The following is a 54,453-nucleotide window of genomic DNA, read 5'->3' as shown; positions in this document are numbered from 1 at the left end:
AGCAGCCGACGCTCGAACTCGTCCACGGCCGGCGACATGCTCTGGTAGCCCTGGCCGAATGGCTCCATCTCCGGCAGCTCGATGTCGTGCTCGATCATCAGCTGCTTGAGATCCTCGATCCGCCAACGGTCGTAGCCGATCTTGCGCACGTCGAAATACGCGCAAATCGTCTGCAGGCGCCGCAGCACATGCAGCTTGCTGATGGCCCGGCCCGGCGTCGTCTCCAGATGCCCCTCGGCGATCCACACGCGGTACGGAACGCGGTCGCGATTCTCACGGCCTTCTAAGTCGTGATCGGGTATCCAGAAGTACGGCAGCAGCCGCCAGTGCGGGTCAGCCTCGGTCGGGTAGAACTCCAGCACGAACGATGTCAGGTCGGTGGTGCTGGCCAGGTCGAGCCCAGCCACACACGGCCGATTGCGCAGCATCCGCATGGGCACGCGCTCTGCTGCGCCCAACCAAACGTCGCCGCTGATCCACGGATTTTCCGCCGCAGTCCACTGGCAGAAGTTGAGCCGCCTTACCACGGCCTCTTTCGCCGGCAGGCCACGCGCCGCCACCACCTGCTCACGCAGGTAGCGACGCCCCGGAATGCCATCGGTACGCCCCTCGGGGATGAAGTCGAGCGACGGGTTGACCTTCGGCCAGCAGGCCTCGTCGGTCAGCGGATCGTCGGCCTCGTCCAGCGAGCAGATAAAGGCGAAGAAGGTGTCGTCGATGACATCGCCACGGCACACGCGCACGCCGTAATCGTGATACTGGCCGGCCACGCTGTTCTTGTCCGACCCGCTGTTGGTGATCATCGCCACCAGGGCGCGGCGGCGGTTCTTGGTGCCAGCGCGCATCATCTCGACGGCCGAGGCCGTCTTGTGCTCGTGCACCTCGTCCAGCAGGCCCATGTGCGGGCGCGGCCCTGACTGGCCATCATCGTTGCTGATGGCACGGAAGAAGCTGTTGGTGTTGGGGTAGAACAGGTTCCAGATTTTCTCGTTGCGGCCGCTCTGCTCGATGCGCGCCTGCAGCTTGGGCGACATGGTGACCATCGACACCGCGTCGCGGAACATGATCATGGCCTGATCTTTCTTGGTCGCGGCGGCGTAGATCTCGGCGCGCTGCTCACCATCGGCCACCAGGCCATACAGCCCGATACCCGCGATCAGCGGCGACTTGCCAGAGCCCTTGCCCGTCTCGATATAGGCCAAGCGGTAGCGGCGCACGCCGTCGTCAACGTACCAGCCGAACAGGCTACCCACGACGAACGCCTGCCATGGCGCGAGCTGGAACGGCGAGCCCTCATAGTCGCCGCCGTTGAGGCACAACACATCCTCGAAGAAGCCGATGGCGCGGTCGGCCGCAGCCTGATCCCACACCAGGCCGCGCTGGTGCCCGTGTTCCAGATCGTTCAGATGCCGCTGGCAGGCGTTGCGGACATCCGGCCCAGCCACGATCTGGCGAGCCAGTACGGCGACGGCGAAGCCACGTACGCGGCAATCAGCTGAAGTATTTGTCAGCAGCGTCTCTTGGTGCATTGGGGAACAACTCGCCTTGAGGCACCAGCGCCTTCATGGCGCGGCGCGCAACCGGGGAAAAGCCGAACAGCGCCCCCGCTTGGTTCGCGCGGCGCTCGGCGTCGTTGGCGAGCTGCCGCCAGATGCTGATCTGCTGGGCGCCGGTTTTGAAGGTCTGCACGTCGCCGTCGCCCTCCATCTCGGCGTTCAGGTCGGCGATCTTGCGGCGGAACCGCACCCAGTCGCCCACCGCCTCGCAGTACGAGGCAAGCGCCATCATGTCCAGCTCACTGACCCAGCCCAGCGCTAGCAGAGCCTCGGTCACGCGATCCCATTCCTGAGCGCCCTCGGGGCTCAGGAAGTCGGGTTTAGGCGGGGCCTGTACCGGCACAGCGGGTGCTTGCGCAGCCGCTTGTAGCGCAGCCATGCCCTGTTTACTGGGGTCGCCGCGCAGCATGTGCACGGTAGCCGGCAGCGGGGGCCGGCCTGAATTGGCATTCCCGGCCATCGATCAACCCTCCAAAGTCTGAAGCCCCCACCCCCCCATTTTTCCCGGCGTTGCACACGAGGTTCCAGACGTCGTTCTAGGTTCGGGCGGCGAAAAGTTTTTAACCCCCCCCTACCCCTGGCTTGGCAGCCTGGGCCGGGCGGTTCCAGTGGTGGCGCGGATCGAGCGGCAGCCCCGAGTCAGAGCAGCCGAGCCGGCCGCCCTTCTCCATCCGCTGCTTGGTCGAGTCGTGGCACAGCTTGCACAGCGACTGCCAGTTGGTGCGATCCCAGAACAGGCGCCAGGCATCGGCGATGCGCTCGGCATCGCCGCTCAGCTTGGCATCACCCAAGCGCGGCGCCTTGATATGGTCGACCACACTGGCAGCCACTGCCCGACCCTTGTCACGACAGAACACGCACAGAGGATTCCGGCGCAGATGGTCGGCCCGCGCCTGCTGCCAGCGGTAGCCGTAGCCCTTCGCGGCAGAGGTCAGCGGCTTAGCCTTACTCATCCCGCACCACAATCGCAGGCGGTGGCGGCAGGTTGTCGATGCCAGCCTTCTTGGCCAGCCAGCGCGCGTAGATCCCGCTGGCGATATCGGCGCCGAGGCAGGCGACCACGCTGCCGAGTGCGGCAGAGGTCAGCAGGCTGGAGCCCCAAGCCGTGGCCAGCAGCACCGTCGCCAGGCCGAAGATGGCCGACGCACCGAACCGCAACAGCACCCGCTTGACCAGCACACCCAGCGCATAGCCCGCCACGTCAGCGCGCCACATCTCACCGCTCAGCCCAGCCAGCGCAACCAGAATCAGCAGCCACGTCGGCAGGTCGGCGATGGTCTGGTGCACCTGTTGTTCACTCGACATACACACCTCGCACCAGAAACAAAAAAGCCCCGGCAACTGCCGAGGCTCGAATGGGTAGGTGCATCCCTGCACCAGGCGCCGCGACCACCGGGGCGCCATAAACAAAAAACCCGGCGCGGTGGCCGGGTTTGCGGTAAGCCCGCCTTAGCGGACTTCTTCGAAGATGCCCGATTTATACCCCTCGATTCCGGTGGCAGCAAGGGCAGAACGCTGCCACCCCAGCAAAGCACCAGCAATGCGCCGGAAAAGCGCCCGGAATGCGCCGCCTATATAACACCCACCGGCTACCGCGCCGCAGGCGCAACCCCACATGACGCACCTCGTTTTCAGGTGAGACAACGCTACACCCTGCATCCCTACTGACTGTTCCCCACCTCCCCACTTATCTAAAGAAATTAATAGATAGTGTGAGCGCGCATGCACGCGTGCGCGTGTACACACGCGCCGTGCATGCACATACGTGCACCTAGCGAATGTGGGGAGGTAGGACACGCCCAGCAAATACGCGGCCTCAGGCGCTGCCCACCTGAAAATCCCGGTAGGCCAGGTGAGGCACAAACGAAAAGCGCGCCTCATGCGGCGCGCTTCCGGTTGATCAGCTCACGCTCCAGGCTCATGTGAGCCTGATGCAATCGCTCGTAATACTGCGTTCGGCCACAGCCACACGCCGCCCACTTCTGCGAATCGCGGCTGTCATAGTTCGTGTAATGCTCGATCACCACCTGGCGTTCCTTATCCGGCAAGCACCGGTTAACCAGCAGCTCAATCTCGGCCGACTGCTCCAGCAGCACACGGCTGCCGCGCGTGCTACGGATCAGCACGCCGCGCGAGTCTATCAGAGCCGCCAACGAACATCGCCCACTACCCGGCCCAATCGCCCCGTCACCATCCGGCGGATGCAGCTCGGCCGCCCACAGCTGCAGCGCCTCGTCGATGTACTTGATCATGCGAACGGCTCCCGCTGCTCAAGCGGCATCTGGCCCGGCTTCTTCCAGCTATCTGGCCGCTCATATGCATAAGGCCGCACCCCGCCACGTCCGGCTGGCGCCAGGCGGCGCCGACGCCACTTGAGCCGATGCATGATCTGCCCAAGCCGCGTCTGCTCAGGCCTGCCCCAATGGCCCGCCTCGATGTTCAGCGCCTTCTCAAGCAGCACATCGCCGCTGACGTTCTCGCAAGGATTGTTCTCCAGCCAGGCCACAATCTTGGGCTCCCAAAAGTCGCCCTGAAAGCGCACATCCTGCTCGGCCTCGAACATCGCCTTCTCGTCATCCTGCGGCCACCAAGGTTCACCGGCCTCGTACAGCTTCAACGCCTCGGCCCACAACTGGTCGCGCACCTCGCGCAGGCCGGCCAGGTTCACCTTCATGCACAGCACCGGCCAGTAACGGCGGTTCCCGGTCGGGTCGCGCAGGTACTCGTCTTGGTTCGTCGAGCCGGCGAACACACACTGGCGCGGCAGGCGAATATTCCGCCGCCCATAGCTGGGCCGGAAGATGTCCACCTCGGCCCCGAAGAACGACTTCGCCTTCGTGCTCTCAACCTTGTTGAACGCGTCCAGCTCGGCCAGCTCGATAATCCACATACCCTGAATCGCCTGGTACGCCTCTTTCTCCCCCAGCGGGATCGGCGTATCCATGAACCACTCACCGCCCAGCACCCGCAGCGCCGACGACTTATTCAGCCCCTGCTCACCTTCGAGGATGATCACACAGTCCGCCTTCGCGCCCGGCACCATCACCCGGGCGACAGCCGAAATCAGATAGCGCATACCCATGATGCCGGGGTAATCCTCGTTCCCGGCCAGCGCAACGCCGCCCAGGTAATCCCGCACCCAGGTTCGCAACCGGGGCGTGCCATCCCACTTCAACCCCTGCAGGTAATCCCGCACCGGATGGAACGGGTTCTGATGCGCGATCACCGCCACCGCCTCCAGCACCGCCAACGACTTCACCTGCAAGCCGTACTGCTCGGCCAGCCAGATCGACGTACGCGTGTCATCGAGGTCAGTCCACTCGCCGGCACGGCCACCATACGGCGTGGCCCGGCGCTTCACCGTCCGCCCCGCGAACAGATCCTCACCGATGACACCCTTCCAACGCTCGTCGTGCTCCAGAATCAGCACCACGTTGGCCACCACCGACAGCAGCGCGCCCTTCCCATTGCGATGCAGCGCCGCCTTCCACTCGGCATCGGCAGGCGGGCGCACGGCCGCCAGCACCTGGCGCCGCACCGCGTCCAGCCCCTCGGCCAACTGCAAGTCGTTGAAATCCGTCCATTTGTCGTCACGCTCCCCACTGAACACCGGGAAAACCACTCGCCCGCCGACCACATGTGCCGCGTGCTCGGCCTTCTCAATGCCAGGGTTCCAGGGCTCGCCCTTCGCCGTCTTCGTCTTCCAATCGTCATCCGCGCAGAACAGGAACTGGCGGCCAGGGAAGCGCTCGCGCAATGCCTCGGCCACCGGCATCAAATTGCCCGCAGTGAAGGCTGCGCAGGCGCACAAGCCAGTGGCCAGGTGCACAGAGGCCGCCGTCGCGTACCCCTCACAGATCAACACCGGCTCACCCGGCTCAGGGTGCGGCCCCAACAGATGGAACGCCCCAACCGGGTCGACACCCGCCGGCCAAAATCGCTTGCTCAGCCCGTCCGCATCCGGCGTACCGAACAGCACCTGCAGGCCGACCACCTTATCGTGCACGTTCATCATCGGCACCAGGGCGGTATCAGGCTTGCGCCCGAACTTGAGCCCGACAGCCGGCACCGCCTTACGCTCCAGATATCCACAACGTCCGCGCTCGGGCAGCGACTCCCACATCCGTGCCGCCCGGCGCCGAGCACCCGCTGCGCGAGCGGCGCGCTTGGCCTCTTCCTTCGCCTTCGCCGCCTCAACACGCGCCTTGATGACCTTGCGGTCTTCCTCACTCATGCGCCCGCCGACCGGCTTGAGCTTATGGAAGTCGCCCTTCTCCCCCTCACGCCACGAGCCGAACGCCCCCGCGTAGAAGGTGCGGCCGGCGTTCGAGTGCTCGTAGATCACATAGAAGCCGGTTTTCGTCTTGCCCTTGTCGCCGCCAGCTCGGCAGCGCGTGCGCACATCCAGCATCAGCGGCAGGTCAGGATCTAGCCCAGCGTCCTGCAGCTGGGCCAGCACGTCGTCTAGCAACTCGTGACGGTCAGTCATTGCCTACCTCCTGCTGGCTGCCCGTATCAGCGGGCTTGTTCCACGCATCAACAAGCCCATCCGCAGTGAATGCCGTAACCTCTCGGCTGCATTCTGGGCACGCCAGCGAGAGGTAAACGCCTTGGTGCTGCATGCCCATCAGCTCGCCCTGATAGCCGCAATGGCAGGGCTTCAGTCTCGCGCTCATACATCACCCCCGCGCTTGCAGGAAAGCCAGATATAGGCGCGTCCCTTCGCCGTGACCCGGTACTGGCTATCAATCAAACCCAGCTCAGTGCAGATGGTTTTCGAGGTGTAGCCCTGATGCCAGCCTGCCAGGCACTTGAGCGTGCCCAGCCGGATCACCTCGCGCCTGGTCATGCCGCCAAAGTTGGCGTTACCCCATGCGCGATCAAGGTCTTCATCGGTTACCAGTTGCTCAACGGTATCGGCCTTGAGCAGCAAGCGAATGGACGCCCTCACCGCCCACCCCCTCGCCGCTCCAGCAGCGATTGGCAATCGATGCACGTCAGGCAGTCACGCCCGGCCAGCGCCTGCCGGCGAGCCAGTGGAATGGCGCAGCCGCACGACTCGCATTCCAGGCTATGCACCGGCGCCGCCACCTGGCGGTTAGCGGCCCGAGCGTTCTCATACACGGCGTATTCATCCGCCGCACGATCAGCAGCATCAGCCATCGGCGCGCCCCTCCTCATGCTTGCGGCGCACCACCGCACCGAGCCGGAACACACCCTGCACCAACCGTTCGGCCAACTGCTCGAACTCGGCCAGCTCGTCGCAATCAAGGTGGTCATCCGAAAGCGCTTTGGTCAGTTGGTTGATCAACTCCCCCTCGCGCTTGAGCAAGTCGCCCAGGCTCGCCAGCAGCGCCTGCGGCGTATCCGTGTCGCGCAGCCCACTGACATCGATCCCCACCCAGCCAATCGGATGCAGGATCGCGTCGACAATGCGCGGATCGCGCGTCAGATCGAGCACCAGCTCCAGATCACGGATGTTCGGCGTGTGCGTGGTATTGGTCAGCGAGAGCTTGTGATTGAAGGTATTCGGGTTCACCCCGTCGACGGCAGCGATAGCGGTCGCGCCGCCGGGGTAATCGTGCGCCGCATGATGCAGCGCCTGCGGCAGGGTCAGAATCGAACGCTTCGCGCGCTCGACGCTGCCCCAGTGGGAGCGATAAGGCATAGCAAACTCCTGGTTTGGTGGTCACACGCCACGGCCAGGCCGCAGCGCCCCAGCGAGGCCCATGCTCCGCACAGGCCCCGCTGATACAGCCCGCCGCTGGTGGTGGCAGCGGCAGGCAACCCCGAGCATCCCCGCCCGGGCTTGGCACATGGTGGTGGCATGCGCCTTGGCATGGCAGCGCTACAGCAAAGCTGCCATCGTCACAGCGCAACCGTGTTGCTATAGTCGCGCCGTGGCTCCCCTGGTTTGGTGGTCACGCAAAGCCTGTGTATCTGTGGTGGAGAAGCAGGCAGCTTGGGCATCCGTGCCCGAGTACGGCCCAGGCATCTGCCCGGCCGGGGAACGAGGCGCCTCACGGCGCCTTTTTTCTAAGCGGCTTGCGCAACCGCCCCATCAGAATCAGGCGATGGGAAAAGGTCTGGTAGATCAGGCCGCAGCTCATAGGGCTTGACTGCCCCATCACAGGCCCGGACGACAGAGGGCACGCGCTGAGCAGGCACGCCACGACGCTTCCAATGGTTAACGACTTGAGGGGTGACCCCTACTTTCTGAGCGAAGGCGACGATAGTTCCGACAGCCTTGATCGCCCTTTCGAGAGCTTGAGCTTCCATAAACATACCGGTTATTTGTCTGACCGAAATGAACAATACGGATATTCAAACACTCTGTCTACAGGAATAAACTTCTTGGCTATGGACGAATCTGGCAAAAGACTGCGCGACATCCTTGATGAGCGCAGCACCGCATACACCACCTTTGCAGCGGCATTAGGTGTTGACCCACAACGACTGAATCATTGGTTCCGCCGAGGCATCCCCAAGGAGTTTATCTTCGAGGTGGCCGACGCTCTGCACGTAAACGCCCGCTGGCTGTTCGATGGGACGCCTCCACCTGCCGACGAAGCCGGTACGGTTTATGAGGGCGTGTATAAAGCCGAAGATGTGCATGCAATCACCGCGCATGGGCGCGCATCGAGGGGCGGCATCATTCTTGAGCCCTTGCACCCCTGGGACGATTCAACACCACTGGATGATGACGAGGTAGAACTGCCCTTGTACAAGGAAGTAGAACTCGCAGCGGGTAGCGGCAACACCGCAGTTCAAGAAGTGCCCGGACGAAAGCTCCGCTTTTCGCATGCAACCTTGCGAGCCGCAGGCGTAGACCCAGCCGCCGCAGTCTGCGCAACGCTGACAGGCACCAGCATGGCACCGCTTATCATCCCTGGCGCCACGATCGGTATCGACACCAGCAGCACCGCTATCGTCGATAGCGAAATTTACGCGATCGATCATGACGGGATGCTGCGCGTGAAGTTCTTGTACCGGCTGCCGGGCGGCGGGATCAGATTTAGAAGCTACAACTCCGACGAGTACCCCGACGAAGAATACAGCCGCAGCCAGATAGAGGCTCAGTCCATCAAGATCCTAGGCTGGGTCTTCTGGTGGTCGACAGTACGGCGAAAAGGGCAGCTCAACCTACTCAAATAAACAATTTGTATTGACCTGAAAATATACACATGGTTTATTGCCTCATCTCTCCACCACAGAGCCGAGGTAAACCATGCGAACCGCCACCCTGCACGTCCACCCGGCGTGCACCTCTAACCGCCGCCTGATCGAGCGCCTGCAGGCCGAAACCGGCCTGCTTGTCGTCATCAATGGCGGCAAACCCAAGCTGCAGCCCCGCCGCGCCCCAGCGCCCTTCGACCCGAACGACGGCGGGAGGGCTGCCTGATGACTTTGCCCATCCAATACGCCTTTGAAGGCAATGAAGTGCGCGTGCTGATGATCCAGGGCGAGCCGTGGTTCGTAGCCCGTGATGTTGTATCCGCCCTTGGCATGGCCTGGAAAACAGGGGGAGCCGGTTCAACCGGCCCCCTCGACGCCGACGAAAAGGGTCTGTCAATTGTGCAGACCCCGGGCGGCAGCCAGACACTTCAAGTCATCAATGAGTCCGGGCTTTACACCCTGATTCTGCGCAGCCGAGATGCGGTTTCCCCAGGCTCTGCGGCCCACCGTTTTCGCAAGTGGCTGACCAGCCAAGTACTGCCCGCCCTTCGCAAGCACGGCGCCTACGTTATGCCCACCGCCGAGCCGGTCGAGCCGGCAGACGCGCCCATGTCGGCACACGTCGAGGCCGACCAGATCGTCAGCGCCGGTCGAGTATTCCGCGCGCTGTTCACCACCGCCCGCAGCATGGGCATGGCTCGCCGCCTGGCCGCCACCCGTGCCAACCAGGCGGCAGAGCGCGCCACCGGCATCGACCTGGCTGCCGAGCTGGGCGCTTCCGAATGGCTCGACGGGCCGGACATGCCGACCTCGCAGCGCAAGCACTACGAGCTACAGCAGAACCTGCGCGCCCACCTCGCCGCCAACGACTGGCCGCAAGGCGTAACCACACAGCAACTGATTGAGGCCATGGGCCTACAGCTCGACAAGGCCACTCAAATGGCAGTTGGACAAAGCATGCAGTTGCTGGGCTACCAACGGCGCCGGATGGCAAGCGCAGAGCGCAATGGTGTCCGCCCTTACGTCTACGTGCTCAAGCAACCTGCCCTAACGCTGGAGGCCGCCGCATGAAAACCCAGTACAGCGACAACCTCCAATACCTACGCGCGCGGCTGACTAGCACGCTGAACAAAGTCCGCCAAGGCCGCAACCCTGAAGATGTCACCGCAGAGTTTTACATCGCTCTCGGGATGATCGGCGCCGCCGCCACCTTAGGCGCGATCACTATTGAGGCCAGCAGTAACCTGCATGACCTGGCGCTCAATGCCAGCGCGCAACGCAGCGCAGAACTGTCGGCCATTGCCGCCGCTGCCCGCCAGAAAGCCAGGCAGGAGGTGGCCGCATGAACTTCGCCCTCCCCGAAGACAACCTGCTGCGCCTGCAGGCCCAGCTCAACATGTCCGGCACCTTCAACCACACTGTCACGCGCCTGCCCTACAGCCGCGATCAAGTGCGCTTTCGCGTCAACGTCGAGCGCGGCCAGTTCCGCACCGCCATCCGCATCGAAATGGGCGACCAGGCGCACAGCATCGACGTACAGACGGACAACCCCGAAAAGCACCTGCAGGTCGCCGACTTCATCGACGCCATCGCCAACGGGCGCGTAGACGGCGGCGAGCTGGCACCGCCCCGCGTCACCCGCCAGCCACTGCTGCCCGAGCCCCCCGCCCTGCTGGATGACACCCAGCTAGGCCGGCTCAAGCACATGGTTCGCCACGGCGGCTTCGCCAGCCTCGAAACCGGGCACGAGCACCCGATTCACGTTGCCGTGCACCGCACTCGCCCAGCCGATGGCATCACCGCAATCGTCAGCATCGGCAACGCTCGGCCTCGCACGTCCTGCTTCACCGTGCGCGGCGACCAGCGCGAATGCCTCAAGCGCCTGCTGATCAGCATCGAGCACCTGCACATCATCGCCACGCCCCAGCGCGCGGCAGCGTAGGAGGCAGCAGCCATGAAACAACTCACCCTGCAGGAAGCCGCCAAGCGCCTCGGCCTCACCCGCCCCAAGCTGATCTCGGCCATGCAGGCGGCCGGCCTGCTCAACGACAAGAACCTGCCAGCCCGCCCCGTGCGGGACGGCGCCCACCTGATCACCAAGGACGGCAGTTGGTACCACCCAGAGCTGGGCATGCAGTACAGCCAGAGCACCCGCATCCGCGCGGGCTCCCTGCCCTGGCTGAGCCTGCAACTCGGCATCACCGAACTGCCCGAACCCAAGCAGGATCCGCGCGATGTCGCCTGACCTCAAATACACCACCGAAGACGGCCAGCGCATCACCCCGCAGAACGCCCGCCAGTGGGTGGCCGTGATCATCAAGCTGCCAACCCACGACGAGCGCAAAGCCGCCATCGAAAACCACGTGCCCGAGCACCTGCGCGCACTGGTACGCACCATGGGCCGAATCGCCTGGAACCATCCAGCCCGGAGACACCAATGAAAGACATCAAACTACTCGACGACACCCTGCTCGATCTGCTGCGCCTGCCCGAAGCACAGCGCACCACCGAAGTGATCAGCAGCGCCCTGCACCTGGCAGCCACCGCCGCCGGCCTGCGCCTGGGCCAGGCCACTGACCTGCAGTTGCAACACATGCAGCTGGAAGGCGCCGTGGCCCGCCTCACCGCCCAGCTCGGCGAGGGCTTCAAACACCGCACATCCTTGCGCCTCGGCAGCGACGTCGACGGCATCGAGCTGTTCGCCTACATCGAAGCCACAGGCCGAGCCGACATCCGCTTTACCGGCTGGGGCCGCACCGCGCAGGGCGTTCTCGCACACCTCAACCAGGCCATCGCCGCGCACGGCATCAACATCGGCCAGGCCAAACCCAAGCCCCGCCACCCCAACAAGAACCCGCTGCGCCTGCTCCCGCGTGAGGCCCGCAGCGCATGAGCCAGCACGACCAACAGCAGCCGTTGCGCCTGCAGCCCGCCCCCAAGGCCAGCACCGTCGACATGCTCTTTCGCATGTTCGGCACCGTGCTGATCCCGCTGGAAGCCCTGCGCGCCGAACTGTTCCGCAACCTCAACGAAGATCGATTCGGGCGCCAGGTCGGCACCGCAGCCATCCCCCTGCCGGTCACCACCCTGCAGGACAGCAGCAAGGCCCTGCGCTACATCGAGATCCACCACCTCGCCGCCCACATCGAGCAACGCGCCGGCCTGGCGGACAACGCCCTGGCCAAGGCGCTGGGCAGTGAACAGGAGAACTAAGCCATGCAAGCCAACACGCTACCCAGCATCGACCGTATCAAGAAGCAGGCCAAGCAGCTCCGCAAGGCCACCGAACTCACCCACATGCAGGCGCTGGAGGCCATTGCACGCAACCACGGCTTCAAGACCTACGCCAGCCTGCAGGCTGCCCATAAACAAGCGAAGGCCGGTTGACATGTACAGCTACTGCCGCGAGTGCCGCGCCGAACTCGGCGAAGCCGACCACAGAGAAATCGGGCTCTGCCAGGAACACGTCGCAGCCTGCGAAGACTGGCACCGCTACGACATCCTGCGCGAGGAAGGCCATAGCGCCTACGCCGCCAAGTTGATGGCAGGCCTGGCAGATCCACCAGATCCAGACGACGACTGATCCACCCAAACCCACCAAACCACCGCCCCTGCTGCCCACCACCAGCACGCGGACAACTGGAGCACCACCATGACCACACCGCAAATCTATGGCCTGTTCGCCATGCTCACCGTCGCCGCCTTCGCAGGCATCGTCTTCTACTGCATCGGCCTGCGCACCGGCAAAGCGGCCGGCTACGAACTCGGTCGCACCACCGCCAAGGAATACTGGAAAGCCATCGTCGTCAGCATCCGCGATGACCTCCATTCGGCCCGCGACCTGCTGGACATCCGCACCCGCGAGACGGCCAGCCTGCGCGAGAGCATGCAGCACATCGAGCGCGACCTACTCCAGCGCCTGGCCGCAGCCGCACCACTGACCGAACAGGATCAGGCCGCGCTACTGGCAACCGCCGACAAGCTCATGCTGGCCAGCAGCACCTTCGCCGGCATCCGCGCGCATGAGCACGCCCGAACCAGCCGCGAACTCATGGCACAGGTAATCGACATGGCCGACCGCCTCAAGATCGCCGCTGCCAACACCAAGCCCCACCCGGACAGCGAGCTGATCGACTTCCTGTCCACCGTTGCAAACCTGAAAGGCCCAGCCGGCCAAGGCCACATCGAGTTGCCAGACATGGATCACCCACATGCGGGCGCAACCATGCGCGAAACCATCCGCCATTACCGGGACGAGCTGGATCGTCAGGCGAACGAGTTCGTAGACGACCACGACGACGAAGCACAGGAGCAAGCCGCATGAGCTGGATCATCACCCGCAGCGGCAAACGCTTCGACCTGCTCGAACCCGCCGCCCACATGATCGACCCCACCGACATTGCATGGGCACTCAGCATGCAGTGCCGCTTCAACGGCCACGGCAAAGCCTTCTACAGCGTCGCCCAGCACTGCCTCGTTGTCGTCGAGCTGGTGCCCGCGCAGTACCAGCTTGAGGCGCTGCTGCACGACGCCACCGAGGCCTACGTCGGCGATCTGGTCACCCCACTGAAACAGGCCCTGCCCGAATACCGCCAGATCGAAATGGCCGTATGGCACGCCATCTGCCACCGCTTCGACATCGACCCCGTGCTGCCGCCCTGCGTGCACGACGCGGATCTGATCGCCCTCGCCACCGAAAAGCGCGACCTGATGGCCGACCACCCGGACGCCTGGCCCTGCCTGATCGGCACCCACCCCGCCCAGTTCCGCATCAAGCCCATGCCCCAGGCCGAGGCCTGCCAGGCCTACTTCAACCGCCTGATGGAGCTGCTGGCCACCACCCACCGCGCGAGGGCTGCAGCATGAGCAAGCAACCATTGCCAGAACCCTGGCTACCCATGGAATCCGCACCCAAAGACGGGCAGCTTGTCCGCTTGCTGGTGCAATTTGAAGAGAACGCGATTGACGATGGCGACGAACCTTTTGCCACCATCGGCCAGAACAACTTCCAGAACGACCGCGTAGACCGCTGGCAGTTTGTGGGCTGGAACTGGACACACGACGAGTTCACCGATGGGCTCGGCACGCCGCTGGGGTGGCTGCCGATGCTGGATGGCCAGAACCTTGACCAACTCCTGCAGCAGTACCGCATCGCGCTGACACCCGAGTACGAAGGGCCATGGCATGCCGCCGTATTCGGCGAAGAGCCTGAGCCGATAGCAGAGGCAGACGGCAGCACACCAGCAGAGGCCGCGCGCAAGGCCATCGACCGCCTGCAATCCGGCTCGCCCGAAGGGCTCAACCAGCACGCAGGAGGCGCCGAGGAATGACCCTGTCCGCCAACACCAACGTCATTGCCGCGCCCCAGCGCGGCGGCGACCGTGCACCGCAGCACCCGGCAGGCACCGTGCCCGCCGGTCGCCAGCAGGACGCGCGCGGAACCATAGACCGCCGCGCCGAAGGCGCGACATATTCCCCAACCCTGCCCACCAGCGGCGCAGCCGCTTTACACCCCAAGGCAGGCGTGCGCCGCGCCCGCGAGTTGAGCCCATCGCTCCGCTCTCAAAACCGCCCGCACGCGCAGCTTGTCGAGGGGTATGGGCAATCATGCCAGATAGGTATCGACAGCTCTTACACTGCGGTCAGCCGCTTTCTTGACCTGCATTACGGCGAACTGCAAGACACCGACATTAAATATGCCCTCGTCACCACCAATGACCCGAGCCAAGAAATAATCGAGGTCCACCATGCTTGCACAGAGCTTCAGGTACTCGTCCGCAATCGAGTGATTAGGGAACTCTGTCACGTCAATTTGCCCGAGCTGCCCACTTATGACGCTTCCTATTCGACTGATCGCTTTGAGCCTTACCTGACGATCTTCGGCGCTATCCGGCGGTTGCTGATCGTAGACCTTAGAACTCAAGTCGCCAGCACGCTCGGCAAGGGACTTGAACAAGCCAAGCAATACGAGCGTTCGCTCTCTAGCTTTCTCATCATTCTGCCGGCGCTCTTCGTGCGAGATCCACACCGCCGCCAAGATTGCTGCGATAGAGCCGATGGCCTGCACCCAGGCCGCCCCTACCTCGCCGGCATTTACAGCCAGCATAACTATGTAGGTGGCCGCAAAGATCAGGACAGCCCCCGGCACCGTAATCGTCAGGTGCTCCCTTACCCATCGCCAACAGCGCTCGTACCACATCCCTATCACCTCAACGCTCAAGAACATCGGCCGAGCTTGCCGGCACCCTGCCACCATGTCCAGCGGAGTGCAGCATGACCGCCCTAACCCAAATCGACCTGGCCCGCGCGATCCGCTGGCCATTCCACCCGACCGAGATCCTGCTGGGCGAACAGCACAACATCGTTAGCGTCTCGGGCGGCAAGGACTCCACCGCCCTCCTGCTGCTGGCCATCGCCCAGGGCGCGCCGAACCTGCGCGCCGTGTTCGCGGACACTGGCAACGAGCACGACCTTACGCTGGAGTACATCGACTATCTGGAGCAAGCCACGGGCGTAAAGATTGAACGCCGCCGCGCGGACTTCTCTCGCCAGATCGCCCGCAAACGCGAGTTCATCGCCACAAAATGGCGCACCCAAGGCGTGGCGGAAAGCATCGTCGAAGCCGCCCTGCAGGTGCTCCAGCCGACCGGCATCCCGTTCCTTGACCTGTGCCTTTGGAAAGGCCGATTCCCTAGCCGTAAAGCGCAGTTCTGCACGGAAGAACTCAAGCGCAACGTCATCATTGAACAGGTCATGCTGCCGCTGATGGACGGCCAGAACATGATCTTGAGCTGGCAAGGTGTCCGCCGCGACGAATCCGACGTGCGCCGCTACCTAGCCGAGTGCGACGAAGTGGGCGGCGGGCTCTACAACTACCGCCCGATCCTCAAATGGGATGTAGCCGGCGTATTCGAGGCCCACCGCCACATGGGCATCAAGCCAAACCCGCTTTACACCCTCGGCGCCGGCCGCGTCGGCTGCATGCCCTGCATCAACTGCCGCAAGGGCGAGTTGCGAGAAATCGCTGCGCGCTGGCCCGAGGTCATCGACCGCATCGAGCACTGGGAAAACCTCGTGCGCCAGGCAAGCAAGCGACAAGGCGCCACCTTCTTTGCCGGCGCCAATGCCAAGCACCAGCAGGGCTCAATCAAGGATATGAACGCTCAGCAGATCGTCGATATCGCCAACATCCGCCAGGCCGTTGAGTGGTCGCGCACCACACGCGGCGGCATCCAATACGACCTGATCGCCAGCGACGGCGAAGCCGACGCCACCGCCTGCAGCAGCGCCTACGGCCTGTGCGACAGCGACTGGCAGCCGGTGAAGATCGAGGAGGCAGCATGAACGACCCGATCAACCAACTGCCCGAGGATCAGGCCGAGCTGGTCAGCGCACTGAAAGCCCTTGTCGTCCAACTCAGCGCCCCGCGCGTGATGCCACAGGACGAGCTGTGGACGTGCGACGACATTGCCAGCTATCTAAAGCTGTCAGCCGACAGCACAGAGCGCCGCGTCGTAACCCGGCCCGACTTCCCGACACCGCTGCAGCCGTGCCTCACCGGCAAGCGCGCGGCCAAGCGTTGGTTTGCGGCCGAGGTCATCGACTGGGCACGCAAGAACCGCTCGAAGCTGCCCACTCCCCGCCCAGGCCGACGCGCTGCCTGATCAGTCCAACCGCCCGGCCACCTCGGTGGCCGTGGCGTTGTAATAAACCATCAACGAACGCGGGTCACGGTGGCCCGTCATCCGCGCCAGGTCGAGCACATCGAGCTTCCTGGCAAGTCGCGTGGTCGCCTCGTGCCGCGTGTCATGGAAACGCAGATCCACAATCCCCAATTCATCACGCACCCGCCTGAACATCGCATCGGCCGTAGCGCTTCGCAGCCTGAACAGATCGCCGCCCTCGCCAGCACCCTTTACCAGCACCTCCAGCAGCTCGACCGCGCGACGGCTCAGTGGCACATCGCGGCTGTCCCCGTTCTTAGTCACATCCAGCCGCACGAAGCGCTGCCGCAGGAACGTGGCGTTCTTGGTCAGGGATAGAATCTCCCCCTGCCGCATCGCCGTCTCCAGCGCGATCAGGAAGGCATACGCCAGTTCCTGCAGCAGCGTCGCCGGATACTGCCCCTCGACATAGCCGAACCGGTCGATCAGCTGACGCTCTTCATCCGCACTGACGCGCCGATCACGAGGTCGACCGTTCCCAGGGCGCTTCACCTCACGCACTGGATTGGCCTTGCACCACCGCCATTCCCGCTTCGCAATCTCGAACACCGACGACAGCAGCGTCATTTCCCGGCGCACGCTCGGCGCCTTCAATACCTTGAGCTGGGCATCACGCCATTCGGCAATCTGGTCGACCGTCACGTCGCCGATACGCTCGCCTACAAAGGGCAGCTCGTTGTTCAGCTTTTCGAGGCGAACCTCTTCCCAGCGCTGGCCCGCCTTCGTCGGGCTAACCTCGCGCTTGTAACGCATGAGTGCATCTGAAAGACTCGAATTGACACCAGCCGAATGCCCGGCCACACCGGACAGAATTTCCGCTTCACGCTGAGTCGCCCATGCCTGCGCTTCCGCCTTGGTCGGGAACGTCGCCGAGTCCCGAATCCCCCGCTTCGCAACCTCGGCCCGCCAGCCGCCGCTACGCTTCCTAAATGACGCCACGCCCACAGCCCCCTTGGCGTAAAAATGGCGTAAACAGTAGCACGCAACTGACGCTAACTGACCATGCCTGCCGAATGCGTAAACGCCCGCAAGCCCTGTAAAACGGCACTTGCACGCAAATGCCATTAAATGCACAATGCTGCCCGCTTCGGCGAGAGTCTCCCCCGGGGCACCATCACCTTCTCGCGGCTCGCAATGAGCCAGCGTCAAAGCTTTTCTGCAACGTCTCGACAAGGCTCGTCGACCCCACTCAGACCCCTGGCGCAGCAGCGCTGACAGGGGGTTGGCAATCGCGCAAAAGTTAGCGTAGAGTGACTGAACTGTTTGCATGGGTCGCTGTGAATCGTGACTCAGGTGCGGCAGATCGTCAGATCCGCTACATCCCGCTCGACTTCTATTACTCCTTGCAACCAGTCTCAGTCCTCCGTGCGATTTCGCTGGAGGCTGTCATCAACTACTAGTTTCAAGGAAAAAGACATGTCGAATCGTCAAACCGGCACCGTCAAGTGGTTCAACGACGAGAAGGGCTTCGGCTTCATCACCCCCGAAAGCGGTCCGGATCTGTTCGTGCACTTCCGCGCTATCGAAGGTAACGGCTTCAAGAGCCTGAAAGAAGGCCAGAAGGTCAGCTTTGAAGCCGTGCAAGGCCAGAAAGGCATGCAGGCTGACAAGGTTCAGGTAGTCAGCTAAGACTTCCTTAGAAACCCCTGATGGCAACATCAGGGGTTTTTTATTTCCTCGCCGCTGTCGCGGTTAGAATGATGCGCTTGAACATTACAGCGAGCTCATCATGCCGAGTCACCAGCTACGCCCACAGGGCGACTTCCCCACTGCCGGTCTGATCCGCCGACTGGCTGCCATCTTCTACGATTTCCTTCTGTGCGTCGCTCTGGTGATGGTGGTCACGCTGATCTACCAACAGGGCCTGTTGCGCCTGATCTACGGCAGCGAACAGCTGATGGCGATGTCCCAGGCGGGCGCCCTCGATCGCGATCCACTGCTGGCCAGCCTCGCCCTTCTGAGCCTGTTCGGCTTCTTCGCCAAATTCTGGACCCACAATGGCCAGACGCTCGGCATGCAAGCCTGGGGGCTGCGCATCCAGAACGCCGACGGCACGGCCATCGACCTGTGGCAGGCACTGCTGCGCTTCGTGGTCGCCATCGGCTCCTGGCTGTTCGCCGGACTGGGCTTCCTGTGGATGTTGTGGGACAAGCAGGGCCGCACCTGGCACGACGCCTACTCGAACAGCCGAGTGGTGCAACTGCCCAAGAACGTGCACAAGAAATAGCGCATCGCCGAAATGAAAAAGCCGGTTCAGTGAACCGGCTTTTTCATGCTCATCCGAATCATCCGGCTCGTCGCAACAACCAGACGCCAGCCAAGGCACAGATACCTGCCGGCACCAGCACCGCCAGCAGAGGCGAGAAGCCGAACACCAGGCTGGAAGGCCCCAGCAGATCCTGGGCAATGCGGAAGACGAAGCCCACCAGCACACCGGTGAACACGCGCTGCCCCAGGGTCACCGAACGCAGCGGGCCGAAGATGAACGAAATCGCCATCAGCACCAGCGCGGCCGTGACCAGCGGCTGCAATACCTTGCTCCAGAACGCCAGCCAGTAACGGGCATTGTTCAGGCCCTGATCCGCCAGATAGTGGATGTATTGCCACAGCCCGGTGACCGACAGGGTTTCCGGCTCCATCACCACGGTACCCAGCAGCTGCGGATTGAGCTCGATGTCCCAGGCCTCTTCGTCCTGCTTGCTGACCTCGGAATGGTCGGCATACAGATGCGTGGTTGCCACATCGCGCAGCAACCAGTGCCCATCGTTGTACTCGGCACGCCGGGCAAAACTGGCGGACTGCAGGCGGCGCTCGTCGTCGAAGCGATAACGCGTCACACCGAGCAGCACGCCGTCGGCGCGCACCACGTTGATATGCACGTATTCCTGACCCTGACGATGCCACATGCCGCGCTTGGAGCTTTGCGCCTCGGCGCCGCCCTGGGCAATGGCACGACTGGTCTGCGCCTGGCTCTCGCTCCAGGGTGCCACGTACTCACCGATCAGAATGCCGACCAGCAGCAAAGCCAGCATGGGTTTCATCACGGCCCAGACGATACGCCCGATGGACACACCGGCCGCACGCATGACGGTCAATTCGCTGTTACTGGCCAGCGAGCCGAGACCGATCAGGCAGCCGATCAGTGCCGCCATCGGCAGCATCTCGTAGGCGCGGCGCGGCGCGGTCAGAAAGACGTACCACAGCGCCTGAGGCAGACCGTAATCACCCTTGTTCAGATCCCCCAACTCATCGATGAAGGCGAACAGCAGCGCGAGCCCAAGAATGATGCCCAGCACTGCCAGAATGGCGATGAATACCTGAGCGCCGATATAACGATCCAACTTAGCCATGGGCCACCTCCGACACGCGACGGCTGGCCCACCACAGGCTCAAACGTTCCCAGTAAAGCAGCACCAGGCCGATGGCCAGGAAGATCAGGTGCACCCACCACAAGCCCAGCGCTGGCGGCAGCTTGCCCTTGTCGAGCGCACCACGAGCGGCGATCAGCAAGCCCAGATAGGCCATGTAGAGGAAGATCGCCGGCAGCAGCTTGAGGAAGCGGCCCTGGCGCGGATTGACCTTGGACAACGGCACGGCCAGCAGCGTGACCACGAATACCAGCAGCGGCAACGACAGGCGCCATTGCAGCTCGGCCTGCATCACCGGATCGTCGTTGCCGAACAGGTCGCGGGTCGGGATCGCCTCGCGCTCGTTGGCCTCGATGGCCACTTCCGGCTTGGGCAGCAGCACGCCATAGGTGTCGTAACGGATGGCGCGGTAATCGGCCTCGCCCGGCTCACCGTCGTAGCGATAGCCGTTCTCCAGAATCAGGTAACGGCTGCCGTCCGGGCGAATTTCCTGGCGACCGCTATCAGCGACCAGCACGGTAATACCACGCTCGGAACGGCCGTCGGCAGCGAAGCGCTTCTCCGACATGAACACGCCGCGCAATTCGGTGCGATCCGGCGACAGCTCCTGCGAATAGGTCACGCGCGAACCATCACGTAGCGACTGGAAGCGCCCGGGCACCAAGGTATCGAGTTCGGTCAGGGCATCCTGCTCACTGAGAATACGCGCCACACCGGCGACGCCTTGCGGCGCCAGGCCCATGCTCAGCCAGCCAACCAGCAGCGCTACGACCAGTGCAGGCGCCATGCTGTAGGCCGTCAAGCGCTGCTGACTGACGCCAGTGGCCGACAGCACGGTCATCTCACTGTCGAGATACATGCGCCCGTAAGCCAGCAGAAAGCCGAGAAACAGCCCCAACGGCAGGATCAACTGCAGGAAACCGGGAATCCGGTAACCCATGATCAAAAACAGCACGCTCGGGTCGAGCACGCCCTGCGCCGCCTGGGCCAGGTACTTGATGAAACGACCGCTCATGATGATCACCAGCAGCACGGCACTTACCGCACTGAGGGTCACCAACACTTCACGGGACAGATAACGGAAGACGATCAAACCGGACGCTCCAGGGTTGTCAGGCTCAGGCGCGAGCGCTCAAACTAGCCGCACCTACTTGCCGGCCCACCACAAGGTAGGCCCTCGAAAAATGGCGGCCATTATCCGTCAAACCCGACTCTTTGTCTTGGGGACAGCTCATTATGGAAATCCTCGTCAAAAGCACCCGCCCGGAAACCCTGAAGACCGCAACCCTGGTCGTCACCATCGGCGAAGGCCGCAAGCTCGGTGACGCCGCCAAGGCGGTCGACCAGGCCAGCGGCGGCGCACTGAGCGCCGTACTCAAGCGCGGCGACCTCGCCGGCAAACCGGGCCAGACCCTGCTGCTGCACAGCCTGCCAGGCCTCAAGGCCGAGCGCGTGCTGCTGGTGGGCTGCGGCAAGGGCGATCTATCCGACCGCCAACTGCGCAAATTGGTTGCCAGCGTGCACGCTGTACTCAAGGGTCTGGGCGGCAGAGATGCCCTGCTCGCCCTGAGCGAACTCAAGGTCAAGGGCCGCGACGCCTATGGCAAGACCCGCCTGATCGCCGAAACCCTGGCCGATGGCAGTTACCTGTTCGAGCAGTTCAAGAGCAAGAAGAGCGACCCGCGCGCACTGAAGAAAATCACCCTGGCCGTCGACAAGGCCGAGCAGGCCGATGCCGAGCGTGCCCTGCACCATGCTCTTGCCATCGCCAGCGGCGTGGCTTTCACCAAGGATCTCGGCAACCTGCCGCCGAACCTCTGCCACCCCAGCTACCTGGCTGAAGAAGCCAAGGCGCTGGGCAAGGCGCACAAGAACCTCAAGGTGGAAATCCTCGACGAGAAGAAACTCAAGGAACTGGGTGCCGGCGCCTTCCTCGCCGTGGCCCAGGGTAGCGAGCAGCCGCCGCGGATGATCGTCATGCACTACCAGGGCGGCAAGAAGGATGAGAAACCCTTCGCCCTGGTCGGCAAGGGCATCACCTTCGACACTGGCGGCATCAGCATCAAACCGGCTGCCGGCATGGACGAGATGAAGTACGACATGTGCGGCGCCGCCAGCGTGTTCGGCACGCTCAAGGCCGTGCTCGAGCTGCAACTGCCGATCAACCTGGTTTGTCTGCTGGCCTGCGCCGAGAACATGCCCAGCGGCCGCGCCACTCGCCCAGGTGACATCGTCACCACCATGAGTGGGCAGACCGTGGAGATCCTCAACACCGACGCCGAAGGCCGTCTGGTGCTGTGCGACACCCTGACCTACGCCGAGCGCTTCAAGCCGCAGGCGGTGATCGACATCGCCACCCTCACCGGCGCCTGCATCGTCGCCCTGGGCAGCAATGTTTCCGGCCTGATGGGCAACAACGACGCGCTGATCAAGCAGATCCTCAAGGCAGGCGAAAGCGCCGACGACCGCGCCTGGCAACTGCCGCTGTACGACGAGTACCAGGAGCAGTTGGACAGCCCGTTCGCCGACATCGCCAACATCGGCGGGCCGAAGGCCGGCACCATTACCGCCGGTTGCTTCCTGTCGCGCTTCGCCAAGAACTTCCACTGGGCGCACCTGGACATCGCTGGCACCGCGTGGATCAGCGGCGGCAAGGACAAGGGCGGTACCGGCCGACCGGTACCGATGCTGACCCAGTACCTGCTGGATCGCGCCAAGGTCTGATGCTGCAACCGGGCCATGCCCGTGTAGGAGCGGCTTCAGCCGCGATCATTCGCGATGCAATCGCGGATGAAGCCGCGCCTACGACCTCCAGCCCATTACCTTCCAACCGTTGAAAACCGAATGCCCAGAATCGAGTTCTACGTCCTCTCCTCCAGCGATGCCGAAGGTCGCCTGCGCGCGGCCTGTCAGTTGGCGCTGAAAGCCTGGAGCGCCGGCTTGCCGGTGTTCGTGCGCGGCAGCGACGAGGCGCAGTGCGGCGAACTCGACGAGATGCTCTGGCGCTTCAAGGCCGAACGTTTCGTCCCCCATGATCTGCACCGCGACGCACCACTGTCGCCCGTGGTGCTGGGTATCGACGAAGTGCCGAGTACCGAGCACGGCGTCTTGATCAACCTCGGCAGCAGCCTGTCGCCGCACGTCGAGCGCTTCGCCCGCATCATCGAGATCGTCAACCAGCAGCCCGAACTGCTGAGCGCCTGTCGTGAGAATTTCCGCGCCTATCGCCAGCGCGGGTATGATCCCAAGCGCGTCGAACTTTAGTCTCCGCCTGCGCTCACAACACAGGTCTTCCCTGCCCTTTTTCCTGCTGCGCCGATCGTCATGGACACCCCAAAGCCACCGCAAAAACCTGCTCACCTGCTGCACGACCTGGAGTCGATTCGCGAACTGCTGGGCGACAACAGCGGCGAGCTACCACTGCTGATCGACTCGCTCGATCCAGACAGCATCCCCGTGCTCTCGGATATCGTCAGCGCGCCACCCGGCCCGCCGCCGCCGTTCCACGAGTCGCCAATGGCCAAGCCGAACACCGCGCCGCAGCCTGCCACGGCCCCAAGCCCACTGCGCGAGCGCATCGAGCCGCGCCTGCACGACAGCGCGCGTGACTTGCAGCACCTCAACGGCGAGCTGCGTGCCGCTGCGCAACTGATCCTGCAGGACGTGATCGACGACTTCGTGCCGCAGATCGAAGCCGAACTCAAGCGCCGTCTAGAAGCCCGCCTGCCGCGCCTGCTGCCACCGCGCAAGCCCTGAGCCGCCAGCATTGGCCTGGCGGGTTGCACCCGCCCTACTCCTGTGGGTGCCCCACCCGGGGCGAGTGATTGGCAGCAAAAATCAAAAACTACGCCCCGAGGCAGGGCGGCTCATTGGCCAGCCAGCCTGCTGCGACGCCTTAAATGGCGGGTTGCACCCGCCCTACAGCCGAGGCTTATGGCTTGGCACCGAGAAGCGGTATACTTGCCGGCTTTTCCGATCAGCCGTCACAAGGGTCCCGCCGCGCATGGACAAGACCTACCAGCCGCACGCCATCGAATCCAACTGGTACCAGAACTGGGAGCAGAACAACTACTTTGCCCCCCAAGGTAGCGGTGAGCCGTACACCATCATGATCCCGCCGCCGAACGTCACCGGCAGCCTGCACATGGGTCACGGCTTTAACAACGCCATCATGGATGCGCTGATCCGCTTCCGCCGCATGCAGGGCCGCAACACCCTGTGGCAGCCGGGCACCGACCACGCTGGTATCGCCACGCAGATGGTGGTGGAGCGCCAGCTCGCCGCCCAGGGCATCGGTCGTCACGACCTGGGCCGCGAGAAATTCCTGGAGAAGGTCTGGGAGTGGAAGAACCAGTCCGGCGGCACCATCACCCGGCAGATCCGCCGTTTGGGTTCGTCGGTGGACTGGTCGCGCGAGCGCTTCACCATGGACGACGGCCTGTCCGAAGCGGTCAAGGAAGCCTTCGTCCGTCTGCATGAAGACGGCCTGATCTACCGCGGCAAGCGCCTGGTCAACTGGGACACCAAGTTCCACACCGCCATCTCCGACCTGGAAGTGGAAAACCACGACGAGAAAGGCTCGCTGTGGAACCTGCGCTACCCGCTGGCCGACGGCAAGAAGACTGCCGAAGGCAGGGATTACCTGATCGTCGCCACCACCCGCCCGGAAACCATGCTCGGCGACTCCGCCGTGGCCGTGCACCCGGAAGACGAGCGCTACAAGGCGCTGATCGGCAGTTACGTCGAGCTGCCGCTGCTGGGCCGCCGCATCCCGATCATCGCCGATGATTACTGCGACCCCGAGTTCGGCACCGGCTGCGTGAAGATCACCCCGGCGCACGACTTCAACGACTATGAAGTGGGCAAGCGCCACAACCTGCCGCTGATCAACATCTTCGACAAGAACGCCGCCGTGCTGGCTCAGGCTCAGGTGTTCAACCTCGATGGCAGCGTCAACGAGCAGGTCGAAGCCAGCATTCCGGCACAGTTCGCCGGCCTGGATCGCTTCGAAGCGCGCAAGCAGATCGCCGCCGCCTTCGAGGCCGCCGGTCTGCTGGAAAAGATCGAAGATCACGCGCTGAAAGTACCGAAGGGCGACCGTTCCGGCACCGTCATCGAGCCGTGGCTGACCGACCAGTGGTACGTCTCCACCAAGCCGCTGGCCGAGAAAGCCATCGCCGTGGTCGAGAGTGGCGAAATCCAGTTCGTGCCCAAGCAGTACGAGAACATGTACTTCAGCTGGATGCGTGACATTCAGGACTGGTGCATCAGCCGTCAGCTGTGGTGGGGCCACCGCATTCCGGCCTGGTACGACGAAGTGGGCAATGTCTACGTCGGTCGCGACGAAGCGGAAGTACGCGCCAAGCACAACCTCGGCGATGCCGCCCTGCGTCAGGACGAAGACGTGCTGGACACCTGGTTCAGTTCCGGCCTGTGGACGTTCTCCACCCTCGGCTGGCCGCAGCAGACCGACTTCCTCAAGACCTTCCACCCGACCGACGTGCTGGTCACCGGCTTCGACATCATCTTCTTCTGGGTCGCCCGGATGATCATGCTGTCGACCCACCTGACCGGGCAGATTCCGTTCAAGACCGTCTACGTACACGGCCTGGTGCGTGACGGCCAGGGGCAGAAGATGTCCAAATCCAAGGGCAACGTGCTCGACCCGCTGGACATCGTCGACGGCATCACCCTCGACGAGCTGCTGGAAAAACGCACCAGCGGCATGATGCAGCCCAAGCTGGCCGAGAAGATCGCCAAGCAGACCAAGGCCGAGTTCCCCGAAGGCATCGCCAGCTACGGCACCGACGCCCTGCGCTTCACCTTCTGCTCGCTGGCCACCACCGGCCGCGACGTGAAGTTCGACATGGGCCGCGTCGAGGGTTACCGCAACTTCTGCAACAAGCTGTGGAACGCCGCCAACTTCGTCATCGAGAACACCGATGGCCAGGACACTGGCGTCAACGGTGAAGAAGTCGAGCTGTCCTCGGTGGATCGCTGGATCATCAGCCAACTGCAGCGCACCGAAGCCGAGGTCACCCGTCAGCTCGACGCCTTCCGCTTCGACCTGGCAACTCAAGCCTTGTACGAATTCGTCTGGGATCAGTACTGCGCCTGGTACCTGGAGCTGGTCAAGCCGGTACTGTGGGACGAGAGCGCGCCGCTCGAGCGCCAGCGCGGCACCCGCCGCACCCTGGTGCGCGTGCTGGAAGTGATCCTGCGCCTGGCTCACCCGTTCATGCCGTTCATCACCGAAGAAATCTGGCAGCGCATCAAGAGCCAGGCCGGTGTGCAAGGTGAAACCCTGATGCTGCAGCCCTGGCCGGTGGCCAACGAGAGCCGCATCGACGCAGCCGCCGAAGGCGACATCGAGTGGGTCAAGCAACTGATGCTCGGCGTACGGCAGATCCGTGGCGAGATGAAGATCTCCATGGCCAAGCGTATCGACATCATCGTTGCCAACGCTTCGGCGGAAGATCAACGCCGTCTGGCTGACTTCGAGCCGCTGCTGAACAAACTGGCCAAGCTCGAATCCGTGCGCGTGCTGGCTGCCGGTGAAGAAGCGCCGATGTCCGCCACCACCCTGGTCGGCGAGATGGAAGTGCTGGTGCCGATGGCTGGGCTGATCGACAAGGACGCCGAGCTGGCGCGCCTGGACAAGGAAATCGCCCGCCTCGACGGCGAGGTCAAACGCGTCGGTGGCAAGCTGAGCAACGAAGGCTTCGTCGCCAAGGCTCCAGCCGAAGTGCTGGAGAAGGAGCGCACCAAACTGGCCGAGGCCGAACAGGCCCTGGCCAAGATGGTCGAGCAGCGCGGCAAGATCGCCGCGCTCTAAGCGCCACGCGTGAAGAAAGCCCGCCCTCGCAAGGGGCGGGCTTTTTTATGCCTGCGATTAATCGGCCAACCTTGGCAGAACCGCCACTTAGCATGCTTGCAGCGCCGTTGCGACAATCAGGGTCTTCCCTTTTACAAGCTGTTTCAGGCATCTTCCACCGCCTACCGACCTCAGCCCCTCGATAAGAAATAAAAGGCGGATTCTCCATGTATGCGTTGATGGCAGTCGTGTTCGTCCTCGGTTACCTGTGTATTGCCCTGGAGCATCCACTCAAAGTCGACAAGGCCGCCTCGGCGCTGCTCACCGCCGTCATCGTCTGGACATTGCTGGTGATGGGCGCCGACACCATCCTGCCGATGATCGGCTCCGGCACGGCGGGCTCGAGTACCAATACCCATCACGCCATCGAAGAACTGCGCCACCACCTGGGTGAGATCTCCGAGATTCTGTTCTTCCTCATGGGCGCCATGACCATCGTCGAGCTGATCGATGCGCATGAGGGATTCAAGGTCATCACCGACCGCATCCGCACTCACAAGCGCGTGCATCTGCTGTGGCTGGTCGGCCTGATCACCTTCTTCCTGTCCTCGGTGCTGGACAACCTGGCCACCACCATCGTGATGATCTCGCTGCTGCGCAAGCTGATCGCCGACCGTCATGAACGCTGGTTCTACGCCGGTATCGTGGTGATCGCGGCCAATGCCGGCGGCGCCTGGTCGCCGATTGGCGACGTGACCACCACCATGCTGTGGATCGGTGGTCAGGTCACCGCCAGCGGCATCGTCGTCAAGCTGTTCCTGCCCAGCCTGGTCTGCCTGGTGGCCCCGCTGATCGTCATGAGCTTCATCCTGCGCGGCGAGATCGAGTCGCCACGCTTGAGAGAGAGCGACGAAAGCCGCCGCGATCCGACCAGCCCCTTCGAACGTAATCTGGTGTTTGGCCTCGGTCTCGGCGCGCTGATCTTCGTGCCGGTGTTCAAGACCATCACCCACCTGCCGCCTTACATGGGCATTCTCTTCGGCCTCGGCGTGCTCTGGGTGGTGACCGAAATCATCCACCGCAGCAAGAACAGCGAAGAGAAGGATCCGCTCTCGGTGGTCGGCGTACTGCGCCGCATCGACATCACCAGCGTGCTGTTCTTCCTCGGCATCCTGCTGGCGGTCTCCGCGCTGTCCAGCGCCGGCCACCTGATCCAGGTCGCCACCCTACTCAAGGACAGCCTGGGCAACGTCTATAGCATCGCCCTGTCCATCGGCATGCTCTCGGCGGTGGTGGACAACGTGCCGATGGTCGCCGGTGCGATGAAGATGTATCCGCTGATCAGCCCCGAGGCACTCACCCTGGCTGCCAACACCAGCGAGCTGCCCTGGCTGAGCAACTTCGTGGTCAACGGCAATTTCTGGGAAATGCTCGCCTACTGCGCCGGCACCGGCGGTAGCTGCCTGATCATCGGCTCGGCTGCCGGCGTGGCGGCCATGGGCATGGAGAAGATCAACTTCCTCTGGTACCTCAAGCGCATCAGCGGCCTGGCGCTGCTCGGCTACCTGGCCGGCGCGGGCACCTATATGCTGATCGCCAGCCTGTAACCGGGAGCACGACATGGACGTAAGCAAGACCAAAACCAGCTTCTACCGCCGCCTCTACCTGGCCTGGCTGATCGACAGCGGCCAGGCCAGCAGCGTGCCGGCGCTGATGGAAGCCACCGGCATGCCACGGCGCACCGCGCAGGACACCCTCGCCGCCCTGGCGGAGCTGGATATCGACTGCCAGTTCGAGCAGGGCGAAGGCGAGCGCAACAATGCCGGGCACTACCGCATCCGCGACTGGGGGCCGTTCGACAAGCGCTGGATTGCAGCCAACCTGCAGCAGATCAAGGCCACGCTGGGTTATCCCTGAGATAATCGCGTCCCTGTTTACCGGGAAGTGCGATGAATCCTGATCTGTTCTGGGTGCTCGGTCTGCTGGCCGGCGCCGTTACCCTCTTCGTCATCGGCAAGCCACGCATGGACGTGGTCGCCCTGCTGGTGCTGGTCGCCCTGCCACTGACCGGCGTGCTCGACCTGCAACAGACCCTGGCCGGCTTCAGCGACGCCAACGTCATCCTGATCGCCGCGCTGTTCATCATCGGTGATGGCCTGGTGCGTACCGGCATCGCCTACCGCCTGGGTGACTGGCTGGTGGCCAGGGCCGGCAGCAGCGAGACGCGCCTGCTGATCCTGCTGATGCTGGCGGTGGCCGGCCTGGGCTCGGTGATGAGTTCCACCGGCGTGGTAGCGATCTTCATCCCTGTGGTGCTCGGCGTCGCCGCGCGCCTGCGCATCGCCCCGGCGCGCCTGATGATGCCGCTGGCCTTCGCCGGGTTGATCAGCGGCATGCTCACCCTGGTGGCCACACCGCCGAATCTGGTGGTGCATGCCGAACTGCGTCGTGCCGGGCTGGATGGTTTCGGCTTCTTCGCCTTCACGCCCATCGGTTTGAGCATTCTGGCGCTTGGCGTCGGCTACATGCTGATCGCGCGGCGCTGGCTGGTGCGCGGCGATGCCGGTAACGCCGAACCACCACGCCTGACCCTGGCTGACCTGGCCGAGCGTTATCGCCTCAGCGAGCGCGAGCGGCGCCTGCAGGTACGTGCCGACTCGCCGCTGGCCAATCAGGTACTCAACGAACTGCAACTGCGCCGCGAGCATGGCATCAACGTCATTGCCATCGAACGCCGCCAGCGCCTGCGTACTTTGCTGCTGATGGCCAGCGGCAACACACAGCTGGAGCCAGGTGACGTGCTGCTGGTGGATATCGCCAGCCCTACCATCGGCCTGCTTGGCAGCTACCAGGCGCTGGGCCTGGAACCCATGCCGCTGCCGCATTCGTATTTCAGCCTGCACGCCCATGAACTGGGCCTGGCCGAGGTGGCGCTGCCGCCGGAGTCGCAGCTGCCAGGCAAGACCATCCAGGAGCTGGGTTTTCGCTCGCGGCACAAGCTCAACGTGGTCGGCCTGCGCCGCCAGGGCCAGGCGCTGGAAGGTGTGCTGGTGGACGAAAAACTCAAGGCCTCCGACACCCTGCTGGTGGCCGGTGCCTGGCGCGATATTCACCGTTTGCAGGGGCTGAGCCGCGACTTTCTGGTGCTCAGCCTGCCGGCAGAAGTGGCTGAGGTGGCTCCGGCCGCACGCAAGGCGCCCTACGCGCTGCTCAGCCTGGCGGTGATGGTGGGGCTGATGGTCAGTGGCCTGGTGCCCAACGTGCAGGCGGCGCTGATCGCCTGCCTCCTGCTGGGCGCGTTTCGCTGCATCGATCTGGACAGCGCCTACCGCGCCATCCACTGGCCAACGCTGATCCTCATCGTCGGCATGCTGCCCTTCGCCCAGGCGTTGCAGCAGACCGGCGGCGTCGAGCTGGCGGTGCAGGGACTGGTCGGCGGCCTCGGTGATGCCGGGCCACGGCTGATCCTCGCCTGCCTGTTCGCATTGACCGCCCTGATCGGCCTGTTCATTTCCAACACCGCCACGGCAGTGCTGATGGCGCCGGTGGCCATTGCCACTGCACAGGCACTGGGAGCTTCGCCGCTACCCTTCGCCATGACCGTCGCCTTGGCCGCCTCGGCGGCGTTCATGACGCCGATCTCCTCGCCAGTGAATACCCTGGTGCTCGGCCCGGGTCAGTACCGCTTCGGTGATTTCGTGCGGGTCGGCGTGCCCTTCACCCTGCTGGTGATGATCGTCAGCGTGGCGCTGGTGCCGCTGCTCTTTCCGCTCTGAGCGCCTTTGGCGGGTTGCACCCGCCCTACAACGCGCGCCTGCACCCATGCTGGTTGCTGGCAGTGCGCACCCAGCCCGACTATGGGAAAATCCCGCGCCCGCCAGACCAGATGACCACCATGCCGCAACTACCGAAGCGCCCCCGCAAGCCCGCCCCTGCCGCCGTGAAGACGGCACCGGCCAAAGGCGAGCTGCACCCACGCAATCGCCACAAGGGGCGCTACGACTTTCCCGCGCTGATCAAGGCCAGCCCCGAACTGGGAGCCTTTGTGATCACCAATCCCTATGGCAAACCGAGCATCGACTTCGCCAACCCGGCGGCGGTCAAGGTGTTCAACCGCGCGCTGCTGCGTCAGTACTACGGCATCGCGCACTGGGATATCCCGGAGGGTTACCTGTGCCCGCCGATTCCCGGCCGCGCCGACTACCTGCACAACCTTGCCGACCTGCTGGCGAGCGACAACGCCGGGCAGATTCCACGCGGTGAACGGGTACGCGCGCTGGATATCGGCGTCGGCGCCAACTGCATCTACCCGCTGATCGGCCGCTGCGAATACGGCTGGCACTTTCTCGGTGCCGATATCGCAGCCGCCGCGCTGGACTCGGCACGTGCCATCGTCGACGCCAACGCGAAACTGAGCGGCGCCATCGAGCTGCGCCATCAGCCTAATGCCGAGCAGATCTTCACCGGCCTGCTGCGCAGCGACGAGCGCTTCGACCTGACCTTGTGCAACCCGCCCTTCCATACCAGTGCCGCCGAAGCCAGCAGCGGCAGCACACGCAAATGGCGCAACCTCGGCAAGCTCGACCCGAAGCGCAAGTTGCCGGTGCTGAACTTCGGCGGCCAGGCCGCCGAACTCTGGTGCCCAGGCGGCGAGGCTGGCTTTCTCAAGCGCATGGCCAGCGAAAGCGCACAAGCGGCAGAGCAGGTACTGTGGTTCAGCAGCCTGGTGTCGAAAGGCAGCAACGTCGAACTGCTACAAGGCTGGCTGGCCAAGGCGGGGACGGCCGAGGTACGGATTCTCGGCATGTCCCAGGGACAGAAGCAGAGCCGCCTGGTGGCCTGGACGTTCAAGGATGCACAGGCGCGCGCCACATGGCGCCAGAGCCACTGGCGTTGAGCCAATCCAGCAGGCTGATTTGTGGGAGGGGCTTTAGCCGCGACTCTTTAAGTTAGGCAAGGCGTATACGCGCAGCAGTACGCCACCACGATCCATTAACCACCACCAACGGCGGACTGTTCGCCTAGGCTCCTGAGTCCGCCCTACCGCGCTACGCCATCATTACCAAGGCACCCAGCCGCCTAGACCCAGCCAGAGTCCGGCGACCGCCATGCTCAACAGCGTCACCGGGACGCCACTGCGCGCATAGTCGACGAAGCCCAGGCTGACGCCCTGGCGCTTCGCCGCTTCGGCAACGATAAGGTTGACCACGCTGCCGATCAGCAGCAGGTTGCCAGCCAGCGTGGACATCACCGCCAAGCCGATCAGCACCGAATGCGGCAGCTCCGGCATCAAGCCGAGCAGCAGCACCACGAAGGGCACGTTGCCGATCAGGTTGCCGGCCACCAGCGAAGACGCCGCCAATGACCAGACGCCCTGCGGCAGCACACCATGCTCGGCGAGCCAGGCCGCGCCTTGCGCCAGCTGCGGCAACTGCAGCGCCGCGCCACTGACCAGAAACAGCCCGACGAACAGCAGCAACAGGTTCCAGTCCACCTTGTTCACGTAGTCGCGGCTGTCCACGCGGCGCGACACCATCACCATCACCGCGATGAGCAAGGCGGAAAGCTCGCGCGGCAGCGTCGTGGCGAACAGCGCCAGCAGTGCCAGGCTGGCCAGCAGCGGCTTGAGGTAACTGCGCGCACCGTAGATATGCTCCACCGGCGTATCGCCGGCCTTCAGCGGCCGTGGCTCGCCCCAGCGGTGGCGCCACTGCAGCCAGATCACGGCATAGACGATAGACATGGCTGCCAGCGCGGGCGGCCCGGCCACCGCGACATAGCCCCAGAAATCCAGCCCACCAGCCTGACCGATGAGGATGTTCTGCGGATTGCCGATCAGGCTGGCCGCCGAACCGGCGTTGCACGACAGCGCCAGCGCGAGCAGAAAGGGCCGAGGCTCCAGACCACGCTGATGCAGACTGCGGCACAGCAACGGAGTCAGGGCGAAGGCAACGATATCGTTGACCAGAATCGCCGATAGAAAGCCGCCCAAAAGCACCACACCGGCCAGCAGTACCGCCGGGCGTTCGGCATGCTCGGTCAGGTAGCGATTGAGCAAGGCGTACACCCCGGAAAAATCAAACTGCGCGGAAATCAGCATCAACGCCAGCAACAGCAGCAGCGCACCAGGGTCGAGATGATGCGCGGCATCGTCCATGCTCAGCGCACCGCTGACCAGCAACAGCACCGCAGCGCTGCAGGCGATCCAGCTACGGTCGACGCGAAGCCCGCGCAATCCGCCAGCGGCCATGCCGAGATAGGTGAAGGTAAACAGGCCGATGGTCAGCCAGGAGGCGAAGGTCATGCAGGCACATCCAAGGATGGGAGAGGCGCCAGCACTCTAGCCGTAGATCGAGCGTGGCGGAATGCTTGTGCGCGTGTCGCGGCTAAAGCCCCTCCCACATGGGACTCCCAGGCCCGGAATGTGGGAGGGGCTTCAGCCGCGACCGCTTCAGCGAATGAAGCCCTTGCTGATCTCGCGAAACAGCTCAGTGCCCGCCTGTTCCAACCACTCGAAGGCGACCATCTCACGCGACACGATCACCGCCCCCGCACGCTCCATGCGCGCCAGCCCCAGGGCCTTGTCGCGCAGCCGGCGCGAACCGACGGCCTCGTCCACCACGAACACCTCGCGCCCCGCTGCCAGCAGGCCCATGACCGTCTGCAGCACGCAGACATGGGTTTCCGTGCCGCAGACCACGAACTGCTGGCGCTCACCACCAGGCAAATCGAACACCCCGGCCCCGGCAGTTGCCGAGAAATGAATCTTCTCGCGCAGCCCGTCACCTGGCAGCAGTTCGTGCAGGCTCGGTTCGGTGTAACCCAGCCCCTTGGGATACTGCTCGGTGGCGATCACCGGCACCTGCAGGCGCTGCGCCACCTGCACCAGCCAGGCGGCCTGTTCGACCACCGCCGCCCCGCCGTCGATGGCCGGCAACAGCCGCTCCTGCAGATCGATCACCAGCAGGGTGGAATCCTTCGCTCGCATCAGCATCACTACGCTCCTTCCTTCACCGCAAACCGCGCGTCGAGCCGGCTATAGCCGAGGCCGACGCCCTTGTGTACCCGCAATTGCACGGGAATGCGCTCCTTCATCGCCTCGACGTGACTGATCACGCCGATGGTCTTGCCGCTGGCGTTGAGGTTGTCCAGGGCATCGAGCGCCACTTCCAGGGTTTCGCCATCCAGCGTGCCGAAGCCTTCGTCGAGAAACAGCGAGTCGATGCTGGTCTTGTGGCTGACCAGATCCGACAGCGCCAGGGCCAAGGCCAGGCTGACCAGAAAGCTCTCGCCACCGGACAGCGTGCGGCAATCGCGCGCCACATCGGCCTGCCAGGTATCGCGCACTTCCAGCTCAAGCTCACCGCTGCTCTTGCGCGTCAACTGGTAACGCCCGTGCAGGCGCGTCAGTTGGCGGTTGGCCAGGTGAATCAGGTGATCGAGGGTCAGGCCCTGGGCAAACTTGCGGAACTTGGCGCCATCGGCCGAACCGATCAGGCCATTGAGTTGCTGCCACAGGCGATGCTCACCCTCTTGCGCAGCGATCTCGGCGAACAGCGCCTGCTGGCTGTTGCGCCGCGCCTCGTCGGCCTGCAATTGCGCGCGCAGCTCGCCCTGGCGCTCGCTCAGGCCACGCAAACGCTCCTGCAATGCCTGAATTTGCTCGGCTAGCGCCTCCAGGCTCAGATCGGTTTGCGCTTCGGCCTGCAGGCGCTGCACCTCGGCCTGGGCTGCGGCCAGCAGGGTCGTGGCCTGGGTGTACGCCCGCTCGAGATCGGCCTTGAGCTGCTGCAAGCGTTGGCGTTCGTCTTCGCCCAGCACGGCCGCCTCGAACGCCGCCTGATCGACGAAGGGGCTGCTTGCCAGCGCCTGTTGCCAGGTCTGCAGGCAGCTTTGCAGCCGTTGCTGTTCGCGCGCCAGCAAGGCGATCTGGGCGTGTTCGCTACCGGCCAGGCCATCACGTTCACGCTGGGTGGCGGCCAGCCGCTCGGCCGCCTCGCGCAGTGCCTGCTGCGGGTCGGCGGCTGGTGCAGGAGCCTCCAGGCTCGGCGCCCCCGCCTCCTGCCAACGCTGCAACCATTGCTCGGCCTGAGCCTGGGCTTCATCCAGCTGTCGCTGTGCCTCGCGTGTGAGTTGTAGCAACTGCTGTTCGCGGGCCTGTGTTTGTTGGAAGGCTTGCCAGGCGGCTTTCTGCTGCGCCAACCAGCCTGCACTGTCGGCCGGCAGCTCGCTGGCGAAGCCTTGCAGACTGGCCAGCAATGCCTGAATCAACTGCGCCTGCTCGACCTGCAAATCGCTCAGATAAGTCTGTTGCTCGGCCAGGCGCGCCTGGGTGTTGTCCAGATCGCGGCTGAGCAATGCCTGCTGCCGCTCGGCCTCGGCCTGCTCGCGTTCGCCCTTTTCACGCACCTCGCGCAGGCGCTGCAGTTCGGTTTGCTGCGCCTGCACGGTTTCCAGGCGTGCTTGCAGCGCCGCCAGTTCGTGCTCGTGCTGCTGTTGCAGAACGGCCAACTCGGCAACGTCCTGCAGACGGATGTCATGCTCGTTCAGTTGTTGCTGCCACTGCTGATCCAGCGGCAGCAATTGCGCCTCGGCCTGCGCCTGTTGCGCCTGCACCTGCTCGATCTGCGCGGCCAGACGGGTCAGTTCATCACGCAGATTGGCGCCCTGGCTTTCCAGCTCGCTCAACTCACTGCGGCACTGCGCCAGCGCCTGTTCGGTAGCCGAGACGTTCAAGGCCCGGTATTGGCTGATCGCGGGATGTTCGTGCGAGCCGCACAGCGGGCAGGCATCGCCAGGCTGCAGGCGGGCGCGATGGGCCTCCAGATCCTGAATACGTTGTTCCTGCTCCAGCAGCTTTTCCTTGTCGGAGACCTGCAGCTTGGTGGACTTGTAGCGCTCACGCAGGGCTGTGATCTCCGCGTTCTTGCCGCTCTGCAGTGCATGCAGCTCGGCCAGGCGCGGCGGCAGTTCGGCGAGCTGCCTGGATAGCGCTTCGCGGCTCTGCGCCAACTGCTGCAGCCGGTCGAATACCCGACTGCGAGCTTGCAGACGCTGCCAGTCCTGGCGCAAGCCGGCCTCTCCCGCGTCCCCCAGCAGTGCCTGCACGGCGCTCTGTTGCTGCACCTCGGCGTCATGCGCCTGCCGCACCTGCTGCTGCAACGTCGCCAAGCGCACGCCCTGCTCTTCACGCTGGCGCTGCAACGTCGTCAGTTGTGCGGCGGATTCGTTCAGGCGCGTCTGCGTCGTCTGCAGCGCTTGCACGCCCTTTGTCCGCTGTGCAAAACGCTCGTCCCAGCCACTGAGCAATTCGCCCAGTCGCGCATGCTGGCTGCGCTCGCCCAGCCATGCCTGCACCTCGGCGTGCTGATGCTGCACCTGAGTCAGGGCGGCCTGGCGCTCGTCACGCCAATGCGTGGCATGGCAGCTGGCCTGCCATAACGCCTGACGCTCACGCTTGGCGCAGGCCCGCATCTGCTCGCGTAACGTGAGAAGCCCTTGTTCAGCCTGCTGGCAATCGTGCTGCGCCTGCTGCCAGGCCTGGTGCAATGGCAGCAGGCGTGCGGCGGGTTCACTGGCTGCGAGGCGCTGCAGGTCATCGGTCGCTGCAACCTGACGCTGACGGGCCTGCTCCAGCCCTTGCTCTGCCTCGCCGGCTTGTTGCTCGGCGCGCAGCAGCGCCTCCCGCCAACGCTGCCCGGCCAGCAGCGTCTGTTGTTCGCTCTGCAGCGGCGCCTGCTCCTGCGCCAAACGCTCGGCTTCGGCCTGCAGCTCAATACGTTGCGCCTCGTCCAGCAACTCCATGCCTTGAGCGCGGCTTTTCAGCAGGCCCAGTGCCTGTTCGGCAGCCTTGGTGCGCTCATAGACCTGCTGGGAAATCTGCCCGTAGACCTCGGTGCCGGTCAGCTCTTCGAGCAGCTCGGCGCGTTGATTGGCGTTGGCTTCGAGGAAGGCGGCAAAACCGCCCTGGGCCAGCAGCATGGACTTGGTGAAACGCTCGAAATCCAGGCCGGTCAGCTCGGCGGTGAGCTGTTCCTTCTCGCGAATCTTGTCGGTAAGAATTTCGCCATCGGCGATACGCGCCAGCTCCACCTTGGGCGCCTGCAGCGCACCATCGATCTTGTCACGCGCGCGGCGCTGGCTCCAGAAGGCGCGGTAGCCCTGCCCCTTCACCTCGAACTCGACCTCGGCCAGGCAGTCGGCGGTGTGCCGGGTCATCAGTTCGTTGCCACTGGCTGACAACGTGCTCATGCGCGGCGTGCGGTGATACAGGGCCAGGCAAATGGCGTCGAGCAGCGTGGTCTTGCCCGCGCCGGTCGGCCCGGTGATGGCGAACAGTCCACTACCGGCGAAGGGCTCGGCGGCGAAGTCGATCTTCCATTCGCCCTTGAGGGAATTGAGGTTCTTGAGGCGCAGGCTGAGGATTTTCATGCACAGGTCGTAAGCCGTTGAAGGCGGTCATTCTGGCATATCGAGGATTCAGTCGCGGCAATAGCCCTCACCGCTGCGTACGGTCAGGCAGTTGCGCTTGTCCAGCAGCCACTTCATGCCGGTGGCTTCGCCGTCGGTGGCACGGATGCTTTCCACCACGCCATCACGAACGAAGACGATCTGTCCATCCTGCGCGCGGCCGACAAAGCGCCGTGGGCCGTCGAGATTGGCGATGGTCAGGCGGTAGTCGGCGGGCGTGCCGGTGATGTCCAGGTAGGTGCCCTCCGGCCCGTTCCAACGGCCCAGCCATTGCTGGGTGGTGGAAGCGCCACCGCTTACGCCGGCAGTTCCATTGCAACCGGCCAGCAGCAGGGCGCCGAACACCAGGGTCGATCGGATGATTGCCATGGAGACGTCCTCGTTCAGGGATGCGAGTTAGGTGGTTCAACTCGCCTCGGCGTTGCTCGGTTCATCTGGCGGCTCAGTGCCATTCGATAGGGGCGCGCCTTAAAAGGGTCGGCATCCACAGCATAGAACGGCCGGCGCGCCAACGGCCTGTCAAAGCACGCCAGCAAGATTGCGACGCGCCTGCGCTTCATAGCGCGCCTTGAAATGCTCGGTGCTGTAAATGCAGGGGCGAGCCAGAAATGCCTTGAGCACGCCATGGCGCTTCATGCGGTAGACGAAACCCGGCACCCAGGCGTACTCGGCGCGCACCTGAGCGTCATATTCGGCGAAGCGCTCTGGCGTGGCGCCGAGGATGGCCAGGTCGATATCCACCAACAGCTGCTCATCCGCCTCGCTCGGCGTCGCATCATGCCGGGTCACCATGATCAGCCGCTCGACACGCTCCAGCGTCGCCTGACTGGCCTGACAACTCGCCAGCACCCGGCAGGCCCAGTCCGCGCTCTGGCGCTCGTTATCCTTGCCGCGCACGTCATAGATGGCGTCATGAAACCAGAGCGCGATGGCCACCTCGCCAGGCTGCTGCGCCAGATGCTGTGCCTGCTCGAAATGCGCCAGGCACTCATGCAGGTGCTGCAGTGAGTGGTAGTGCCGCTGAGGTTCTTCGTAGGCACGGACGAGTTGGTCGAACAGGCCGGACGGCGGCTGTAGGCCAAGGTCTGACCAGGCGCTGGCCCAAGAGGAGATAAGAAGAGTCATGCCATACCCAGGGCGATGCGCAAGCGGCCGTCTTCTTCGCAAGGCTACGCCATATATCTCGTCACCAGTGAAAGCGACTGAAAAACAAATAACCCGAGTAAGCCAACCACTAGCACCTTGGGGATTGTTTTTTGGGTATACAGACTTAATGGCTGCAAGAATATTTGCGGTGCCAGCGCCCAACTCAGTAACAGACAAATCATCCCTAGACTTTGCAGTGAAGCACTCATGCGAACCTCACTGTACTGAACACATACGGCCACAGCCCAAGCAACGCTGCATATCAACCAGAAGGCCGACATGCATTTCTCCTTGAAGCTCCATTTCAATGCTCCCATACAGCCTCCTAACGCCTGCTTAAGCTCATTCCAAGAGAATGCTTGATTGGTTGACGCACTCGACAAGCAAAATATACATCTGGCCAGCAACAACCGATCTTCTCATCGAGGATCTCATAGTATCTCGTTACATCGACGGTCACTTGCCCCCAGCGAGAAGCACGCACGCGGGCCTGATGAACATCGAAGGACTGCCGGTCGACAAACTCTTCAAAAACATCGAAGCGCAACGGGTTCTCGGCGCTCTCGGTAACGGTGAAGCTTATGCAACCAGGCTCGTTCAGCGTCAGGCGCCGATGGTTTATCAGCTCGCGACAAACCTCTTGCAAGTCCTTTTCCGGCACCAGGATGTAACCCTTCAGTGTCACTTTGGCCATAAGCGTCCCTCTCGATGGATCGTCCGCGTTGTTATTGCCCCTGCACTGCCTCCAACACCTGCCGATACAGCCCCTGCAAACGCTGAGCATCCTCTTCCTCCAGCGTTTCCTGTTGCAGGCGGCGGGCGAAGACGTCTTCTACGCTCAGTTCGTCCAGCGTTTCCCGTGCTTCGCTGGCCAGGCTGGCTGCTGCATTGCCTCGCTCGCGGCGGATGCGTAGCACTTCGACGGGGAGACCTTCGCAAAGGGCATTGATGCGGCTCTGCAGGTCGCTGAGGTAGTCGTCGGTGCTCACTTGCACTTCCAGCCATACGGGCCGTTCGGGTGTGCCCTGCTTGGCCACCTCGGCGATGGCATCGGCCAGTTCCTTGAGCGAGCCGCGCAGGCTGGCCATGGGCTGGAAGACCGGCACGGGCAGTGGCGTGATCGATTGCAGCGCGGCTTCGCCGAACTCCAGCAGCAGCACTTCCTTCTGCTGGCGCGCTTCGTCGAAGGACAGGGCGATGGGCGAGCCGCAGTAGCGGATATGCTCCAGGCCACCCACCTTTTGCGGGCGGTGGATATGGCCGAGAGCAATATAGTCAGCAGGCGGGAAGGCGCTGGTGGGGAAGGCCTCCAGGCTGCCGACGTAGATTTCCCGCACCGATTCGCTGGCACTGGCACCGACGGTGGTGAGGTGGCCGGTGGCGATGATTGGCAGTGCCTGGCCCAGCGCCTCACGTTTGCTCAGCGCCAGCTCGTGCAGTGCCCGGTAATGCTCGGCGATGGCCTGTTGCAGCGATTGCTGTTTGTCCTGTGCGCTTTGCCCGGCCTGGCTGGCCATGACGTCACGCGGGCGAATGAAGGGGATGGCGCAGAGGATGGCACCCGGCTGGCCCTCACGATCATTCAGTACCAGCACCTGTTCGGCCAGTTCGACACCGACGCCCGGTACCACTCGAGTACCCAGTTGTGCCAGCAGGCTGCGACTCTCGCCAAGCATGGCCGGTGAGTCGTGATTGCCACCGAGCACCACCAGGGCGCAGCCAGCATCGCGCAGTTCCACCACCAAGCGGTAATACTGCTCGCGGGCATAGCTGGGCGGGGCGCCGGTGTCGAATACGTCGCCGGCGATCAACAGCACGTCCACCTGATGCGCGCGCACCTGCTCCAGCAGCCAGGCGCAGAAGGCCTGGTGCTCGGCCTGGCGGGTCTTGCCCATGAAGTGCTGGCCGAGGTGCCAGTCGGAGCTATGCAGGACGCGCAGGCTCATAGCGGCCAGTCCTGCACGACGATATGAGTCTTGACCCGCTGCATCTGCGGGAAGGCTTCGATGGCGGCGCGCACTTCACTCAAGCGCGCCATGTTCGGCGCCTCGACCAGCACCAGCATGTCCGTCTCGCCGCTAATGCCGCTGCAATGGCGGATTTCCGGGTATTCGCGCATGCGCTCGACGTAATCCTGGCAGCGGCCGTTCTGGTAGAAGAGCTCAAGGAAGGCCTTGACCCCGCCCTCGCCCGGCACCGCGACCTGGGCGTGGTAGCCGCGAATCACCCCGCTCTGTTCCAGATGACGAATGCGCTCGCTGACGGCCGAACGGGAAAGGTTGACCTCGCGCGCGATCTGGCTGACGGAGGTGCGCGCGTCGCTGCGCAGCAGGGCGAGGATCTGGCGATCGAACTTGTCCACGGGGTGTTTCTCGGGCGGCAATCAGGTTGACGGGCAGAACCGCCATTTCGTCGGCAAAAGGCGACAGCCTGCAAGCGGGCGGCGCTCTACCATGGCGGCATCGGAAAAGTGACGAGCATACCCCATGAGTCGATTGAACAAGGAATTGGGCCTGCTGCAGGGTGTCGCCCTGCTCAGCACCTCACTGCTCGGCACTGGCATCTTCGTGGTGCCGGCCCTGGCAGCCACGGCGGCGGGCCAGGCGTCGCTATGGGCCTGGATGATCCTGATTGCCCTGGTGCTGCCGGTGGCCTTCACCTTCGCTCAGTTGGGCAAGCGCTTCCCACATGCTGGCGGTGCACCGCACCTGATCGGCCGCGCCTTCGGTCTGCGCATGGAAGGCGTCAGTGCCTTGCTATTTCTCGCCGTGCTGCCCGTGGGGCTGCCCGCTGCACTGCATATCGCCAGTGGCTTCTGGTTGGCGCTGTTCGATCTCGACCGCGTCGGCCTGCTGACCATCGAACTGGCGACACTGGGCGCCATCTTCCTGCTCGGCCAGCGCCCGCCGAAAGCTTCGGGTTTGCTGCAGGGGCTGATTGCCGTGGCCATCGTCGCCAGCGTGGCGCTGATCTGGTGGATGGGCGATCTGCCACGCGCCAGCCAACCGCTTCTGCCATCCATGGACGGTCAATGGCACCTGCTGCCAACGGCACTGGGGGTGATGTTCTGGTGTTTCGTCGGCATCGAGGCCTTCACTCACCTGGGCGAGGAATTCAAACACCCGGAACGGGACTTCCCCCTGGCACTGCTGCTCGGTGTGCTGCTGGCGGGTCTGGTGTACTGGGCCTGTTCGGTGGCGGTGCTGAGTTTCGCCACCTACGGCGATGTGCACAGCGACACCACCGCGCTGCCGCGCTTGTTCGAGCAACTGCTGGGCGAGCAGGCGCGCGCGCTGGTGGCGGTGCTGGGCTACCTGGCCTGCTTCGCCTCAATGAACGTATATATCCAGGGGTTCGCCCGGCTGATCTGGAGCCTGGCCGAAGAAGGCCGCCTGCCCGCCACCCTGGCCGTGCGCAACCGTCAGGGCGTCCCCGGCAAGGCGCTGCTGCTGGTGGTGATCAGTTGCGCGCTGTGCGCCGTGCTGTCGGCCACCTTGCAGTTGTCGGTGGATGATCTGATTCGCTACGCCAACGGCAACTTCGTGCTCATCTACCTGCTCAGCATGGCTGCCGGCTGGGTGTTGCTGCGCGGCGTCTGGCGCCTGCTGGCCGGGCTCAGCACTCTGCTCTGTGCCGCCGTACTGGCGATGCTCGGCAATGATGCCCTCTATGCAGTGACACTACTCGGCGCCCTGCTGCTGATCGATCATCTGCGCGCCAGGCACAAAGCGCTGGCGTAAGGTGGATCACGCGTCACCGATCTACCATGCGGATGACCTGGAAGCGCATGGGGTTCTATCCTTGCATGGAACCCGCCGAAAGGAAGCCTCATGCGCCGCGTACTCAATGACCTGAAAATCATGATCCTGGCCAACCTGTGGATCGTCCCGGTAGTGGCCGGCCTGGTCTGGGCGCTGTTCCAGTTCGTCGCACCGCCACCGCCGATGAGCGCGAGCATGGCTACGGGCACGCAGGGCGGCGCCTACCAGCAGTTCGCCGAACGCCTCAAAGAGGAGCTGGCCAAGGAAGGTTTCGAGCTGACGCTGGTACCGACCTCAGGCTCACGCGACAACCTGCAGCGCCTGCTGGCCAAGAAACCGGAGGTGCAGATTGCCCTGGTACAGAGTGGCCTGGAACGTCAGTTGGCGCCCGACGAGCAGCAGCAGTTGCGAAGTCTGGGGGCGATTTATCAGGAGCCGCTGTGGCTGTTCTACCGGCGTGCGGTCAGTCTGGATCGTATCGCCGACCTGCAGCCACTGCGCCTCGGCCTCGGCGGCGAAGGCAGTGGCACGCGCGCCGCCAGCGACGCCATTCTCGGCGCCAATGCCATCCTCCCCGAACAGTATCCCGATACCTGGCAAAGCATTGGCGGCGGCAAGGCCGCTCGCGCGTTGATGGCCGGCGAGCTGGACGCCGCCTTCTTCGTCGGCCCGGCGGAAAACACCCTGGTGCAGCAACTGGCGGCCAATCCGGACATCGCCCTGGCGCACTTTCGCCGCGCCGCCGCCTACGAGGCGCGCCTACCCTTCTTCAATCAGGTGAAGGTCGGCGAAGGCCTGCTGGATCTAGCCAGAAACGCACCGGATCGCGACATTGTCACCCTCGCGCCAGTGGCCACCCTGGTGGTCAACGACGACTTCAATCCCGGCCTGGTGCCGCTGTTTCTCGACGCCAGCCGCGAGGTGATGAAGAACGGCACGCTGCTCGATGCCGCCGGCACCTTCCCCAGCGCCGAGCCCCGTACCTTCGAGCTACACAAGGATGCCGAGCATTACTACGCCAAAGGGCTGCCGATTTTGCAGCGCTACCTGCCGTTTCGCATCGCCTCGCTGGCCGACCGCTACATCATCCTGCTGATTCCCCTGATCGTGGTGATGATCCCACTGTTCAAGGCGGTCGGGCCGATCTACCAGTGGCGCATCCGCGCGCGCATCTACCGCTGGTACAAGTACCTGCGCGAGATCGACCGCAAGCTGCATGCCGGCTCCCTACCGGACGAACTGGGCAGCGAGATCGAGCGCCTGGAGAAAATGGAGGACGAGCTGGCAGCGGTGGAAGTGCCGCTGTCGTACTCCAACCAGTTGTACGAGCTGCACCTGCATGTGCGCTATGTGATCGAGCGCTTGCGGGCCCTGCAGCAACGCCGCCAACTGTAGGGTGGACATCGCTCTTTATGTCCACCGATGCGCAGCCGAAGCGGTGGATGGAAAAGCGTCATCCACCCTACGCAACTGCAACAGCGCCGAGGTAGAAGATCTGTCGCGGCTAAAGCCCCTCCCACGGGAATTCCTGATAGTTGTGGGAGGGGCTTTAGCCGCGACCTGCTACATCTCCTTCACCGATGCATCCACATCAGAATCCATGACCCGCTTCGGGTAAACTTCGCCCTTCGTTTCATTTGCCCATCGAGACCGCCATGCCGATCCGTCACTGCATCGTCCACCTGATCGACAAGAAGCCCGACGGCAGCCCTGCCGTGCTGCACGCCCGCGACAGCGAGCTGGCCACCTCGCAAGCCATGGAAAACCTGCTAGCCGACCTCAACGAGAGCTACAACGCCAAGCAGGGCAAGGCCTGGGGCCTGTTCCACGAGGAATCCGGCGCCTACCCGTTCAGCGGCTGGCTCAAGGCTTATCTCGATGGCGAGCAGGACTTCACCGCCTTCAGCCGCCAGGCTGTCGAGCACCTGCAGAAGCTGATGGAAGAATCCAACCTGTCCACCGGCGGCCACGTGCTCTTCGCCCACTATCAGCAAGGCATGACCGATTACCTGGCCATCGCCCTGCTGCACCACAGCGAAGGCGTGGCGGTGACCGATGCGCTGGATGTGACCCCAGCCAAGCACCTCGACCTCGGCCAACTGCACCTGGCTGCGCGCATCAACATCAGCGAGTGGCAGAACAACAAGCAGTCCAAGCAGTACATTTCCTTCATCAAGGGCAAGAACGGCAAGAAGGTCTCGGACTACTTCCGCGACTTCATCGGTTGCCAGGAAGGCGTCGACGGCCCGGGCGAAACCCGCACCCTGCTCAAGGCCTTCAGCGATTTCGTGGAAAGCGAAGACCTGCCCGAAGAGCAGGCCCGCGAGAAGACCAAGACCCTGGTCGGCTACGCCACCAGCCAGGCCAAACTGGGCGAGCCGATCACGCTGGACGAGCTCTCCGGGCTGATCGACGAAGACCGCCCGCGCGCCTTCTACGAGCACATCCGCAACAAGGATTACGGCATGGCCCCGGAATTTCCGGCGGACAAGCGCACCCTCAACCAGTTCCAGCGTTTCACCGGCCGCGCCGAAGGGTTGTCGATCAGCTTCGAGGCACACCTGCTGGGCTCGAAGGTCGAGTACGACGAGGGCCGCGACATGCTGATCATTCGCCAGTTGCCGACCCAGTTGAAGGATCAGCTCAAGCGTCGACAGGATTGAGGCATTTGTAGGGTTGGCCGGGCAGCGATCCGCTTTAGCCCACCAAAGAAGGCGTACTACCTTGCGTTCTGGTGGGCTGAAGCCCACCCTACGCCCACCCTACGGACTGACATGGCGGTATGGCCTGGCGCGGTTTAGGCTGAGATGACCGCGCTATCACACAAGGACGCGCAACCATGAAGACGATTGTGCTGCTGCTCGCTGCCCTGGCCCTGTGGCAGAACTGGGACAAGATCGACCGCTGGCTCAACCCACCGCAGGCCGGCAATGCCAGCGGCGAGATCGTGCTCTATGCCACCAGTTGGTGTGGTTACTGCGCCAAGACCCGTGAGCTACTGCAGGGTGATGGCATCGCCTACCGCGAGGTGGATATCGAGAAAGATGCAGTCGGCCGGCGCCAGTACGACGCCATCGGCGGACGCGGTATCCCGGTGCTCGATATGCGCGGCCAGATCATCCAGGGCTACAACCCGACAGCGATTCGTGCGGCCTACTGACCGCGAGGCGAGCGGCTAAACCTCATCACGCCGCCACTGCCGTGGACTGACGCCGAACCAGCGGCGGAAGGCGCGCGAAAAGGCGCTGGTTTCCGAATAACCGAGCAACGGCGCCAGCTCGGTGATCGACAGATTCTGCCGCAGGTAATGCAGCGCCAGTTCACGCCGCACCTCATCGATCAGGCCTGAGAAGCTCAGGCCCTGCTCACGCAGGCGGCGCTGCAATGAGGCGCCGCTGAGATCCAGCGCCATGGCGATCTGCTCCAGCCCAGGCTCACTCTGCAGCAGGGCGTTGCGCACCAGGCCGCGCGCCTGCGCGAGCAAATCGCGCGGTTGCTGGCTCTGCGCGCCGAGACGGCGAATGGCGTCCTGCATCACCATCAGCAGCATGGGGTCGGCATCGGCCATCACCTGCCCGGCCAGGTCACGCTTGGGAATCAGCATGGAGTTACACGGCTGGTTGAACTGCACCGGCGCATCGAACAGGCGCAGGTGATCCTGCCAGGCCTCCGGCCGGGCGTGTTCGAAGTGCACGGCACGCGGCGCCCAGTTCGGTCCACGCTGGTGACGCATCAGGTTGAGCAGCATGCCCATGGTCAGTTCGGCGTCCTGGCGCTTGCCGATGATCGCGGCATGCTCGACGCGATAATCGAAGCGGTAGCATTCGCCGACATCCACCAGACGAATCAGGGTGTCGTGCTGATGCAGGGGAAAGGCCGCAGCGAAGTTGCGCAGCGCCTCCTCCAGCGTTGCCGAGCACAAGCCGATGTAGCCCAGCAGCCCCAGCGCCTGCGGGCGGAATTGCTGGCCGTAGTACAGACCGAAGTTATCGCAGCCCGATTGCGCGGCGGCCTCCTCAAGCACCCGGCAATAGCGCCCCAGATCCAGGCTCAGGGTCGGGTGCCGCATCAGTTCGGGATCGATACCGGAAACCCCAAAGATACGATCAACGTCACCGCCATGCCGGCTGATGAAACCATCCAGACCACTGGCCGCCGCCGAGAGCACACCCAGGTTGCCACTGGCATTGAGCAGGTCGGAAACGGGGCTGGCGAAGCTCGAAGACTGAAACATTGAGTAACAACCGCAGCAGGATTGCTGGAGTATTAGCAAATCCTGTGCCTTGCCCTTCCCAATGACTGCAGCAGCACAAGCCTGGCATCGCCGCAGACGCTCAAGCGCTTCGGCACGTCCTTCGCATCTACTGAAAGAGTGATTTTTTACACGCACCCACACAGGGCATGGAGCCCCGCAAAGCCTAGATAAAGCACCCAGTGAGCAAGCAGCGCGCCTCGACATGGCCTGCAACACAGCCAGATGCGGCATCTTGGTGCAAAAACAGCCCGAATTTGGGGCAAGGCCCTGACTTGACTCTGCGGCGCACTCCACAGCTTTGCGGGTCAAGTCAGCGTGGCCAGGTCTGGTTACTCTCGGGCCACGTACGGTCTGCCGACGCACTGCCGTTTCCACTTCGAGGGCGCATTGATGACTACTTCACAACTGAAACCGACTTTAGGAACCCTGCACCTATGGGGCATCGCCGTAGGCCTGGTGATTTCCGGGGAATACTTCGGCTGGAGCTACGGCTGGGGCGTGGCCGGCACGCTCGGCTTTCTCGTCACCACCCTGTTGGTGGCGGTGATGTACACCTGTTTCATCTTCAGCTTCACCGAGCTGACCACCGCCATCCCTCACGCGGGCGGCCCGTTCGCCTATAGCCTGCGCGCCTTCGGCCCCACCGGCGGGATCATCGCCGGCCTGGCCACGCTGATCGAATTCGTCTTCGCGCCACCGGCGATTGCCATGGCCATCGGCTCGTATCTCAACGTGCAATTTCCGGATCTCGACCCGAAAATCGCCGCCGTCGGGGCCTATGTGATCTTCATGGGCCTGAACATCCTCGGCGTGAGTATCGCCGCCACCTTCGAGCTGGTGGTCACCGTGCTCGCCGTGTTGGAACTGCTGGTGTTCATGGGCGTGGTCGCACCGGGCTTCAGCTTCAGCAACTTCGTACTCGACGGCTGGGCTGGCAGCAACGAATTCAGCGGTGCTGCAGTGTCCGGCATTTTTGCCGCCATCCCGTTCGCCATCTGGTTCTTCCTGGCTATCGAAGGTGCCGCCATGGCCGCCGAGGAAGCCAAGGATCCCAAGCGCACCATTCCCAAGGCCTATATCGCCGGCATCCTGACCCTGGTGACGCTGGCCATTGGCGTGATGATCTTCGCCGGTGGCGTGGGTAACTGGAAGGAGCTGTCGAACATCAACGACCCACTGCCGCAAGCGATGAAAGCCGTGGTCGGCAACGACTCGAACTGGATGCACATGCTGGTGTGGATTGGTCTGTTCGGCCTGGTGGCCAGCTTCCACGGCATCATCCTCGGCTACTCGCGCCAGTTCTTCGCCCTGGCCCGCGCCGGCTACCTGCCCAAGGGCCTGGCCAAGCTCAACCGTTTCCAGACGCCGCACCGCGCGATCATCGCCGGTGGCGTCATCGGCATCGCCGCCGTGTTCAGCGACGGCGTGATCAACCTGCAAGGCATGAGCCTGACCGCTGCGATGATCACCATGGCCGTGTTCGGCGCCATCGTCATGTACATCATGAGCATGCTCAGCCTGTTCAAGCTGCGCCGCAGCGAACCGAACCTGGCGCGCAGCTTCCGCGCGCCGGGCTACCCGGTGGTGCCGGCCATTGCCCTGGCCATCGCGTTGGTCTGCCTGAGTGCGATGATCTGGTTCAACGGCGTGCTGGCACTGATCTTCCTGGGGCTGATGGCCATCGGTTATCTGTACTTCCTGTGCACCGCCGATCAGCGTGAGGCCGCCGCCGCGCAGACCAACCCGATCTGATAACCTGAAACGCCGGGCCCCGTGCCCGGCGCTGTGTTCTTACACTGCACGAGGAGTCAGCCGATGGCCGGATTCACTCATCGCGTCGGGCTGCAGACCTGGCGTTTCGACAGCCTGCGCGAGCTGATGGCCAGGGCCACGCCGGCACGCTCCGGCGACTACCTAGCCGGGGTTGCCGCCAGTAGCGACGCCGAGCGCGCTGCTGCGCAGATGGCCCTGGCCGAGGTGCCGCTCAAGCACTTCTTGCAGGAGGCGCTGATTCCCTACGAGAGCGACGAAGTCACCCGCCTGATCATCGACACTCACGACATCCAGGCCTTCGCCCCGGTCAGCCACCTTACCGTAGGCGGCTTTCGTGATTGGCTGCTCAGCGACGTCGCCGACGAAGCCAGCCTCAGGGCGCTGGCCCCTGGCCTGACGCCGGAGATGGTCGCGGCGGTGTCGAAGATCATGCGCATTCAGGATCTGGTGCTGGTGGCGCAGAAGACCCGCGTGGTCACTCGCTTTCGCAACACCCAGGGCCTGCGCGGGCGCATGTCCACCCGCCTGCAACCGAACCACCCCACCGACGACCCGGCCGGCATCGCCGCCAGCGTGGTCGACGGCCTGCTCTACGGCAATGGCGATGCCATGATCGGGATTAATCCAGCCACCGACAGCATGAGCGCGGTGTGCACCCTGCTGGAGATGCTCGATGCGGTGATCCAGCGCTACGAGATTCCCACCCAGTCCTGCGTGCTCACCCACGTCACCAGCTCCATCGCTGCCATCGAGCGCGGCGCGCCGCTGGATCTGGTGTTCCAGTCCATCGCCGGCACCGAGGCGGCCAACGCCAGCTTCGGCGTCAGCCTCAAGGTGCTGCAGGAAGGCTACGAAGCCGGCCTGAGCCTCAAGCGCGGCACCCTCGGCAACAACCTGATGTACTTCGAAACCGGCCAGGGCAGCGCACTGTCGGCCAACGCCAACCATGGCGTCGACCAGCAGACCTGCGAAACCCGCGCCTACGCCGTGGCCAGGCACTTCAACCCGTTTCTGGTCAACACCGTAGTCGGCTTCATCGGCCCGGAGTACCTGTACAACGGCAAGCAGATCATCCGCGCCGGGCTGGAGGATCACTTCTGCGGCAAGCTGCTCGGCGTGCCCATGGGCTGCGACATCTGCTACACCAACCATGCCGAGGCCGACCAGGACGACATGGACACCCTGCTGACCCTGCTCGGCACGGCCGGCATCAACTTCATCATGGGTATTCCCGGCTCGGATGACGTGATGCTCAACTACCAGACCACCTCGTTCCACGACGCGCTGTACGCGCGCAAGGTGCTCGGCCTGCACGCCGCGCCGGAGTTCGAGGCCTGGCTGGCGCGTATGGGCATCTTCCAGCAACAGGGCGGGCAACTGCGCATGGGTGAAGAACTGCCGCCGGCATTTCGTCAGGCCCTGGCCCAGTTGTCCTGATCAGTCGAGGTCGTCATGAGCGATAAGTCCCCCGCCACCGCAAACCCCTGGCAGCACCTGCGTCAACTGACGCCCGCGCGCATCGCCCTGGGCCGCGCCGGTACCAGCCTGCCGACTGCTGCGCAACTGGATTTCCAGTTCGCCCACGCCCAGGCCCGTGACGCCGTGCATTTGCCGTTCGACCACACAACGCTGCGCGAAGCGCTGCATGACCGCCAGTTGCCCACGCTGTTGTTGCACAGCGCAGCGGCTGACCGCCACACCTACCTGCAACGCCCGGATCTGGGGCGTCGTCTGCACGAGGATGCCGCACGCCTGCTCGATGACTACGCCGCAGAGCATGGCCAGGGTTATGACCTGGCCATCGTCATTGCCGACGGCCTGTCGTCGCTGGCGGTGCAGAAGCACAGCCTGCCCTTTCTCGACCGTTTGCTGGAACAGGTGCTGGAAGAAGGCTGGTCACTGGCGCCCATCGCCATCGTCGAACAGGGACGGGTCGCCGTGGCCGACGAGGTGGGCGAACGTCTGGGGGCAAAGATGACGGTGATCCTGATTGGCGAACGACCGGGACTGAGTTCACCGGATAGCCTGGGCCTGTATTTCACCTACGCGCCGCACGTCGGCCTCAACGACGCCTACCGCAACTGCATCTCCAACGTGCGCCTGGAGGGCCTGAGCTACGGCATGGCCACCTTCCGCCTGATGTACCTGATGCGCGAGGCCTGCCGTCGGCAACTGTCCGGCGTCGATCTCAAGGATGAGGCCGAAGTGCCGACGCTGGAAAACGCCGGGCCGGGCAACTTTCTGTTGCCAGATAAGCGTTGAAGCCGCCGCAGAATGGGCGACGCTTCATCCGCCGCCCTAACTGCCTCTGTCGCGGCTAAAGCCCCTCCCACAGGTCATCAACCTGCGAGCGGGGCGCTGTGAAAGCAGCTTTGTGGGAGGGGCTTTAGCCGCGATCTTTACGACCGATCAGCACGCCTCGATACGAAAGCCCAGACGCGGGAAGTGCACATGCACGGTGCCGGCGCGCTCGTCTTCACGGCGCAGGATCAGCTCCTCACGCCCGGCGAACAGCAACTCACCCTCCACCGGATCCACGCCATAGTCCACCGCTGCGATGCGTACCATCTGGCCAGGCTGGAAACCGTTGGGGTCGACAAAGTCTTCCTCCGGCAGGGCTGCCGGCGTCGCTTCGCGCGCCACGGCGATGGCCTGCTCGCTGCTCATTTCGCTCAGCGAGCCATGACCGAAGTCCAACACCCGCGCCAGCCAGGCCGCAACTTCCGGGTAATCATCCACCAGAGGCGCGGTCACCGGGGTGCCGCGCAGGAACCATAGCGGGTGGGCCAGGGCGATATCGGCGACGCTCGCCTCACCGAAAAGGAAATCGCCACCGCTGCGCAGTTGCTGCTGCAGACGGCCCATGATTACCGGCCATTGATGACGTGCCTGCTCCAGCGGCAGACGGCTGGCCGTGCCGCCGGAGAACAGCGCGGCACGATCAGCCGCGAACGCCTTGGCGAACTCTGGCGGTACCTTGGCGAAACGCACGGCCATGGATTCGGGCGCGAAGACCAGCGACACCGCATGCTGGAACACCACCGAGTCGGCCCACTGAGCGAAGGTGGCGACATTGAACGCCTGCGCCTCCGGGTACAGCGCCGGAGTCGCCTTCTCGGCGTCCAGGCGGCGGGCGATCAGTGCGGTGTCGCAGTAGATGTCGGCGCCGACCTGCAGCACCGGGGTCTTGCGGTAGCCGCCAGTCAGAGCCGTGAGATCAGGCTTGGGCATAACCGGCGGAATCATCACCGAGCGCCAGGACAGTTGCTTGAAGCCCAACAGCAGGCGAGCCTTCTCAGCGAATGGCGAGGTCGGATAGTGGTGCAGGATCAGCTCGTGCATGGCGCGCTCCGCGGCAGGTTCAAAGCGCCCAGCTTAACCGCGCAGCGTGCGGGCGCACACCGCCTCAGGCTGATGCGTCGCCATCACTGGCCGGAATGAGCGCTTCCTTGGCCGCCTTGCTCAGGCGTTTGATCGCCCGCTCGCGGCGCAGGGCATCACCCTTGCCGGCACAGGCCTCGACGTAGGCCAGCGCCAGCGCCGGGCTGGTATGGAAGAAACGTGCGCCCTTGCCTGCCTGATGCTGGGCGAAGCGCCGCTGAGGGTCGTCGCTGATGCCGCAATACAGCGCGCCATTGGCAGCGCGCACCAGGTAGACGAACCAGGGCTTTTCGACGGTCGCCGTCATCCGCGCGCGGGAAACCACTCACGCGCCGAGCGCCACAGGCACATACCGACGAAATAAGCCGATGCAGCGAACCACAGCCCCATCACCCACACCGAATGGTGCGGATACTGCAGGATCAGCAAGGCGCTGGAGAGCATCCAGACGAAGGTCACGACGATGTTCAGCGGCATGAACTGACGCACACGGAACGGGTGCAGGAACTTCATCTGGGTCAGGGTCAGCGCGGCCAGCGCGACGATCATGCCGAGGGTGATCCAGGGATGAACGTCGAGAATGTAGAAATACAGCACCACCACATTCCAGGCCGCCGGGAAGCCGACGAAGTAATTGTCCTTGCTCTTCATGTTGACGTTGCAGAAGCAGAACAGCGAAGACAGCAGGATCAGGCCCACGGCAAACAGCGGGGTGTAGTCCGGCAGCGGGATGAAGCGGTAGAGGAAGATCGCCGGGATGAACACGTAGGTGAGGTAGTCGATGACCAGATCGAGGGTCGAGCCATCGAAATGCGGCAGCACGCCCTTGACGTCGTAACGTCGCGCCAGCGAACCATCGAGCCCGTCGACCAGCAGGGCCAGGCCCAGCCAGAGCAGGCATTGCTTGGGTTGACCGTCGAGGACGGCCAGCAACGCCAGCAGCGCGAGGATCACACCACTGGCAGTGACGGCATGAACGCCCCAGGCCTTGGCCTGTTTTACGGCTACGATGAGTTCGGTCACGGCAGGTCTCGATTGGCAGTGGAGATACGGCACACCATGTGCGCACCCTTTATTGAAAGCTAAGAACCTGTTCACGATCTGCTGCGCGTCGGCCATGCTGCGTTGAAACCAGCCTCAAAATGCTCATTTACAACTCGTAAACTGCGCTTTTTCGCCTGGTTTCGCCTTGCCTGGCTCTAGCTCGCGAGATCCTCAACAGGTTCTAAGACCGGTTAGCCTACCACTGCGTTCACTCGCTCGCCTCAGCAGCTCGCACGAAACTGCGCCAGTCCCCGTGCCGCCTGTCGCCGAATGGCACCCTGTACCGGCGGGGCCCAGCCCAGCAGCAGCCCCTTGGCCCCCAGTGCCTGACGCGTCCAGCGCCATAGGTCGAAGTGATCGCGATGCTCGACGATCAGGCCGTCGCGGAAGACGAAACGCGCCTGGATATGGTTGACCACCTGACGACCGGTCGCACTGAAACGGTAGGTTGCCACCCAACGGGCGCTGCCGGCGTGATCGTCGGCATGTACCGAGTCGAAGGTCAGCGAGAAGCCTTCGGCTCGCTTGCACAGCATGCGCCACATATCAGCCGCTTCGGCGCCTTGCAAACCGGTGAACACCGGGTCGGAAAAGCGCACATCTTCGGCATAGCAAGCCGCCATGGCGTCGGCGTCGAGCTGTTGGAAGGCCGTGTAGAAACGCGTGATCAGGTCGGCGTTGGGGTGGCTCATGGGGCGCTCCTGCGATCTGCCGTCATCATGGTGACGGGCTCGGGTAATGGATGCAGCCTAGTCTGTCCTTCGGAAGACGTGAGCGCGATTGGCGACGAAGACAACTTTATGTCAATAATCGCCAACCTCCCGCTTCGGTGCTCATCATGCTGCGTGTCGCGCTCTACGTTTGTCCGCAAACCGTGTGTTCCAGCCTGAGCATGGCGCAGGACGCTTTCGGCATGGCCAATCGCCTGAGCGGCTCGCCGCGCTTTCAGGTGCAGCGCTTCAGCCTGGATGGCCAGCCGGTGCAACTGGATTTCGCCCAGATCCAGGTCGATGGCGGGCTGGATCTCGGCGAACGTGCCGATCTGCTGATTTTGCCGGCCACTGGCAGCGCCGTGACACGTACGCTGGAGGCCAACGCCAGGCTGTTGCCGTGGCTGGCAGCACGACAGGTGCAGCAGGTCGCCAGCCTGTGCAGCAGTGCCTTTCTGCTGGCCGCGGCCGGCCTGCTCGATGGCCGCCGCGCCACCACCCACTGGGCCTTGGCCGACGCCTTCGCACGGCGCTATCCGAAGGTGCACCTGCACAGCGAGCAGCTACTGACACAGGATGGCCGTCTGTTCTGCTCCGGTGGTGCGCAGGCTGGCTTGGATCTGTGTTTACACCTGCTCGCCCTGCATGGTGGCGAGGGTCTGGCACGACAGGTGGCCGCAGCCCTGGTGGTCGAACGCCAACGAGGCCTGCAGACGCGCTTCGCGCCGCTGCTGCCCGAAGTCGAGGAAGGCCCGATGACGCCCCTGTTGCACTGGCTGCACGCGCATCACGGCGAGGCCATCGATCTTGAGTGCCTGGCACAGCAGGCGCACTGTTCGCCTCGCACGCTGTTGCGCCGCTTCAAGGCATGGACCGGGCTGACACCCAGCGACTACCTGCAACGCCTGCGTATCAGCCAGGCGCAACAGGCATTGGCAGGCTCGGGGCAATCCCTGGAGCAGATCGCCAGCGCTATCGGATTTGCCGACCGCGCCACCTTCGCCAAGCGGTTCAAGCAACTCTGCGGGGAGACGCCGGGGGCCTTTCGCAAGCGTATGCAACGTAGCGGCTGAAAAATGGTTCATTGAGGATTTGAAGGGAAAGTGGTCGTGATACCGGACTGGCAATACGATGTTTCGGACGCTTGTTCCGAATTGCCGCGTTTTTGCTGATGTTTCTGGTTTCGCCCTCCCGGGCGAGTGACTTTTGGGGCAAAAGTCACCAAAACCCTCCGCCCGTTCATCCGGCCCTCGCTGCGCGAGGGTTCGCTCACTC

General features: G+C 63.8%; 61 protein-coding genes (1 of these 61 only partly in view). 35 read left to right on the top strand and 26 right to left on the bottom strand.

Translation table 11 applies throughout. The annotated features are described in order from the left end of the window. The 10 genes from ACODS1_RS00305 to ACODS1_RS00260 form a co-directional block, all read right to left on the bottom strand. A protein-coding gene (locus tag ACODS1_RS00305) for a terminase large subunit (RefSeq protein ID WP_489084076.1) crosses the window boundary here: on the bottom strand, positions 1-1,529 show its 5' portion. 286 nt of this gene lie to the left of the window's left edge; the window shows 1,529 of its 1,815 coding nt (coding positions 1-1,529); the start codon lies at positions 1,527-1,529; the stop codon falls past the left edge of the window. Beyond that, complete coding sequence (locus tag ACODS1_RS00300) at positions 1,492-2,016, bottom strand: P27 family phage terminase small subunit (protein WP_489084075.1); 525 nt, start codon at positions 2,014-2,016, stop codon at positions 1,492-1,494. The genes ACODS1_RS00305 and ACODS1_RS00300 overlap by 38 nt, the downstream gene beginning before the upstream one ends. A gap of 100 nt (positions 2,017-2,116) precedes the next feature. Continuing rightward, on the bottom strand, positions 2,117-2,509 hold the full coding sequence (locus ACODS1_RS00295) for an HNH endonuclease (protein WP_489084074.1): 393 nt from the start codon (positions 2,507-2,509) through the stop codon (positions 2,117-2,119). Continuing rightward, on the bottom strand, positions 2,502-2,861 hold the full coding sequence (locus tag ACODS1_RS00290) for a phage holin family protein (RefSeq protein WP_489084073.1): 360 nt from the start codon (positions 2,859-2,861) through the stop codon (positions 2,502-2,504). Before ACODS1_RS00290 ends, ACODS1_RS00295 begins: the two co-directional genes overlap by 8 nt. A gap of 572 nt (positions 2,862-3,433) precedes the next feature. Beyond that, the gene (locus ACODS1_RS00285) at positions 3,434-3,808 is read right to left on the bottom strand and encodes a PA0613 family protein (RefSeq protein WP_489084072.1); all 375 of its coding nucleotides are present in this window, start codon (positions 3,806-3,808) and stop codon (positions 3,434-3,436) included. Beyond that, positions 3,805-6,045, bottom strand: coding sequence for a virulence-associated E family protein (locus ACODS1_RS00280; protein ID WP_489084071.1), 2,241 nt, complete (start codon positions 6,043-6,045; stop codon positions 3,805-3,807). The genes ACODS1_RS00285 and ACODS1_RS00280 overlap by 4 nt, the downstream gene beginning before the upstream one ends. A 183-nt stretch (positions 6,046-6,228) precedes the next feature. After that, on the bottom strand, positions 6,229-6,489 hold the full coding sequence (locus ACODS1_RS00275) for a hypothetical protein (RefSeq protein ID WP_489084070.1): 261 nt from the start codon (positions 6,487-6,489) through the stop codon (positions 6,229-6,231). Positions 6,490-6,503: 14 nt separating this feature from the next. Continuing rightward, positions 6,504-6,719: a TraR/DksA C4-type zinc finger protein gene (locus tag ACODS1_RS00270; protein ID WP_489084069.1), complete on the bottom strand. Its 216-nt coding sequence runs from the start codon at positions 6,717-6,719 to the stop codon at positions 6,504-6,506. Continuing rightward, positions 6,712-7,224: a phage regulatory CII family protein gene (locus tag ACODS1_RS00265; protein WP_489084068.1), complete on the bottom strand. Its 513-nt coding sequence runs from the start codon at positions 7,222-7,224 to the stop codon at positions 6,712-6,714. Before ACODS1_RS00265 ends, ACODS1_RS00270 begins: the two co-directional genes overlap by 8 nt. Before the next feature lie 368 nt (positions 7,225-7,592). Continuing rightward, positions 7,593-7,835 carry a transcriptional regulator gene (locus ACODS1_RS00260; RefSeq protein WP_489084067.1) on the bottom strand — a complete coding sequence of 81 codons (243 nt, stop codon included), beginning with the start codon at positions 7,833-7,835 and terminating at the stop codon, positions 7,593-7,595. On the opposite strand from ACODS1_RS00260, the gene ACODS1_RS00255 reads away from it, so the two are divergent. The 17 genes from ACODS1_RS00255 to ACODS1_RS00175 all read left to right on the top strand — a co-directional run bounded on the left by ACODS1_RS00255 (position 7,740) and on the right by ACODS1_RS00175 (position 16,396). Continuing rightward, a complete protein-coding gene (locus ACODS1_RS00255; protein ID WP_489084066.1) occupies positions 7,740-8,711 on the top strand; it encodes an XRE family transcriptional regulator in 972 nt (323 codons plus the stop codon). The genes ACODS1_RS00260 and ACODS1_RS00255 overlap by 96 nt on opposite strands. A 73-nt stretch (positions 8,712-8,784) precedes the next feature. Next, positions 8,785-8,958 carry a hypothetical protein gene (locus ACODS1_RS00250; RefSeq protein WP_489084065.1) on the top strand — a complete coding sequence of 58 codons (174 nt, stop codon included), beginning with the start codon at positions 8,785-8,787 and terminating at the stop codon, positions 8,956-8,958. Then, complete coding sequence (locus ACODS1_RS00245) at positions 8,958-9,803, top strand: BRO-N domain-containing protein (RefSeq protein WP_489084064.1); 846 nt, start codon at positions 8,958-8,960, stop codon at positions 9,801-9,803. Before ACODS1_RS00250 ends, ACODS1_RS00245 begins: the two co-directional genes overlap by 1 nt. After that, complete coding sequence (locus ACODS1_RS00240) at positions 9,800-10,078, top strand: hypothetical protein (RefSeq protein WP_489084063.1); 279 nt, start codon at positions 9,800-9,802, stop codon at positions 10,076-10,078. The genes ACODS1_RS00245 and ACODS1_RS00240 overlap by 4 nt, the downstream gene beginning before the upstream one ends. Further along, on the top strand, positions 10,075-10,674 hold the full coding sequence (locus ACODS1_RS00235) for a hypothetical protein (RefSeq protein WP_489084062.1): 600 nt from the start codon (positions 10,075-10,077) through the stop codon (positions 10,672-10,674). Before ACODS1_RS00240 ends, ACODS1_RS00235 begins: the two co-directional genes overlap by 4 nt. 12 nt (positions 10,675-10,686) lie before the next feature. Beyond that, positions 10,687-10,977 carry a DNA-binding protein gene (locus ACODS1_RS00230; protein WP_489084061.1) on the top strand — a complete coding sequence of 97 codons (291 nt, stop codon included), beginning with the start codon at positions 10,687-10,689 and terminating at the stop codon, positions 10,975-10,977. Beyond that, positions 10,967-11,173 carry a hypothetical protein gene (locus ACODS1_RS00225; protein ID WP_489084060.1) on the top strand — a complete coding sequence of 69 codons (207 nt, stop codon included), beginning with the start codon at positions 10,967-10,969 and terminating at the stop codon, positions 11,171-11,173. The genes ACODS1_RS00230 and ACODS1_RS00225 overlap by 11 nt, the downstream gene beginning before the upstream one ends. After that, positions 11,170-11,625 (top strand): hypothetical protein, encoded by a 456-nt coding sequence (locus tag ACODS1_RS00220; protein WP_489084059.1) that lies wholly within the window; start codon positions 11,170-11,172, stop codon positions 11,623-11,625. The genes ACODS1_RS00225 and ACODS1_RS00220 overlap by 4 nt, the downstream gene beginning before the upstream one ends. Next, positions 11,622-11,945 (top strand): pyocin activator PrtN family protein, encoded by a 324-nt coding sequence (locus ACODS1_RS00215; RefSeq protein ID WP_489084058.1) that lies wholly within the window; start codon positions 11,622-11,624, stop codon positions 11,943-11,945. The genes ACODS1_RS00220 and ACODS1_RS00215 overlap by 4 nt, the downstream gene beginning before the upstream one ends. Before the next feature lie 3 nt (positions 11,946-11,948). Continuing rightward, positions 11,949-12,119 carry a glyoxalase superfamily protein gene (locus tag ACODS1_RS00210; RefSeq protein ID WP_489084057.1) on the top strand — a complete coding sequence of 57 codons (171 nt, stop codon included), beginning with the start codon at positions 11,949-11,951 and terminating at the stop codon, positions 12,117-12,119. A 1-nt stretch (position 12,120) separates the two neighbouring features. After that, the gene (locus tag ACODS1_RS00205) at positions 12,121-12,315 is read left to right on the top strand and encodes a hypothetical protein (RefSeq protein WP_489084056.1); all 195 of its coding nucleotides are present in this window, start codon (positions 12,121-12,123) and stop codon (positions 12,313-12,315) included. Positions 12,316-12,384: 69 nt separating this feature from the next. Next, positions 12,385-13,056 carry a hypothetical protein gene (locus tag ACODS1_RS00200; protein ID WP_489084055.1) on the top strand — a complete coding sequence of 224 codons (672 nt, stop codon included), beginning with the start codon at positions 12,385-12,387 and terminating at the stop codon, positions 13,054-13,056. Continuing rightward, on the top strand, positions 13,053-13,598 hold the full coding sequence (locus tag ACODS1_RS00195; RefSeq protein WP_489084054.1) for a phosphohydrolase: 546 nt from the start codon (positions 13,053-13,055) through the stop codon (positions 13,596-13,598). The genes ACODS1_RS00200 and ACODS1_RS00195 overlap by 4 nt, the downstream gene beginning before the upstream one ends. Continuing rightward, positions 13,595-14,062 (top strand): hypothetical protein, encoded by a 468-nt coding sequence (locus tag ACODS1_RS00190; protein WP_489084053.1) that lies wholly within the window; start codon positions 13,595-13,597, stop codon positions 14,060-14,062. Before ACODS1_RS00195 ends, ACODS1_RS00190 begins: the two co-directional genes overlap by 4 nt. After that, positions 14,059-15,009 (top strand): hypothetical protein, encoded by a 951-nt coding sequence (locus ACODS1_RS00185; protein ID WP_489084052.1) that lies wholly within the window; start codon positions 14,059-14,061, stop codon positions 15,007-15,009. Before ACODS1_RS00190 ends, ACODS1_RS00185 begins: the two co-directional genes overlap by 4 nt. Next, positions 15,006-16,076 carry a phosphoadenosine phosphosulfate reductase domain-containing protein gene (locus tag ACODS1_RS00180; RefSeq protein WP_489084051.1) on the top strand — a complete coding sequence of 357 codons (1,071 nt, stop codon included), beginning with the start codon at positions 15,006-15,008 and terminating at the stop codon, positions 16,074-16,076. The genes ACODS1_RS00185 and ACODS1_RS00180 overlap by 4 nt, the downstream gene beginning before the upstream one ends. Continuing rightward, complete coding sequence (locus tag ACODS1_RS00175; RefSeq protein ID WP_489084050.1) at positions 16,073-16,396, top strand: hypothetical protein; 324 nt, start codon at positions 16,073-16,075, stop codon at positions 16,394-16,396. The genes ACODS1_RS00180 and ACODS1_RS00175 overlap by 4 nt, the downstream gene beginning before the upstream one ends. Here the strand turns inward: ACODS1_RS00175 and ACODS1_RS00170 are convergent, their stop codons facing one another. Further along, a complete protein-coding gene (locus ACODS1_RS00170; protein WP_489084049.1) occupies positions 16,397-17,209 on the bottom strand; it encodes a site-specific integrase in 813 nt (270 codons plus the stop codon). A gap of 663 nt (positions 17,210-17,872) precedes the next feature. Between ACODS1_RS00170 and ACODS1_RS00165 the strand changes: the two genes are divergently transcribed. Together ACODS1_RS00165 and ACODS1_RS00160 are read left to right on the top strand one after the other, a co-directional pair. Continuing rightward, on the top strand, positions 17,873-18,085 hold the full coding sequence (locus ACODS1_RS00165; RefSeq protein ID WP_159971059.1) for a cold-shock protein: 213 nt from the start codon (positions 17,873-17,875) through the stop codon (positions 18,083-18,085). A 100-nt stretch (positions 18,086-18,185) separates the two neighbouring features. Beyond that, positions 18,186-18,683 (top strand): RDD family protein, encoded by a 498-nt coding sequence (locus tag ACODS1_RS00160; RefSeq protein WP_322981136.1) that lies wholly within the window; start codon positions 18,186-18,188, stop codon positions 18,681-18,683. A 58-nt stretch (positions 18,684-18,741) separates the two neighbouring features. Here ACODS1_RS00160 and lptG read toward each other — a convergent pair whose 3' ends face one another. Then, a complete protein-coding gene (gene lptG / locus ACODS1_RS00155; RefSeq protein WP_489084048.1) occupies positions 18,742-19,806 on the bottom strand; it encodes an LPS export ABC transporter permease LptG in 1,065 nt (354 codons plus the stop codon). Beyond that, positions 19,799-20,917 carry an LPS export ABC transporter permease LptF gene (gene lptF / locus ACODS1_RS00150; RefSeq protein ID WP_322981138.1) on the bottom strand — a complete coding sequence of 373 codons (1,119 nt, stop codon included), beginning with the start codon at positions 20,915-20,917 and terminating at the stop codon, positions 19,799-19,801. Before lptF ends, lptG begins: the two co-directional genes overlap by 8 nt. 143 nt (positions 20,918-21,060) lie before the next feature. Between lptF and ACODS1_RS00145 the strand changes: the two genes are divergently transcribed. From ACODS1_RS00145 to rlmF, 8 genes are all read left to right on the top strand, one after another. Then, a complete protein-coding gene (locus ACODS1_RS00145) occupies positions 21,061-22,548 on the top strand; it encodes a leucyl aminopeptidase (protein ID WP_489084047.1) in 1,488 nt (495 codons plus the stop codon). Between the two features lie 120 nt (positions 22,549-22,668). After that, positions 22,669-23,088, top strand: a complete 420-nt coding sequence (locus ACODS1_RS00140) for a DNA polymerase III subunit chi (protein ID WP_489084046.1) — start codon at positions 22,669-22,671, stop codon at positions 23,086-23,088. 60 nt (positions 23,089-23,148) lie between these two features. After that, positions 23,149-23,580 (top strand): DNA polymerase III subunit chi, encoded by a 432-nt coding sequence (locus ACODS1_RS00135; RefSeq protein ID WP_489084045.1) that lies wholly within the window; start codon positions 23,149-23,151, stop codon positions 23,578-23,580. A gap of 247 nt (positions 23,581-23,827) precedes the next feature. Then, positions 23,828-26,659, top strand: coding sequence for a valine--tRNA ligase (locus tag ACODS1_RS00130; protein ID WP_489084044.1), 2,832 nt, complete (start codon positions 23,828-23,830; stop codon positions 26,657-26,659). Between the two features lie 206 nt (positions 26,660-26,865). Beyond that, on the top strand, positions 26,866-28,245 hold the full coding sequence (gene nhaD / locus ACODS1_RS00125) for a sodium:proton antiporter NhaD (protein WP_489084043.1): 1,380 nt from the start codon (positions 26,866-26,868) through the stop codon (positions 28,243-28,245). A 13-nt stretch (positions 28,246-28,258) separates the two neighbouring features. Beyond that, positions 28,259-28,555: a winged helix-turn-helix domain-containing protein gene (locus tag ACODS1_RS00120; RefSeq protein WP_489084042.1), complete on the top strand. Its 297-nt coding sequence runs from the start codon at positions 28,259-28,261 to the stop codon at positions 28,553-28,555. A gap of 32 nt (positions 28,556-28,587) precedes the next feature. Next, complete coding sequence (locus ACODS1_RS00115; RefSeq protein WP_489084041.1) at positions 28,588-30,414, top strand: SLC13 family permease; 1,827 nt, start codon at positions 28,588-28,590, stop codon at positions 30,412-30,414. Positions 30,415-30,533: 119 nt separating this feature from the next. Beyond that, positions 30,534-31,535 carry a 23S rRNA (adenine(1618)-N(6))-methyltransferase RlmF gene (gene rlmF, locus ACODS1_RS00110; protein ID WP_489084040.1) on the top strand — a complete coding sequence of 334 codons (1,002 nt, stop codon included), beginning with the start codon at positions 30,534-30,536 and terminating at the stop codon, positions 31,533-31,535. A 162-nt stretch (positions 31,536-31,697) separates the two neighbouring features. Here the strand turns inward: rlmF and ACODS1_RS00105 are convergent, their stop codons facing one another. The 8 genes from ACODS1_RS00105 to ACODS1_RS00070 form a co-directional block, all read right to left on the bottom strand. Next, a complete protein-coding gene (locus ACODS1_RS00105; protein ID WP_489084039.1) occupies positions 31,698-32,942 on the bottom strand; it encodes an SLC13 family permease in 1,245 nt (414 codons plus the stop codon). A 147-nt stretch (positions 32,943-33,089) separates the two neighbouring features. Next, the gene (locus ACODS1_RS00100; RefSeq protein ID WP_489084038.1) at positions 33,090-33,632 is read right to left on the bottom strand and encodes a hydrolase; all 543 of its coding nucleotides are present in this window, start codon (positions 33,630-33,632) and stop codon (positions 33,090-33,092) included. A 2-nt stretch (positions 33,633-33,634) separates the two neighbouring features. Next, positions 33,635-37,069 carry an AAA family ATPase gene (locus tag ACODS1_RS00095; RefSeq protein WP_489084037.1) on the bottom strand — a complete coding sequence of 1,145 codons (3,435 nt, stop codon included), beginning with the start codon at positions 37,067-37,069 and terminating at the stop codon, positions 33,635-33,637. Between the two features lie 48 nt (positions 37,070-37,117). Continuing rightward, the gene (locus ACODS1_RS00090) at positions 37,118-37,477 is read right to left on the bottom strand and encodes a hypothetical protein (RefSeq protein ID WP_489084036.1); all 360 of its coding nucleotides are present in this window, start codon (positions 37,475-37,477) and stop codon (positions 37,118-37,120) included. Positions 37,478-37,627: 150 nt separating this feature from the next. Further along, positions 37,628-38,233: an HD domain-containing protein gene (locus tag ACODS1_RS00085; RefSeq protein WP_489084035.1), complete on the bottom strand. Its 606-nt coding sequence runs from the start codon at positions 38,231-38,233 to the stop codon at positions 37,628-37,630. Between the two features lie 346 nt (positions 38,234-38,579). Continuing rightward, entirely contained in the window at positions 38,580-38,948 is a 369-nt protein-coding gene (locus tag ACODS1_RS00080; protein WP_489084034.1) for a putative quinol monooxygenase, read from the bottom strand. Between the two features lie 31 nt (positions 38,949-38,979). Next, positions 38,980-40,200, bottom strand: coding sequence for an exonuclease subunit SbcD (gene sbcD, locus ACODS1_RS00075; RefSeq protein ID WP_489084033.1), 1,221 nt, complete (start codon positions 40,198-40,200; stop codon positions 38,980-38,982). Further along, entirely contained in the window at positions 40,197-40,616 is a 420-nt protein-coding gene (locus tag ACODS1_RS00070; protein WP_322982151.1) for an Lrp/AsnC family transcriptional regulator, read from the bottom strand. Before ACODS1_RS00070 ends, sbcD begins: the two co-directional genes overlap by 4 nt. A gap of 124 nt (positions 40,617-40,740) precedes the next feature. On the opposite strand from ACODS1_RS00070, the gene yjeH reads away from it, so the two are divergent. The 4 genes from yjeH (at position 40,741) to ACODS1_RS00050 (ending at position 45,175) form a co-directional block, all read left to right on the top strand. Further along, positions 40,741-41,994, top strand: a complete 1,254-nt coding sequence (yjeH, locus tag ACODS1_RS00065) for an L-methionine/branched-chain amino acid transporter (protein WP_489084032.1) — start codon at positions 40,741-40,743, stop codon at positions 41,992-41,994. A 90-nt stretch (positions 41,995-42,084) separates the two neighbouring features. Continuing rightward, complete coding sequence (locus tag ACODS1_RS00060; RefSeq protein WP_489084031.1) at positions 42,085-43,410, top strand: TAXI family TRAP transporter solute-binding subunit; 1,326 nt, start codon at positions 42,085-42,087, stop codon at positions 43,408-43,410. Positions 43,411-43,670: 260 nt separating this feature from the next. Next, positions 43,671-44,678, top strand: a complete 1,008-nt coding sequence (yejK, locus tag ACODS1_RS00055) for a nucleoid-associated protein YejK (RefSeq protein WP_024309330.1) — start codon at positions 43,671-43,673, stop codon at positions 44,676-44,678. 176 nt (positions 44,679-44,854) lie between these two features. Then, positions 44,855-45,175, top strand: coding sequence for a glutaredoxin family protein (locus ACODS1_RS00050; RefSeq protein ID WP_489084030.1), 321 nt, complete (start codon positions 44,855-44,857; stop codon positions 45,173-45,175). A 15-nt stretch (positions 45,176-45,190) separates the two neighbouring features. Here the strand turns inward: ACODS1_RS00050 and qhpR are convergent, their stop codons facing one another. Next, on the bottom strand, positions 45,191-46,249 hold the full coding sequence (qhpR, locus tag ACODS1_RS00045; protein WP_489084029.1) for an AraC-like transcriptional regulator QhpR: 1,059 nt from the start codon (positions 46,247-46,249) through the stop codon (positions 45,191-45,193). A gap of 411 nt (positions 46,250-46,660) precedes the next feature. Here qhpR and eat point away from each other — a divergent pair, with 411 nt between their 5' ends. The 3 genes from eat to eutC all read left to right on the top strand — a co-directional run bounded on the left by eat (position 46,661) and on the right by eutC (position 50,305). Continuing rightward, the gene (eat, locus tag ACODS1_RS00040) at positions 46,661-48,022 is read left to right on the top strand and encodes an ethanolamine permease (RefSeq protein ID WP_489084028.1); all 1,362 of its coding nucleotides are present in this window, start codon (positions 46,661-46,663) and stop codon (positions 48,020-48,022) included. Between the two features lie 63 nt (positions 48,023-48,085). Further along, a complete protein-coding gene (locus ACODS1_RS00035) occupies positions 48,086-49,480 on the top strand; it encodes an ethanolamine ammonia-lyase subunit EutB (protein ID WP_489084027.1) in 1,395 nt (464 codons plus the stop codon). Positions 49,481-49,495: 15 nt separating this feature from the next. Then, entirely contained in the window at positions 49,496-50,305 is an 810-nt protein-coding gene (eutC, locus tag ACODS1_RS00030) for an ethanolamine ammonia-lyase subunit EutC (RefSeq protein ID WP_489084026.1), read from the top strand. A 147-nt stretch (positions 50,306-50,452) separates the two neighbouring features. Here the strand turns inward: eutC and ACODS1_RS00025 are convergent, their stop codons facing one another. From ACODS1_RS00025 to ACODS1_RS00010, 4 genes are all read right to left on the bottom strand, one after another. After that, positions 50,453-51,385: a glutathione S-transferase family protein gene (locus tag ACODS1_RS00025; protein WP_489084025.1), complete on the bottom strand. Its 933-nt coding sequence runs from the start codon at positions 51,383-51,385 to the stop codon at positions 50,453-50,455. A gap of 64 nt (positions 51,386-51,449) precedes the next feature. Beyond that, positions 51,450-51,731, bottom strand: a complete 282-nt coding sequence (locus tag ACODS1_RS00020) for a GIY-YIG nuclease family protein (protein ID WP_489084024.1) — start codon at positions 51,729-51,731, stop codon at positions 51,450-51,452. Further along, complete coding sequence (gene pcsA / locus ACODS1_RS00015) at positions 51,728-52,447, bottom strand: phosphatidylcholine synthase (RefSeq protein ID WP_322982139.1); 720 nt, start codon at positions 52,445-52,447, stop codon at positions 51,728-51,730. Before pcsA ends, ACODS1_RS00020 begins: the two co-directional genes overlap by 4 nt. 242 nt (positions 52,448-52,689) lie before the next feature. After that, the gene (locus tag ACODS1_RS00010) at positions 52,690-53,160 is read right to left on the bottom strand and encodes a nuclear transport factor 2 family protein (RefSeq protein ID WP_489084023.1); all 471 of its coding nucleotides are present in this window, start codon (positions 53,158-53,160) and stop codon (positions 52,690-52,692) included. A gap of 146 nt (positions 53,161-53,306) precedes the next feature. On the opposite strand from ACODS1_RS00010, the gene ACODS1_RS00005 reads away from it, so the two are divergent. After that, positions 53,307-54,251, top strand: a complete 945-nt coding sequence (locus ACODS1_RS00005; RefSeq protein WP_489084022.1) for a GlxA family transcriptional regulator — start codon at positions 53,307-53,309, stop codon at positions 54,249-54,251. Positions 54,252-54,453 lie beyond the last annotated feature (202 nt).

The organism is Pseudomonas sp. FG29 (genome assembly GCF_057809355.1).
Note: the sequence above shows the minus strand (reverse complement) of the source record. Positions and strands in the feature narration are given on the sequence as shown.

What these genes read in the sequence shown, in the direction of transcription:
- ACODS1_RS00300 (WP_489084075.1), bottom strand. Translation starts at nt 2,016, where the DNA reads ATGGCCGGGAATGCCAATTCAGGCCGGCCCCCGCTGCCGGCTACCGTG.
- ACODS1_RS00295 (WP_489084074.1), bottom strand. Translation starts at nt 2,509, where the DNA reads ATGAGTAAGGCTAAGCCGCTGACCTCTGCCGCGAAGGGCTACGGCTAC.
- ACODS1_RS00290 (WP_489084073.1), bottom strand. Translation starts at nt 2,861, where the DNA reads ATGTCGAGTGAACAACAGGTGCACCAGACCATCGCCGACCTGCCGACG.
- ACODS1_RS00285 (WP_489084072.1), bottom strand. Translation starts at nt 3,808, where the DNA reads ATGATCAAGTACATCGACGAGGCGCTGCAGCTGTGGGCGGCCGAGCTG.
- ACODS1_RS00280 (WP_489084071.1), bottom strand. Translation starts at nt 6,045, where the DNA reads ATGACTGACCGTCACGAGTTGCTAGACGACGTGCTGGCCCAGCTGCAG.
- ACODS1_RS00270 (WP_489084069.1), bottom strand. Translation starts at nt 6,719, where the DNA reads ATGGCTGATGCTGCTGATCGTGCGGCGGATGAATACGCCGTGTATGAG.
- ACODS1_RS00265 (WP_489084068.1), bottom strand. Translation starts at nt 7,224, where the DNA reads ATGCCTTATCGCTCCCACTGGGGCAGCGTCGAGCGCGCGAAGCGTTCG.
- ACODS1_RS00255 (WP_489084066.1), top strand. Translation starts at nt 7,740, where the DNA reads ATGGTTAACGACTTGAGGGGTGACCCCTACTTTCTGAGCGAAGGCGAC.
- ACODS1_RS00260 (WP_489084067.1), bottom strand. Translation starts at nt 7,835, where the DNA reads ATGGAAGCTCAAGCTCTCGAAAGGGCGATCAAGGCTGTCGGAACTATC.
- ACODS1_RS00250 (WP_489084065.1), top strand. Translation starts at nt 8,785, where the DNA reads ATGCGAACCGCCACCCTGCACGTCCACCCGGCGTGCACCTCTAACCGC.
- ACODS1_RS00245 (WP_489084064.1), top strand. Translation starts at nt 8,958, where the DNA reads ATGACTTTGCCCATCCAATACGCCTTTGAAGGCAATGAAGTGCGCGTG.
- ACODS1_RS00240 (WP_489084063.1), top strand. Translation starts at nt 9,800, where the DNA reads ATGAAAACCCAGTACAGCGACAACCTCCAATACCTACGCGCGCGGCTG.
- ACODS1_RS00235 (WP_489084062.1), top strand. Translation starts at nt 10,075, where the DNA reads ATGAACTTCGCCCTCCCCGAAGACAACCTGCTGCGCCTGCAGGCCCAG.
- ACODS1_RS00230 (WP_489084061.1), top strand. Translation starts at nt 10,687, where the DNA reads ATGAAACAACTCACCCTGCAGGAAGCCGCCAAGCGCCTCGGCCTCACC.
- ACODS1_RS00225 (WP_489084060.1), top strand. Translation starts at nt 10,967, where the DNA reads ATGTCGCCTGACCTCAAATACACCACCGAAGACGGCCAGCGCATCACC.
- ACODS1_RS00220 (WP_489084059.1), top strand. Translation starts at nt 11,170, where the DNA reads ATGAAAGACATCAAACTACTCGACGACACCCTGCTCGATCTGCTGCGC.
- ACODS1_RS00215 (WP_489084058.1), top strand. Translation starts at nt 11,622, where the DNA reads ATGAGCCAGCACGACCAACAGCAGCCGTTGCGCCTGCAGCCCGCCCCC.
- ACODS1_RS00210 (WP_489084057.1), top strand. Translation starts at nt 11,949, where the DNA reads ATGCAAGCCAACACGCTACCCAGCATCGACCGTATCAAGAAGCAGGCC.
- ACODS1_RS00205 (WP_489084056.1), top strand. Translation starts at nt 12,121, where the DNA reads ATGTACAGCTACTGCCGCGAGTGCCGCGCCGAACTCGGCGAAGCCGAC.
- ACODS1_RS00200 (WP_489084055.1), top strand. Translation starts at nt 12,385, where the DNA reads ATGACCACACCGCAAATCTATGGCCTGTTCGCCATGCTCACCGTCGCC.
- ACODS1_RS00195 (WP_489084054.1), top strand. Translation starts at nt 13,053, where the DNA reads ATGAGCTGGATCATCACCCGCAGCGGCAAACGCTTCGACCTGCTCGAA.
- ACODS1_RS00190 (WP_489084053.1), top strand. Translation starts at nt 13,595, where the DNA reads ATGAGCAAGCAACCATTGCCAGAACCCTGGCTACCCATGGAATCCGCA.
- ACODS1_RS00185 (WP_489084052.1), top strand. Translation starts at nt 14,059, where the DNA reads ATGACCCTGTCCGCCAACACCAACGTCATTGCCGCGCCCCAGCGCGGC.
- ACODS1_RS00180 (WP_489084051.1), top strand. Translation starts at nt 15,006, where the DNA reads ATGACCGCCCTAACCCAAATCGACCTGGCCCGCGCGATCCGCTGGCCA.
- ACODS1_RS00175 (WP_489084050.1), top strand. Translation starts at nt 16,073, where the DNA reads ATGAACGACCCGATCAACCAACTGCCCGAGGATCAGGCCGAGCTGGTC.
- ACODS1_RS00170 (WP_489084049.1), bottom strand. Translation starts at nt 17,209, where the DNA reads ATGCGTTACAAGCGCGAGGTTAGCCCGACGAAGGCGGGCCAGCGCTGG.
- ACODS1_RS00165 (WP_159971059.1), top strand. Translation starts at nt 17,873, where the DNA reads ATGTCGAATCGTCAAACCGGCACCGTCAAGTGGTTCAACGACGAGAAG.
- ACODS1_RS00160 (WP_322981136.1), top strand. Translation starts at nt 18,186, where the DNA reads ATGCCGAGTCACCAGCTACGCCCACAGGGCGACTTCCCCACTGCCGGT.
- lptG (WP_489084048.1), bottom strand. Translation starts at nt 19,806, where the DNA reads ATGGCTAAGTTGGATCGTTATATCGGCGCTCAGGTATTCATCGCCATT.
- ACODS1_RS00145 (WP_489084047.1), top strand. Translation starts at nt 21,061, where the DNA reads ATGGAAATCCTCGTCAAAAGCACCCGCCCGGAAACCCTGAAGACCGCA.
- ACODS1_RS00140 (WP_489084046.1), top strand. Translation starts at nt 22,669, where the DNA reads ATGCCCAGAATCGAGTTCTACGTCCTCTCCTCCAGCGATGCCGAAGGT.
- ACODS1_RS00135 (WP_489084045.1), top strand. Translation starts at nt 23,149, where the DNA reads ATGGACACCCCAAAGCCACCGCAAAAACCTGCTCACCTGCTGCACGAC.
- ACODS1_RS00130 (WP_489084044.1), top strand. Translation starts at nt 23,828, where the DNA reads ATGGACAAGACCTACCAGCCGCACGCCATCGAATCCAACTGGTACCAG.
- nhaD (WP_489084043.1), top strand. Translation starts at nt 26,866, where the DNA reads ATGTATGCGTTGATGGCAGTCGTGTTCGTCCTCGGTTACCTGTGTATT.
- ACODS1_RS00120 (WP_489084042.1), top strand. Translation starts at nt 28,259, where the DNA reads ATGGACGTAAGCAAGACCAAAACCAGCTTCTACCGCCGCCTCTACCTG.
- ACODS1_RS00115 (WP_489084041.1), top strand. Translation starts at nt 28,588, where the DNA reads ATGAATCCTGATCTGTTCTGGGTGCTCGGTCTGCTGGCCGGCGCCGTT.
- rlmF (WP_489084040.1), top strand. Translation starts at nt 30,534, where the DNA reads ATGCCGCAACTACCGAAGCGCCCCCGCAAGCCCGCCCCTGCCGCCGTG.
- ACODS1_RS00105 (WP_489084039.1), bottom strand. Translation starts at nt 32,942, where the DNA reads ATGACCTTCGCCTCCTGGCTGACCATCGGCCTGTTTACCTTCACCTAT.
- ACODS1_RS00100 (WP_489084038.1), bottom strand. Translation starts at nt 33,632, where the DNA reads ATGCTGATGCGAGCGAAGGATTCCACCCTGCTGGTGATCGATCTGCAG.
- ACODS1_RS00095 (WP_489084037.1), bottom strand. Translation starts at nt 37,069, where the DNA reads ATGAAAATCCTCAGCCTGCGCCTCAAGAACCTCAATTCCCTCAAGGGC.
- ACODS1_RS00090 (WP_489084036.1), bottom strand. Translation starts at nt 37,477, where the DNA reads ATGGCAATCATCCGATCGACCCTGGTGTTCGGCGCCCTGCTGCTGGCC.
- ACODS1_RS00085 (WP_489084035.1), bottom strand. Translation starts at nt 38,233, where the DNA reads ATGACTCTTCTTATCTCCTCTTGGGCCAGCGCCTGGTCAGACCTTGGC.
- ACODS1_RS00080 (WP_489084034.1), bottom strand. Translation starts at nt 38,948, where the DNA reads ATGGCCAAAGTGACACTGAAGGGTTACATCCTGGTGCCGGAAAAGGAC.
- sbcD (WP_489084033.1), bottom strand. Translation starts at nt 40,200, where the DNA reads ATGAGCCTGCGCGTCCTGCATAGCTCCGACTGGCACCTCGGCCAGCAC.
- yjeH (WP_489084032.1), top strand. Translation starts at nt 40,741, where the DNA reads ATGAGTCGATTGAACAAGGAATTGGGCCTGCTGCAGGGTGTCGCCCTG.
- ACODS1_RS00060 (WP_489084031.1), top strand. Translation starts at nt 42,085, where the DNA reads ATGCGCCGCGTACTCAATGACCTGAAAATCATGATCCTGGCCAACCTG.
- yejK (WP_024309330.1), top strand. Translation starts at nt 43,671, where the DNA reads ATGCCGATCCGTCACTGCATCGTCCACCTGATCGACAAGAAGCCCGAC.
- ACODS1_RS00050 (WP_489084030.1), top strand. Translation starts at nt 44,855, where the DNA reads ATGAAGACGATTGTGCTGCTGCTCGCTGCCCTGGCCCTGTGGCAGAAC.
- qhpR (WP_489084029.1), bottom strand. Translation starts at nt 46,249, where the DNA reads ATGTTTCAGTCTTCGAGCTTCGCCAGCCCCGTTTCCGACCTGCTCAAT.
- eat (WP_489084028.1), top strand. Translation starts at nt 46,661, where the DNA reads ATGACTACTTCACAACTGAAACCGACTTTAGGAACCCTGCACCTATGG.
- ACODS1_RS00035 (WP_489084027.1), top strand. Translation starts at nt 48,086, where the DNA reads ATGGCCGGATTCACTCATCGCGTCGGGCTGCAGACCTGGCGTTTCGAC.
- eutC (WP_489084026.1), top strand. Translation starts at nt 49,496, where the DNA reads ATGAGCGATAAGTCCCCCGCCACCGCAAACCCCTGGCAGCACCTGCGT.
- ACODS1_RS00025 (WP_489084025.1), bottom strand. Translation starts at nt 51,385, where the DNA reads ATGCACGAGCTGATCCTGCACCACTATCCGACCTCGCCATTCGCTGAG.
- ACODS1_RS00020 (WP_489084024.1), bottom strand. Translation starts at nt 51,731, where the DNA reads ATGACGGCGACCGTCGAAAAGCCCTGGTTCGTCTACCTGGTGCGCGCT.
- ACODS1_RS00010 (WP_489084023.1), bottom strand. Translation starts at nt 53,160, where the DNA reads ATGAGCCACCCCAACGCCGACCTGATCACGCGTTTCTACACGGCCTTC.
- ACODS1_RS00005 (WP_489084022.1), top strand. Translation starts at nt 53,307, where the DNA reads ATGCTGCGTGTCGCGCTCTACGTTTGTCCGCAAACCGTGTGTTCCAGC.